Below are 56843 nucleotides of genomic sequence, written 5' to 3'. Positions count from 1 at the left end.
CGTCGTGCAGTCACCTCCGCCGGTGGGGCTCGCAGACCGGACCGTCTCGGCCGTCTGGACACCCTGGGCGGTGGCGAACGCGGGACTGGCGATGCCCGCCATCACCAGGGCGAGGGAGGCCAGCGCGCCTCCCCTCACCACAGCACTCCGCCGGGCCACCGGGCCGAGGGATGACCTGGTCCTGTTCACGGGGCTCATATGCGCCGCTCCTTCTGAAAACCGGATCGAACGATGTGCGATCGGCCCGGACGGGCCGCCTCATGCATCGTCGGCATCGAGCAGGAACACGCTGAACCGCCTCGCTGAGCAGTCATCTCATCGGACCATCAAGAGGGCCCAGGTGGCGGCTCTCCCCGTGGCTTCCTTGCACCCCCCCGACCCGGTCCCTACGGTCGCCTCACGATCGACTTCACCACCACCGTGGACGGGATCCGTGAAAGCAAAAATCTGCCTGAACATGATCGTGAAGAACGAGGCCGCGGTGATCAGGCGCTGTCTCGCCTCCGTACGCCCTTTGATCGACACCTGGGTGATCGTGGACACCGGGTCGACGGACGGCACCCAGGAGATCATCCGCGAGTTCTTCCGTGATATTCCCGGAGTCCTGTACGAACGCTCCTGGAAGGGATTCGACGGCAGCCGCAGCGAGGCCATCGAACTGGCGCGCTCCAGCGCCGACTACCTGCTGTTCATCGATGCGGACGACGTGATCGAGGTCGACCCCGGTTTCGTCATGCCGGAGCTGACTCTCGATTCGTACGGCGTCGCGGTCCACCACCGGCCGGTCATCCACTGGCGTCCCGCCCTCGTCTCCACCCGCCTGCCCTGGAAATACGTCGGCGTGCTGCACGAGTACCTCGACTGCGAAGCGCCTTTCACCCGGGGAGTGGTCGAGGGATTCCACATCCGCGTCGTCGGGGGCGGAGCCCGCAAGGGCGACGGGAGCGACCGGGAGAAGTACCTCCGCGATGCCGGGATCCTCGAAAAGGGGCTGGCCGAAGAACCGGACAACGCCCGCTATGCCTTCTATCTCGCACAGAGCTGGCGTGACGCGGGTGAGCCGGAGAAGTCCCTGGCCGCCTACGACCGCCGGGCGGACATGGGCGGCTTCGCCGAGGAGGTCTTCTGCGCCCGGCTGTACGCGGCGCGGCTCGCGGCGGGCCTCAAGCGCCCGCCGGCCGAGGTGATGGACCGCTATCTCCGCGCCCATGAGAGCCGCCCCGGGCGGGCCGAGGCACTCGGCGACCTCGCGCGCCTGTGCCGTCTCGAAGGCCGTTTCCCGCTCGCGTACCTGTTCGCCCGCCAGGCGGCGCAGATCCCGCGCCCCGACGACATCCTGTTCGTGGAGTTCGACTGGTACGCGTGGCGCGCACTCGACGAGCTCGCGGTCGCCGCCTACTGGGTCGGCGCGTACGAGGAGTCGCTCCAGTGCTGCGACCGCCTCCTGCGGGAGGGCGGCCTTCCGGAGAGCCAGCGCGAACGGGTCGTCGAGAACCGCGCGTTCGCCCTGGCCAAGCTGGGGCCGGAATACCAGGTGGTGGCCTGAGGCCCCCGCTCGCACCCCGGCCGGGGGCCGGACGCATCCACAGCACGGGATGCGTCCGGCCCCTCGCCGCGAGGGCGGTCAGCGGGCGCGGTCGAGGGGAGTTCTGCGCAGCGAGTCCTGCTTGAGGTCCTTGCCCCGGAGGGTTCCGGTCGGACCGGGGGTCAGTTCGACCCACGGCTCGTCCCAGACGAAGTTTGCGCCGTTGGTGTCGCCGTGCGTCTGGTAGACCCTTTGTCCGTCGTCAGCACCTTGATGTACGAGTTCGGGCCCTGGGCGACGATCGAGATGCCGCAGGCCCTGCCGAACGGGAAGTCCGGGTTGTCCGCGTCGGTGAGGTCCTGCCAGACGGGCAGGCCGCCGGGGGAGGCCGCCCGGCCGGCGTAGGCGATGCCGTTCGTGAGGACGGCGTTGAACGACACGGTGTTGGACGGCGCGGTGCTGTCGATGGCGCTGCAAGGACCGGTGGCCCCCGAGGCACCGGTCGCGCCCGTGGCACCCGGGGCCCCGGTCGCACCCGTGGGTCCGGTCGCACCGTCCGCGCCATCGGCACCCGTAGCCCCGGTGGGGCCGGTGGCCCCGGTCGCACCCGTGGGTCCGGTCGCACCGTCCGCGCCATCAGCACCCGTAGCCCCGGTGGCGCCGGTGGCACCGTCCGCGCCGGTGGCACCCGTAGCGCCCGTCGCACCGTCCGCGCCATCGGCACCGTCCGCGCCCGTGGCTCCCATCGGGCCCCTCGGGCCGGTGGGGCCCGTCGGTCCGGGTCGGCCCGGCTCGCACCGGTCGTCACCATGGGGGTGGCCCATGAGGGGCGGCGACCACGGGCCCTCGTCCGGTCCCCGGTCCGGGTCGAACTCCGGCCGCCGGTCGGGCTCATGATCGGACCCCGGTTCGCAGGCGTCACCGCCGCTCGGGGCCGCCGCGCCGAACCGCTCGGCGGTCTGTACGTTCTGCGCCAGTGCGACGGCGGGCCCGACGGCCACTCCCGTCATCACCAGGGCGAGCGATGCCAGCGTGCCGGCCCTGCGCCAACTGCTCTTCGGCAGCGGGCCGAGCGCCGACCCGGTCCTGTTCTCGGGGCGCATACCACTCCTTCTCGGAACCGATCGAACCACGGTGGTGGGGTGGCCTCTCCGGCCACATCGGTAGCGTGGAAACCACCGCCGCGCCGCCGCGCGACCCTCGCAGATAAGTCCACTTATCGGACTATCAATGCGACACCAATGGCCCCCGGTCTCCCGCTCCACCGATCCGCCCCGCCCGCCCGGTCGCCCCGGCAACACGAAAAACGGGCGGACCCGCGACTCCCCCCATGGGTCGCGGGTCCGCCCGTTCAGCCGGCCCTGCCGGGCCTGCCGTGCCGGGACGGCGTCAGTCGGCCAGCGGCAGGTAGACGCGGTTGCCCGAGGCCGCGAACTCGGCGGACTTCACCGCCATGCCGGCCTCGATCTCGTCGGCCTTCAGGTCGCCACCGTGCTCCCGGCGGATGTCCTGCGAGATCTTCATCGAGCAGAACTTCGGACCGCACATGGAGCAGAAGTGCGCGGTCTTGGCCGGCTCGGCGGGCAGGGTCTCGTCGTGGAACTCCCGTGCCGTGTCCGGGTCCAGGGCCAGGTTGAACTGGTCCTCCCAGCGGAACTCGAACCGCGCGTCGGACAGCGCGTCGTCCCACTGCTGCGCGCCCGGGTGCCCCTTGGCGAGGTCGGCCGCGTGCGCCGAGATCTTGTACGTGATGACGCCCGTCTTGACGTCGTCCCGGTTGGGCAGGCCCAGGTGCTCCTTGGGCGTGACGTAGCAGAGCATCGCCGTGCCCCACCAGGCGATCATCGCGGCACCGATGCCCGAGGTGATGTGGTCGTACGCGGGCGCCACGTCCGTGGTCAGCGGGCCCAGCGTGTAGAACGGCGCCTCCTCGCAGATCTCCTGCTGCAGGTCGATGTTCTCCTTGATCTTGTGCATCGGGACGTGGCCCGGGCCCTCGATCATCGTCTGGACGTTGTGGCGCTTGGCGATGGTGTTGAGCTCGCCCAGCGTCTTCAGCTCGGCGAACTGGGCCGCGTCGTTGGCGTCGGCGATGGAACCGGGACGCAGGCCGTCACCCAGCGAGTAGGTGACGTCGTACGTCGCCAGGATCTCGCAGAGCTCCTCGAAGTTCGTGTAGAGGAAGTTCTCCTTGTGGTGCGCGAGGCACCACGCCGCCATGATCGAGCCGCCGCGCGAGACGATGCCGGTCTTGCGGCGGGCCGTCAGGGGCACGTACGGCAGCAGCACGCCGGCGTGGACCGTCATGTAGTCGACGCCCTGCTCGGCCTGCTCGATGACCGTGTCCTTGTAGATCTCCCAGGTGAGGTCCTCGGCGCGGCCGTCGACCTTCTCCAGCGCCTGGTACAGCGGCACGGTGCCGATCGGCACGGGGGAGTTGCGCAGCACCCATTCGCGGGTGGTGTGGATGTTGCGGCCCGTCGAGAGGTCCATGACCGTGTCCGCGCCCCAGCGGGTCGCCCATGTCATCTTCTCCACCTCCTCCTCGATGGAGGAGGTGACGGCGGAGTTGCCGATGTTGGCGTTGACCTTCACCAGGAACTTCTTGCCGATGATCATCGGCTCGATCTCCGGGTGGTTCACGTTCGCCGGCAGCACCGCGCGGCCCGCGGCGATCTCCTCGCGGACGACCTCGGGGGAGACGTTCTCGCGGATCGCGACGTACTCCATCTCCGGGGTGATCTCGCCTCGGCGGGCGTACGCGAGCTGCGTGACGGCGGCGCCGTCCCGGCCCCGGCGGGGCTGGCGGGGCCGACCGGGGAAGACCGCGTCGAGGTTCTTGAGGCCACCGCGGGGCGAGGTGTGCTTGATGCCGTCGTCCTCGGGGCGGACCGGGCGGCCGGCGTACTCCTCGGTGTCGCCGCGGCCGATGATCCAGTTCTCGCGCAGCGGCGCGAGGCCCCGCCGTACGTCGGTCTCGATCTGCGGGTCGGTGTACGGACCGGACGTGTCGTACAGGGTCACGTCCTTGCCGTTGGTGAGGTGGACCTGGCGGACCGGCACCCGGATGTCGGGGCGGGAGCCCGCCACGTAGCCCTTGTGCCAGCCCGGCTTGCGCTCGGTCGAGCCGTCGGCGTCCTGGCTGACGGCAGGCGTGCGTGCGTCCTGAATGGTCATGAGACCTGATCTCCCTACGCCGGCATTACCCGGTAACAGGTTCGGCGGTCGGCGCAGCCTCCTCCCGTACGCATCGTGATCGCGTACGGTGATCAGCGCCCTCTCAGCCCGGTGCTCCGAGCTCCCGCGTTGTGCAAAGGTGCCCCCACGCTAGCGTCCTCCATGGCGTGCTGAACAGTGGGCCCCCTCATCTCTTGCGATGATCTGCTGGTGACGTCATCGCCGCAGCCTCCCTCCGAGCCCACTGAGCCCAGTGCCCACTCCGGCCACGCGCACGACGGCCACGGGCACTCCTCCGGCCATTCCCACAGCCACGGTCACGGGCCGGCCGCGCCCGTCTCGAAGCACCTGCGCAAGGTCATCGCGGCCGTCCTGATCCCCTTCGCCGCCGCTGTCTTCGTCGGCCTCGTGGTGCTGTGGCCGGGCGGCACCCCGGGCCACGAGCGGACGGGGGTGGGCTTCGACCGGCAGACCCAGCAGGCCACGGTGGTCTCGCTGGAGCAGGTCGACTGCAAGTCCGTGAACGCCTCGCAGGTGCCGTCGGGCGAAGGCGCCTCGACCCCGCCGGGCGGCGCGGCCCGGGGTGCGCAGGCCGGCGAGTGCAAGAAGGCCACCGTCGAGATCGGGACCGGCCCGGACAAGGGACGCACCTTCGTGGAGATCGTCCAGCCGGGCGCGCCCAGGCAGTTGGCGGACGGCCAGGAGGTGGTGGTGGCCTATGCCCCGGACGCGCCCCGGGACCTCCAGTACTCGGTGATCGACGTCAACCGGAAGCTGCCGCTGGCGGTGCTGGCCGGCATCTTCGCGCTCGCCGTCGTGCTCGTGGGGCGGATGCGCGGGCTGTTCGCGCTGATCGCCCTGGTGGTCAGCTTCGGCGTGCTGACGCTCTTCATCCTCCCCGCCATCCTGCAGGGTTCGAACCCGCTGGTGGTCGCGGTGGTGGGGGCGAGCGCGATCATGCTGATCGCGCTCTACATGTGCCACGGCCTGACGGCCCGCACATCGGTGGCCGTCCTCGGGACGCTCGTGTCGCTGCTGCTGATCGGCCTGCTGGGCTCGGTGTTCATCGACTGGGCGTTCCTCAGCGGCAACACGGACGACAACACCGGGCTGATCCACGGGCTCTACCCGGACATCGACATGAGCGGCCTGCTGCTCGCGGGCGTGATCATCGGATCGCTCGGCGTGCTCGACGACGTGACGGTCACCCAGACCTCGGCGGTCTGGGAGCTGCACCAGGCCGACCCGTCGATGGGGCCGCGGTCCCTGTACCGGGCGGCCATCAGGATCGGGCGCGACCACATCGCGTCGGTGGTCAACACCCTGGTGCTGGCCTACGCGGGCGCCGCGCTGCCGCTGCTCCTGCTGTTCTCGATCGCCAACAGCAGTGTGGGATCGGTGGCGAACAGCGAGCTGGTCGCGGTGGAGATCGTCCGGACGCTCGTGGGCTCGATCGGGTTGGTGGCCTCGGTGCCCGTGACGACGGCGCTCGCCGCCCTGGTGGTATCGGCCGACCGGCCGGAGTCCCCGGCCGGCGCAGCGGCCTCGGGGCAGGCCCGCGGCGGCCGGGGCCGCCGGCGCAAGCGCTGAACGGCCCCTGCGCGCGGCGGTGCACGCACTGACGCTGCTTGCGCGCGCCGGTGCTGGTCAGCGCGCCGACGGGTCGGTGCGGGGGCGGTTCAGCCTGCGTTCTGCTCGTTCTGCTTCGACTCGGCCAGGATCCGGCCGAGCGCCTCGTCCAAGTGCACCTCGAAGTCGCCGGTGTTCCGCTCCTGTCCGAGTGGAACGAGCCGGTCGGTGCGGTCGAGGAAGGCTACGAGTGGAGCCGCGCTGGCACGGAACAGCGCCCGGTCTGTGCCGACCTGGAGTCGGATGTGGACGTCGGACAACTCCTCGGGGCTGGTGGGGGCGACGTGCACATCGCCGTCGCCGCACGGCTTGTTGATGCCGTCGAGGAGGAGTTCCCGGCCGAACGCCCAGGTCACGGGCGCGTCTCCGGGAAGGTGAAAGGTCAGGCGGACTGCGTAGGGATCACGGGCGTCATACCGGAGTTCCACCGGGATCCGGAACGAGAGCTCCTCGGAAACGAGGAAGCTCATCATGACCTCTGCCTGTACCGACTCGCGCATTGCCTACCCCGCTGTAGTGGAAGTGGCCAGGAATGAACCCCCAGGGCCCTCTTGACAAGAGTGGTGGACGCGCACGCGGATCACAAGGAGTGAGTTTTCAGATACTGATAGAGAACGAGAGGGTGCTCAACAGCGCGCCTACTTCACAGCGTAGTCGATCGACTACACACAGCAATCGATCTTGGTGATGCAAGGGCAAGGAAATGGCCATAGTCGCGACCGCATCCCCGGCGGTGATGGGGATCGCGGCACAGACCGTGCCGAGGGCATATTCCTGCCGCTCGATTACCGTCTGCATTCGCCCGAGGGCCCCGATCCGGTTCTCCAAGGAGCGAAGATCGCGCACGGTATAAGGGGTGATGGCGTCCACCGGGTGACGGTCGTAATAGTCCCGGCGCGCATCCTCGTCGAGCTGTCCGAGCAGGCACTGCCCGATGGCGTGTGCGTATCCGGTCTGGCGGAAGTCGGCCCACTCCTCGCACGCCGGGCTGCCCGGGGTGTCGGAGACGCCCACGACCTCGATCTCACCCTCGCGGTAGACCGCGAAGTAGACGGGCGCCCCGACCGCGTCACGGAAGTGCGCGAGCGAGTCGAGGATTATGCTGCGACGTTTCTGCTGGAGTCCCCCGGCGGCCAGCCTCCCGGCTGCCTCGCCGAGTACGAAGACTCCGCCCTCCCGGCGCAGATAGCCCTCGTGGGTCAGGGTGCGCAACAGGTGGTACGCGGTGGGAAGGGGGAGCCCGGCCTCACGCGCCAGCTGCTTCGCCGGGGCTCCCCCGCTGTGGGATCCCGCGGCTTCGAGCAGCCTCAGCGCCCTCTGCACCGAACCGATCAGTGTCGGCACACCGGCATTGTGGACCGGAGACACAGCTCACCCCCAGGCGTGGTGGCGGGCCTTCAGGGGTGACCCGCTCGGCGGGGGCCGCCCCCGCACATGCCCGTTCCTGGGGTCGCGCTCGGCGGGTCGTCGGCATCACCACAGGTCAGGAGGTGATACCGGCTCTTGGTGCCCAGGGACGGCACACCTCGCGACTCTATCCACCGATTCCGTGGCCGTGAGCGGTTCGGGGCGTCACGTTCCCTCAGCCGGGTTAACGCCGAGCCGCCCCGGACCGTCACCTACCACTCGCCGGACGAGGACTTCGACGTGCCGCCGCCGACCTTCTTCACGACGAAGATCAGACCCGCGACGAGGCCGACGAAGAGGAGCAGCTTGAAGGCGAACGAGATCAGTGCGCCCAGGATGCTGGTGATGACGCCGCCGAAGACGAACAGGGCCAGCAGCGGAACGGCGACCCACTTAACCCACCAGGGCATGCCTGCGAATATCTCTCGGATGCCGTTCATGTCCTCGACCTCTTCCTGGTCTTCCCGTCGGTGACTTCCTGCTCCCGATGCTAGGAGCGGGCGGGATCGGATCGGGGCCCGCGAGCCCCCGGAGTCCCCTGATCCGCCCCTTAGGGGGACAGGGGCCGCGCCCCCCACCGCCCCGCACCCCCAGGCCGCTCAGGCCTCCGGCGGGGAGAACACCACCATCACCCTCAGGTCCTCGGTGATGTGGTGGAACTTGTGCGGGACGCCCGCCGGGACGTAGACGACGCTGCCCCGCGCCACGGTGGTGGTCTCCTCCCCGACCGTGATCGAGGCCCTGCCGCTCACGACGAAGTACACCTCGTCCTGTCCGTGCGGCCGCTGCGGGTCGCTCTGGCCGGCATCGAGCGCGTACAGCCCGACGGACATGTTCCGCTCGCGCAGGAACTGCAGATAGGCGCCGTCGTTGGCGGCCCGTTCCGCTTCGAGCTCGTCAAGCCGGAAGGCTTTCATCGTGGTTGTGCCCCTTGTACTCGATCGTTCCTTCGCATCCGCTGATCTGCGGATGTCCCGCCGGGATCTTCTCTGCCACGATCAGACACATGACGAATTTCGTAGTCAAGACGCTCGCCAACGCGGCGGCCCTGGCCGTCGCCGTGTGGCTGCTCGCCGGCATCACCCTCGACGACGGCAGCAGCCTCGGCCGCCGGACCCTCACCCTGATCCTCGTCGCACTGGTCTTCGGCCTGGTCAACCTGATCGTCAAGCCGCTCGTGAAGCTGCTGTCGCTGCCCCTCTTCGTCCTCACCCTGGGGCTGTTCACCCTGGTCGTGAACGCCCTGATGCTGCTCCTGACCTCGTGGCTGGCCGATCAGCTCGACCTCAGCTTCCACGTCGACGGGTTCTGGACCGCGCTGCTGGGCGGCCTGATCATCTCCGTCGTGTCCTGGGCCGTGAACCTGGTCCTTCCCGACAAGGACTGAACAGGCCGCCGGTCTGCCGGACGCCGTACGCGAGGCGATGAAGGAGCACACCGCGTGAATGAGCACTTCCCCGAAGCAACCGGCGGGGCGATCGGCGACGGCACCCGCGCCGTCCGGGCCGGCCTGCCCGAGGCCGTCAAGAACGAACCGCCCCTGCCGGGACCGGTCTTCGCCGCGCACTTCCACCTCCCCGGGGACGTCGAGGGACCGTACGCCTACGGCCGGGACACCAACCCGACCTGGACCCTGCTGGAACGGGCCGTCGGAGAGCTGGAGGCCCCCGGCCAGGACGTCCACACGATCGTCTTCGCCTCCGGCATGGCGGCCGTGTCCGCGGTCCTCCTCTCCCAGACGCGCACGGGTGACACCGTCGTCCTGCCGGACGACGGCTACCAGGCGCTGCCCCTGCTGCGGGAGCAGCTGGAGGCGTACGGGATCCATGTCCGCACCGCCCCCACCGGCGGGGACGCCCAGATGGAGGTGCTCGACGGCGCCCGGATGCTGTGGATCGAGACGCCCTCCAACCCGGGGCTCGACGTGTGCGACGTCCGGCACCTCGTGGCGGCCGCGCACGCCGGCCGGACCCTGGTCGCCGTGGACAACACCCTCGCCACGCCCCTGGGGCAGCGGCCCCTGGAGCTCGGGGCGGACTTCTCGGTCGCGAGCGGCACCAAGGGACTCACGGGCCACGGGGACCTGCTGCTCGGGTACGTCGTGTGCCGCGACCCGGAACTCGCGGCCCGCGTCCGCGGATGGCGCAAGATCGTCGGCGCGATCCCCGGTCCCATGGAGGCCTGGCTCGCCCACCGTTCGCTGGCCACGATCCAGCTGCGCGCGCAGCGCCAGTGGACCAACGCCCTGGCCGTCGCGGAGGCGCTGAACGGACGCCGGGACGTGAGCGGGGTGCGCTACCCCGGCCTCCCCACGGACCCGTCCCACAAGACGGCCGCCCGCCAGATGCGGGGCTTCGGCTCGGTGGTCTCCTTCACGCTGCCCGACCGGGCCCACGCCGAACGGTTCATGGCCGCCCTGCACCTCGTCGAGGACGCCACGAGTTTCGGGGGCGTACGGTCCACCGCCGAGCGGCGCGGGCGGTGGGGCGGCGACGCCGTGTCCGAGGGCTTCATCCGCTTCTCGGCCGGGGCGGAGGACACCGAGGATCTGGTCGCGGACGTGCTGCGCGCCCTCGACCACGCCCTCGACGCGGCTGGTCGGAAACACTGAGCGGACCGCGGTGAAGGGCGGTCCGAGCCTCCCCCCTAGTGGCTCGGACCGCCCCGGGTTCCGCGCGCGAAGAACCACGCCACAAGGCTAATTGACTCTGCGTCAGAGTCCAATCACGGTAGCGACAGGGGCCTATCTGCATATTTATAGTTGTAGACCCCCACCGAGAGGTGTCGCGATGGATCTGGCCCTGCTGCGCACCTTCGTCACCGTCCACCGGGCGGGTTCGTTCACCCGCGCCGCTGCCCTCCTCGGGCTGTCCCAACCCGCCGTGACCTCACAGATCCGCACCCTGGAAAGGCAGCTGGGGCGCCCGCTGTTCCACCGCCGGGCCCGCGGGGTCACCCCGACCACCGTCGGCGACGAACTCGCCCACAAGGCCGCCCCGCACCTCGACGCCCTGCTGCGGATCACCGAGGCCGAGCGGGAGGACACCGGAGGACTGCGGTCCCTGCACGTCGCCGGACCGCCCGAGTTCCTGTCGCTGCGCGTGCTGCCCGCCCTGGCGCCCCTGGTCGGCCAGGGCCACACTCTGCGTGCGACCTTGCAGAGCGACGCCGCAGCCGTGCTCGACGGCCTCGCCGCCGGTCACCACGACCTCGTCGTCACCACCGCACATCCCCGCGGGGGCCCCTTCACCACCACGGCACTGTGCGACGAGGAGCACGTCCTGGTCGGCGCGCCCTACTGGGCCGCCCTCGTCGACACGGACCGACTGCGGGACGACGGGCCCGTGGCCCTGGAGGGCATCCCGCTCGTCGAGGTCCACGAGACCCTGCCGCTCGTCACCCGGTACTGGAGTGCCGTCTTCGACGTCCTGCCCGCGGGCCGGTCGCTGACCGCCACCGTCGTCGCACCGGACCTGCGCGCCGTACTGCAGTGCGTGCTGGCGGGCGCCGGGCTCGCGGTGCTGCCCCGGTACCTGTGCCAGGACGCCCTCGACAGCGGCCGGATCGCGGCCGTCGCCGAGCCTGCCGTGCCACCGCTGCGCACGTGGTTCCTGGTCCTACGGGCCGGCAGCCCGGCCCTCGCCCACCTCGCCCGGGCGCGTCAGCGCCTGCTGGACGCCGCCGTGCACTGGTGAGCCCCCTGTTTCCGGCCCCGGCGCGTTTCAGAAGCGGAGCGGTGGGCCACTCTTCTCCCATGACCGAACGTCCCGTGGTCAAACGCACCGCCCGCGCGATCCTGCTCGACGGTGATGACCTGATCCTCATCAAACGCACCAAGCCCGACGTGGACCCGTACTGGGTCACCCCTGGTGGGGGAGTGGAACCCACCGACGCCACCGTCGTCGACGCCCTCCACCGAGAGGTCGACGAAGAACTGGGCGCGAAGATCACCGATGTGGTGCCCTGCTTCGTCGACACCGTCGAGCACATCGTCGGCGGCGGAGTGACCGGCGTGAAGGTGCAGCACTTCTTCGTCTGCCGCCTCGAATCCATGGACCCCGGCCTCCGGCACGGCCCCGAAGTCGACGAGCCCGCCGGAGAGTACGAGATCGTCCGCGTGCCCTTCAGCCGGGTGGGCATCGCAGCGGTCCATCTCGTGCCGCTGTCCCTCCGCCACTACCTGGACGGCAACATCGAGGGCGTACGCGCCATGCACGCCCCCGACCTCGGCTGACACCCCCTCCGGGCTCGGGCCGAGGCCTCCGGGGCCGGCGGACACGGCCGGCGGCCCCGGGCCGCCGGTCTCACCCGTCGCTGCCCACCAGTTCCTCGACCGCGTCGTGCCGGATCCGCTCGCCGGGAATGCCGATGCGCAGGAGTTCGTCCACCCCGCTGCGGATCATCGCCGGAGGGCCCGAGATGAACGCGTCGTACGAACTCCAGGGCCCGTGCTCACCCACCGCGTGCGGCAGCTGTCCCGCCAGCCCGTCGCCCACGACGGGCCGTACCGACAGCCACGGGTGCGAGCGCTGGAGGCCCAGGAGGGTGTCCTTGTCGTAGAGGTCGTTGTCGCTGCGCGCCCCGAAGAAGACCTCCACCGGGCGCCGCTCACCGTGCCCGGCCACGTCCTCGATGAGCGCCTTGATGGGGGCAATGCCGGTCCCCCCGCCCAGGCAGAGCATGCCGTTGTCCGTGGTGTGGTCGACCACCATGGACCCGGCGGGCGGCCCCAGGCGCAGCACGTCACCGGGCCGGGCATGGCGTACCAGGGCGTTGGAGACCCAGCCCGCGGGGACGGCCTTGACATGGAAGGAGAGCAGGCCGTCGGCCCGGGGGGCCGAGGCGAAGGAGTAGTGCCGCCACACCCGGGGCCACCACGGGGTCTCCAGGCTCGCGTACTGGCCCGCCAGGAAGGGGTAGGGCTGGTCGGGGCGGACGGTCAGCACGGCGATGTCAGGGGTACGCAGGTCGTGGGAGACCACTTCGGCGTGCCACCACGCAGGGGCCTTCACCTCGTCCGCCGCCGCGGCGTCGATCATGATCTGGGAGATCGCGGTGTATGCCCGCACCCACGCGGCCTGGGTCTGCGACCCCCAGCTCTGCGTTGCGAAGCGGGCCAGCGCCCCGATGAGGGCCTCTCCGATCACGGGGTAGTGGCCGGCCATGGTGCCGTATTTGCGGTGCCCCGTGCCCAGTCGGCAGAGGTAGGGGGCGAGGACCTCAGGATTGTCGATGTGCTCCGCGGCGGTCAGCAGGGCCTTCAGCAACCGGTCGCGCTGGGTGTCCATGGCTGCCGGGAACATGCCCCGCACTTCCGGGTGCCCGGTGAAGACCAGGGCGTAGAAGTAGGAGGTCACCCTGTCGGCGACCGGGGCGATCTCCGCGAGGGTCCGGCGGATGAGCACGGCATCCGGTGAGGGCTCGGCCGCACCGCCCTCGGCAGGTATCCGGGCCGCTTCGCGTCTGGCCGATCTGGTGGGCGGAGCGTCCATGCGGTGCCTCGCTTCGAGCATCTCGGTCGGTGTGCACACGCCACGGTCCATGAAGCCGTGGTTCCGGGTTTCACAGCGTGCCAGCCGTCTTCGACGCCTGCGGGGAAACGAGGAAAATCCGCGTTTCGAACCCACTTTCCTCCTAAGATGCCGCAACTCCCGGGCGCGCCACGGCCACGAGCTGGTATACCTCCCGCAGATCGCGTCCCTCATAGACATGGGTCGCACGAGCGGCCAGATGAGGTCGTGCGTTGACCGCCACCGAGACGGACACGGCCTCGAAAAGGTGGATGTCGGTCCCTGAATCCCCGTACGCCACACAGTCGCTCCGGGTCACGCCGAACTGCTCGCACAACCGGTCGGCCACCGCGACCTTGCCCTCGGGAGTCAGGATTCCGGCCGCTTCCACGGGCCGGGTGAACGGCACTTCGGGGAAGACGGACCCGTGGGCGGCATGGGCGCCCCACTCCAGCAGCAGCTCCACGAAGAAGGACGGCGACAGGGAGACCACGGCGCAGTACTCACCGCGCTGCCGGATCTCCTGCCAGACGTCCCGGATGCCCGCCAACCAGGGAGCCCCGTCGAACGCGGCCCTGACGTGCTCCGGCGTCAGCGCGGCCCACAGCGCATGGACCGCAACCGAGAACTGGTGAGGTTCGATCTCCCGCGCGGCGAAGGACCGCTCCAACTCGGTGATCTCGGCACTCATCCCGAGCTGGCGGGAGATCTCCGCCGGAGCCGCCGAGCCGTACATCAGCGTTCCGTCGAGGTCGAAGAGGTGCAGGCGCGTCATAGCCGTCGAGGTTAGTGGGTTGGTTTCACGTGAAACACCGTGTTTCATGTGAAACACCGCGTGGGTGTTTCACGCGGCGCTCTGGGCGGTAAGGCCGGCTGGAGAGTCATGTTTCACGTGAAACATCGACTCAAATCCTCTGGACGGCTCTCGGCCCATGATCCAGTCTGGGCCGGTGACACCACCACACATCACCGATCTGCCGATCCGGGCGCTGACCGTGGACGACCTCCACCGCTGCGCCGACCTGTCCGAAGATCGTGGCTGGCTCCGCGAGGACCACAAGTGGGGACTGCTCCTCGCCGCCGGGAACGGCTTCGGCGTGGACGCCCCGGACGGCCGGGGCCTCGCCGCCGCCTGCGTCGTCACCCGGTACGGCAACACCTCTGCCGGACCAGACCTCGCTGCCATCGGCATGGTCCTCGTGGCCGACCGCTACGCCCGCCAGGGACTGGGGCGGGCCCTGATGACCCATGTCTGTGACGGCGTCCTCAAGGGAACTGCGCTCACCCTGCACGCCACGCCGCACGGTCGCCCTCTCTACGAAGAACTCGGCTTCGCGACCACGGGGCGCGCCGAGATGCTGGTGGGCACCTTCCAGCAGGAGGGCGCCGCCGACACGGAGGACGCCCCGCACATCCGGCCGGCGGTTGCCGACGACCTCCCCCGCATCCTGCGTCTGGACGCGGAGGTCTTCGGTGCCGACCGCACACACATGATCACGCGGCTGCCGGCCTTCGCCGACCAGCTGCTCGTCTCCGAGGACCATGGCGCGGAAGGCATGCTCACCGGGTTCGCCGCGGCCTGGCCCAACATGCACACCCACGTCGTCGGTCCGCTCATCGCTCGCGACACCGGCACCGCCAAAGCCCTGATCACCGCTCTCGCCAGGGGCACAACCCGGCCGCTGCGTACCGATGTCGACGTACGGCATGAGGAACTGCTGGCCTGGCTCAAGCAGCGGGGACTGGAGTCCGTGGCCTTCAATGCCGTCATGACCCGAGACATCCCCGATCTGCCCGGTGACTGGACGCGTCGCTGGGCGCCGCTGACCGTGGCCGCCGGCTGAGGGGGTACATCATCGTGACCGATCCCTGCGAGGTGGCGATCCGGCCCGCCACCGAGGCTGATCTGCCGGCCATCGTCGCCATGCTGGCCGACGACCCGCTCGGCGCCACCCGCGAATCACCGGAAGACCTCACCCCGTACCGCACGGCCCTGCAGCGGCTCACCGGTGACCCCCACCAGCATCTGGTCGTCGCGGTCCGGGCCGGCCGGGTCGTGGGGACCCTCCAGCTGACGATCGTTCCCGGCCTCTCCCGCAAGGGCGCCACGCGCTCCGTCATCGAGGGCGTCCGCGTCCACGCGGACGAGCGCGGCAGCGGACTCGGCACCCGGTTCATCGAGTGGGCCATCGAGAAGTCCCGCGCCGAGGCCTGCACGCTCGTCCAGTTGACGTCCGACGTGACCCGCACCGACGCCCACCGCTTCTACGAACGGCTCGGGTTCACCGCATCGCACGTCGGCTTCAAACTCCTGCTCTGACATCCCGCATCCGTGGGCCGGGCCGAACCGGGCCGTTGTGTCGGCGGTCCGGCCTACGATCGGGAGGATGAGCGCCCGTCTCCCCCTCATCACCACCACCGAGCGCAGGTACCGGCTGGGCCGACGCCACCGGCTGGCCCCGTCGGCCCGCGCCACGACGGTCGCGGAGACGGCGGACTCCGTCGTCGCCCTGCACGCGACCGACGCCGCGACGGTCTTCCTCTCCGCGCGGGCCCGGCTCGCCGGAGGCAGCCCCGCCGTGGTGGAGCAGGCGCTGTACGAGGAGGTACGGCTCGTGCGGCTGCTCAGCATGCGCAACACCCTCTTCGCGGTCTCGGCGGAACTGGCCCCCTACGTCGACGCGGCAAGTGCACGCGCCATCGCGGCCAAGGAGCGCCGTACCTTCCTCAAGCACCTCGACGAGGACGGGCAGGGACTCGACGCCGCCTGGCTGGCCGGCGTGGAGGCCGAGGCGCTGGACACGCTCGACACCGAGGGGCCCCTCACCGGCAGTCAACTGTCCGCCGCCGTGCCCGCCCTGCGACGGAAGATCACCCTCAGCCGCGGCAAGAAGTACGAGACGGAGCAGGGAGTCGCCACCCGGGTCATCCGCCTCCTGGCCGCCGACGGCCGGATCCGCCGGGACCGGCCGCGGGGATCGTGGACCTCCAGCCAGTTCCGCTGGGTCCACACCGCACCGTGGCCCGCCCTACCGGCCGCCGAGGCGCGCGCGGAGATCGCCCGGCGCTGGCTGTACGCGTATGGCCCGGCCACCGAGGCCGACCTGAAATGGTGGACCGGGTGGACGCTCACGGACGTCCGCAAGGCTCTCGCCGCCGTCGGTCCCGACCGGGTGCGCCTCGATGACGGCAGCACCGCGCTCGTAGGCCCCGGAGACACCGCACACGAGCCTGCTCCTGAGCCGTGGGCAGCGCTGCTCCCCGCGCTCGACCCCAGCGGCATGGGATGGGCCGACCGGAGCTTCCACCTCGACCCCGCCCACCGCTCCGCCCTCTTCGACTATGCGGGCAACATCGGCCCCACGGTGTGGTGGAACGGCGAGATCGTCGGCGGCTGGGCCCAGCGACCGGACGGTGGGATCGTCTGGCGGCTGCTGGGCGACCCCGGCCGTACGGCCGAGCAGGCGATCACTGCCGAGGCCGACCGCCTCTCCGCCTGGGTGGGCGAAGCGCGCGTCACCCCGCGCTTCCGCACACCGCTGGAACGTGAGCTCGTCGCCTGAGACCGGTCCGGCCGTCAGCCGATCCCGCGCCAGCCCTGCGGGTCGACCCCGCCGGGCACCGGCGCCCCCGGGTCGTACGGCTCCCTGGTGAACACGAAGGAGGCCAGGTCGAGATGGCTCACAAAGCCGTCCTCGCGGCGCACCGCGCGCAGCGTCTCGCCCGCGTAGTACCCGGACAGGCCGGTCCAGCTGCCGTCGGGCTCGGCCCGGAACCGCGCCGTGCGGCCCACAACGCCGACGGGTCCCAGCTCCAGTGAACCGTCCGCGACCAACCGCACGACGTGGGGCGCAGTGCCCCAGTACCAGGGGCCGCACAGTTCCAGCGGCACCTGCTCCGCCTCCGTGAACGGCCGCCACGGCCGGGGGAACGGCGGTTCGGCGTCCGCCACGATCCCGATGAGATCGGCGGCGACGGCCGTCACGGCCGGCCCCGACGTGCAGTTGGCCAGGACCACCGCCGCCATGTCGTCGGCCTCGCTCAGCCACAGTCCGGCGACGAACCCCGGCAGCGAGCCGCTGTGGCCCGCCAGCCTGCGCGTTCCGTGGGCCATCAGCTGCACTCCCAGCCCGTAGCCGAGTTCGGCGAGCCCGGGCTCGGGCGGCGCGGCCGGCCGGCGCATCTCCCCTACGGACTCCGCGCTCAGGACCCGCTGGTCACCTCGCAGCAGGAAGTCGGCGAACCGTGCGAGATCCCTGGTCGTGGACCAGAGCTGGCCGGCCGCGGCCATCAGCCCGAGGTCCTCCAGCGGCTCGGGCATCATCACGTCGGCCCACGGATGGACCGCCCAGCCGCCCGCGTGGGGGGCCTGGGGCCGCCCGCTCGTCCGGTCCAGGCCGAGGGGCTCCAGCACCTCGGCCCGCAGGACGTCCTCCCAGGGCCTGCCGCGCACCGCCTCCACCAGCGAACCGAGCAGGGTGTAACCGGGGTTGGAGTAGTGGTGCCGCGTGCCCGGAGTGAGCCGGAAGGGCTCCTCCCCCAGGACGTCGACGAGCCCGGGACGCTGCGCGCCGGGGGTGCGCTCCCACCACTCGCCGGGGGTCTCCGCCGCCAGCCCGCCGGTATGGGCCAGCAGTTGGGCGACGGTGACCCGGCCGACACCCGTTCCCGGGAGGTGCTTCTCCAGCGGGTCGTCGAGCGCCAACAGGCCTTCGTCCCGCAGGCGCATCACGAGGACGGCCGTGAAGGTCTTGCTGATGGACCCGATCCGGTACTGGACGTTCCCGTCCGGGCCGTGCCCTTCCACGGAGGTTCGGGCGCCCTCCCAGACCACCTCCCCGCCGCGCAGCACGGCCGCCACGACCGACGGCGCTCGCCCCGCGCTCTGCGCGACGGCAATCCGGTGCCTCAGCGCACGCCGGGTGGTGGGAAGCAGTTCCAGGTCCTCAGCAAGCTCATCCATGATCGGATGCTACGTGTTGGCCATGTCCACGAAGCGCGAGTAATGGCCCTGGAAGGCCACGGTGATCGTCGCCGTGGGGCCGTTGCGGTGCTTGGCCACGATCAGGTCGGCCTCGCCGGCGCGCGGCGACTCCTTCTCGTAGGCGTCCTCGCGGTGCAGCAGGATCACCATGTCGGCGTCCTGCTCGATCGAGCCCGACTCACGCAGGTCGGAGACCATCGGCTTCTTGTCGGTGCGCTGCTCGGGACCACGGTTCAGCTGGGAGAGCGCGATCACCGGGACCTCCAGCTCCTTCGCCAGCAGCTTCAGGTTTCGCGACATGTCCGAGACCTCCTGCTGGCGGCTCTCGGGGCGGCGCGAGCCACCCGACTGCATCAGCTGGAGGTAGTCGATGACCACGAGCGAGAGGTCGTTGCGCTGCTTGAGCCGTCGGCACTTGGCCCGGATCTCCATCATCGACAGGTTGGGGGAGTCGTCGATGTAGAGGGGGGCGGCGGACACGTCGGGCATCCGGCGGGCCAGCCGGGTCCAGTCGTCGTCCGTCATCGTGCCCGAACGCATGTGGTGCAGTGCCACCCTGGCCTCCGCCGAGAGGAGGCGCATGGCGATCTCGTTGCGTCCCATTTCGAGGGAGAAGATCACGCTGGGGAGGTTGCTCTTGATGGAGCAGGCCCGCGCGAAGTCCAGCGCCAGCGTGGACTTGCCCATGGCGGGGCGGGCGGCGATGACGATCATCTGGCCCGGGTGCAGGCCGTTGGTCAGCGAGTCCAGGTCGGTGAAACCGGTGGGGACGCCGGACATCTGGCCGCTGCGCGAACCGATGGCCTCGATCTCGTCGAGGGCGCCCTCCATAATGTCGCCGAGCGGCAGGTAGTCCTCGGAGGTCCGCTGCTCGGTGACGGCGTAGATCTCGGCCTGGGCACTGTTGACGATCTCGTCGACATCGCCGTCGGCCGCGTACCCCATCTGCGTGATCTTCGTACCGGCGGCGACGAGGCGGCGCAGGACGGCCCGCTCGTGCACGATCTCCGCGTAGTACTCCGCGTTCGCCGCGGTCGGCACGGACTGGACCAGGGTGTGCAGGTAGGAGGCCCCGCCGACCTTGCTGATCTCGCCGCGTCGCGTCAGCTCGGCGCCGACAGTGATCGGGTCGGCCGGCTCGCCCTTGGCGTAGAGGTCGAGGATGGCCTGGTAGATCGTCTCGTGCGACGGCCGGTAGAAGTCGTGGCCCTTGAGGACCTCGACGACGTCGGCGATGGCGTCCTTGGAGAGCAGCATGCCGCCGAGCACCGACTGCTCGGCATCGAGGTCCTGCGGAGGGACGCGCTCGAAGCCGCCGCCGTCCCAGGAGCCACCCTCGCGTCCCCGGTCGTGCTGCTCGTCGCCGCGGCCCCGGCCCTCGCTGTTGCGGCGCGGACGAGCGGGCAGACGGTCACTCGGACCGCTGTCGGCCCAGGGGTCGTCCATGGGCTCCGGGGGCATGCTCACCGGGCCTCCTCCCGTCCGCAAGGCGGACCTCGCCGTGCGACTCTTTCTACGACACGGCTCTGACATTTGGGGCACCCGAATCGGCTGTCGGCGAGTCGGGCAACGCACCACGGTAGGGCCGGGAGCGGCGTCAGCCAATCTTGTTATCCACAGGGTCTGTGGATGACGTGTGGATGACGGCGCCAATGCTGTGGGTAACTCCCCGGAAGCTGTGCACGGACCAGGGGACGACGCTGTGGACAAAATCACCCGGGGACCCCCGTTACCCACGCTGACCTGGCATTTCTTCGTCCACCGAGCCGGCTCGCGAAATTTGTTCGCCACACTTCCGTGAACGCCGCCGAAGAACCGGAGAGAACGCGCAAGTCAGCACGGTGGTAAGGATCCAGACCCGGTTGCATCCATTACCTGTGGAAGATTAGATTGGTCGCATGACACAGGCCCTCGCAGCACCCCCGGCAGGGCCGAGACGGCACGACCGGGAGATCTTCGCACTCGCCGTCCCGGCCTTCGGCGCACTCGTCGCCGAGCCCCTCTTCGTGATGGCCGACAGTGCCATCGTGGGGCACCTCGGGACACCCCAGCTGGCCGGCCTGGGCATCGCCGCCGCCCTCCTGACCACCGCGGTGAGCGTGTTCGTCTTCCTCGCCTACGCCACCACGGCGGCCGTCTCCCGCCGGGTCGGGGCGGGCGACCTGCAGGCGGCCATCCGGCAGGGGATGGACGGCATCTGGCTCGCGCTCCTGCTCGGTGTGGCCGTCATCGCCGTGGTACTTCCCGCCGCGCCCTCGTTGATCGCAGTGTTCGGCGCCTCGGACACGGTCGCCCCGCACGCGCTCACCTACCTGCGCATCTCCGCGCTCGGCATCCCGGCGATGCTCGTGGTCCTGGCCGCGACCGGTGTGATCCGCGGCCTCCAGGACACCCGCACCCCGCTCTACGTCGCCATCGGGGGCTTCGCCCTCAACGCGATCCTGAACGTCGCACTCGTTTACGGCGCGGGCCTCGGCATCGCCGGCTCCGCCTGGGGCACGGTCCTCGCCCAGTGCGCCATGGCGGCGGCCTACCTCGTCGTCGTCGTACGCGGCGCCCGTCGGCACGGAGCCTCCCTGCGGCCCGACGCGGCGGGAATCCGTGCCTGCGCCCAGGCCGGTGCTCCCCTACTGGTCCGCACCCTGTCCCTGCGCGCCATTCTGATGATCGCGACCGCCGTGGCCGCCCGGCTCGGTGACGCCGACATCGCGGCCCACCAGATCCTGCTCTCCCTGTGGAGCCTGCTCGCCTTCGCCCTCGACGCCATCGCAATCGCCGGACAGGCGATCATCGGCCGGTACCTGGGTTCGGGCGACACCGACGGCGCCAAGGCCGTCTGCCGCCGGATGGTGCAATGGGGGATCGTGACCGGCATCGTGCTCGGCCTGCTGGTGGTTCTCGCCCGACCGGTCTTCATTCCGCTGTTCACCAGCGACCCGGCCGTCGAGAACGCCCTCCTGCCCGCCCTGCTGGTCGTGGCCCTCTCCCAACCCGTGTCGGGCATCGTCTTCGTGCTCGACGGGGTCCTGATGGGCGCGGGCGACGGCCGCTACCTGGCCGCGGCCATGCTCGTGACGCTCGCCGTGTTCACCCCGGCCGCACTCCTCGTCCCGGCCCTGGGAGGCGGCCTCACCATGCTGTGGTGGGCCATGACCCTCATGATGCTGGCCCGGATGGTGACCCTCCAGCTGCGTGCCCGCTCCGGCCGATGGGCGGTCGCGGGCGCCACCCGGTAGGTGTTTCACGTGAAACACGGCGAGGCGGCATGTCCGCGCACCGTGTTTCACGTGAAACATCGCCTGCCGCCGGTAGCCACATGCTTCGCGAAACGACGAAGGGCCGCACCCCGACGGGGTGCGGCCCTTCGTGTGCTGCCCTTAGGCGGCGACGACCTCGATGCCCACGTTCGCGGCAACGTCAGCGTGCAGACGCACGGAGACCTGGTGCGAACCGAGGGTCTTGATCGGGGAGCCCAGCTCCACGCGGCGCTTGTCGACCTTCGGGCCACCGGAAGCCTCGATCGCCGTGGCGATGTCGGCCGGGGTCACGGAACCGAAGAGACGACCGGCCTCACCCGCGCGGGTGGCCAGACGGACCTTCACGCCCTCGAGCTTGGCCTTGACCTCGTTGGCCTGCTCGATGGTCGCGATCTCGTGGATCTTGCGGGCGCGGCGGATCTGCGCCACGTCCTTCTCGCCGCCCTTGGTCCAACGGATCGCGAAACCACGCGGGACCAGGTAGTTGCGAGCGTAGCCGTCCTTGACGTCGACGACGTCGCCGGCGGTGCCGAGGCCAGAAACCTCGTGGGTCAGGATGATCTTCATTGGTCGGTCACCCTTTCCTTATCGCGCGGTGGACGTGTAGGGCAGCAGCGCCATCTCACGGCTGTTCTTCACGGCCGTGGCGACGTCACGCTGGTGCTGCGTGCAGTTGCCGGTGACGCGGCGGGCACGGATCTTGCCGCGGTCGGAAATGAACTTCCGCAGCATGTTCGTGTCCTTGTAGTCCACGTACGCGGTCTTGTCCTTGCAGAACGCGCAGACCTTCTTCTTAGGCTTGCGCACAGGCGGCTTCGCCATAGTGTCTCTCCTGTGTGATCAAGAAGTGTGGGGTGAGCTGCCCTAGAAGGGCGGCTCGTCCGAGTAGCCACCGCCGGAGCCGCCGGAGCTTCCGCCCCAACCGCCCCCGCCGCCGCCCTGCTGCTGGCCACCGGCCGGCGCGCTGGACGCCCACGGGTCGTCGGAGGGTGCTCCGCCGCCCTGCTGGCCGCCGCTGGGGGCTCCGCCCCAGCCACCGCCGCCACCCTGCTGCTGACCGCCGCCGCCGTATCCGCCCTGGCCACCGCGACCGGTGGTCTTGGTGACCTTGGCCGTGGCGTTCTTCAGGCTGGGGCCGACTTCCTCGACGTCCAGCTCGTAGACCGTGCGCTTGACACCCTCACGGTCCTCGTACGACCGCTGCCTCAGCCGGCCCTGCACGATCACGCGCATGCCTCGCTGGAGGGACTCGGCGACGTTCTCCGCCGCCTGCCGCCACACCGAGCAGGTCAGGAACAGGCTCTCGCCGTCCTTCCACTCGTTCGTCTGGCGGTCGAAGGTGCGGGGGGTGGACGCGACACGGAACTTCGCGACCGCCGCACCCGAGGGGGTGAAGCGCAGCTCGGGGTCGTCGACGAGATTGCCGACGACCGTGATGACGGTCTCGCCTGCCATGGGTGAACCTCTCGGCGGGGATTGCTGCTGGGCTGCTGTGCTACTCGATCCCGATTACCGCTGAACCGAAGTTCAGTGGGTCTCGGGGCGAAGGACCTTGGTCCGGAGAACCGACTCGTTCAGGTTCATCTGTCGGTCAAGCTCCTTGACGACCGCAGGCTCGGCCTGGAGGTCGATGACCGAGTAGATGCCCTCGGGCTTCTTCTTGATCTCGTAAGCGAGACGACGACGGCCCCAGGTGTCGACCTTCTCGACCTTTCCGTTGCCCTCACGGACGACGGAGAGGAAGTTCTCGATCAGCGGGGAGACAGCGCGCTCCTCGAGATCGGGGTCGAGGATGACCATCACTTCGTAGTGACGCATGTGGAACCCACCTCCTTTGGACTCAGCGGCCACGGTCGTTCCGTGGCAGGAGGGTCGTGATGCGTGAGCACGGCGTCCGCAGAGCAGACACCGCGCAGCTGTACAGACTACCTGCTCGCATCCTTCCGGTTGAAATCCGGCCGGAGAGGACCACAATCTGTATCCATCGGGTGTGCTCGGTGCTATGCCCCCGGCCCCCTGCCGGAGGCAGCCCGCAGCACCGTCAGCTCAGGAGGTGCCTTCCGATGGCACAGGCAATGCGGTCCCCTCAGATCTCCCTGCTCTCCACCGACGGAAAGCCCCACCCGCTGCAGGACGCCCTGATGGCGGTCACTCTGACGCTGGGCGTCGTGGCGTTCGTCACGGCCTTCTTCCACAACCTGCACCTGCTCAGCTCGTGGGCCGGGCTGATCGGGATCCTGACCGGCGCGTACGGACAGTTCGTCTCCGTCACGACACGCGAGCGCTTCGCGCTGATCATCGGCCTTGGCGCGTCTGCCATCGGCTTCTACCTCGGCATGTTCCACGGCGGCCTGTTCGGGGGCTGACGGGGCCGCGCGGGGCACCTCCGCGGCAGGGCGCCGGCCGCACTCCGGTCCGGGCGCACGGCCCGTCCCCCAGAAGGGTGGCGCCCCTGTCGCAGTAGGCTTCGCGGCATAGCCAGCGAAGCCGCCGAGGAGACGCCCCGCATGAGCCTGTCCCTGAGGACCATCAGCCGAGAGCAGCATCTGGGTTACCTCCAGAGCCTGCCCTCGGCGAGCCACTGCCAGGTCCCGGCGTGGGCCGACGTGAAGAACGAGTGGCGTTCCGAGAACCTCGGTTGGTTCAACGAGTCCGAGGAACTCGTCGGAGCAGCACTCGTGCTGTACCGGCAGCTGCCCAAGGTGAAGCGCTACCTCGCGTACCTCCCCGAGGGGCCGGTCATCAACTGGTACGCCCCGAACCTGGAGGAGTGGCTCCAGCCGATGCTGGCCCACCTCAAGCAGCAGGGCGCCTTCACCGTGAAGATGGGCCCGCCCGTCGTCATCCGCCGCTGGAACTCCGCCGCCATCAAGGCGGGCATCCAGGACCCGAACGTGAAGCGCCTGCGCGACGTCGAGGCCTCGGTGATCGAGCCGCGCGCCTTCGAGGTGTCCGACAAGCTGCGCCGGATGGGCTGGCAGCAGGCCGAGGACGGCGGCGCCGGCTTCGGCGACGTCCAGCCCCGCTACGTCTTCCAGGTGCCGCTGGCCAACCGCTCCCTGGACGACGTCCTCAAGGGCTTCAACCAGCTGTGGCGCCGCAACATCAAGAAGGCGGAGAAGGCCGGCGTGGAGGTCGTCCAGGGCGGCTACGACGACCTGCCGACCTGGCAGCACCTCTACGAGATCACGGCCGAGCGCGACAAGTTCCGCCCGCGCCCCCTCAGCTACTTCCAGCGCCAGTGGACGGCCCTCAACTCCGAGGACCCCAACCGGATGCGCCTGTACATCGCCACCCACGAGGGAGAGCCGCTGGCCGCCGCCACGATGCTCACCGTCGGCCAGCACGTCTGGTACTCCTACGGCGCCTCCGCCAACCACAAGCGCGAGGTGCGTCCCTCGAACGCGATGCAGTGGCGCATGCTGCGCGACGCGTACGCCCTCGGTGCGAGCGTCTACGACCTGCGCGGAATTTCTGACACGCTGGACGAGAACGACCACCTGTTCGGTTTGATCCAGTTCAAGGTCGGTACGGGCGGCGAGGCCGTGGAGTACGTCGGCGAATGGGACTTCCCGTTGAACAAGGTGCTGCACAAGGCGCTCGACATCTACATGTCGCGTCGCTGACCCGGATCCACCCGCTTTCACCCCTACAGCCCCGCTGCACCGCGCAGCTTCACAGGAGAGGTCCCGGACGGGCATGGCGCTCACGCTCTACGTCGACACCGCGCGCTGGCGTGCGCACCAGAAGCAGGTCCAGGACCAGTTCCCCGGGATGATCCCGGTCTGCAAAGGGAACGGCTACGGCTTCGGGCACGAGCGGCTGTGCGAGGAGGCGACCCGGATGGGTGCCGACGTACTGGCCGTCGGCACCACGTACGAGGCCGCGAGCATCAAGGACCTGTTCGGCGGCGACCTGCTGGTCCTCACCCCGTTCCGCCGGGGCGAGGAGCCGGTGCCGCTGCCGGACCGGGTCATCCGCTCGGTGTCCTCGCTGGAGGGGGTCCGCGGCCTGGTCGGCGCCCGCGTGGTCATCGAGTGCATGAGCTCGATGCGCCGCCACGGGATCTCCGAGCAGGACCTGGGCCAGTTGCACGGCGCGATCGAGGACGTGCGGCTGGAGGGCTTCGCCCTGCACCTGCCGCTGGACCGCCCGGACGGTTCGGACGCCGTCGAGGAGGTCATCGGCTGGATGGACCGGCTGCGCGCGGCCCGGCTGCCGCTGCACACCATGTTCGTCAGCCACCTGCGGGCGCAGGAGCTGGCACGGCTCCAGCAGCAGTTCCCGCAGACCCGCTTCCGGGCGAGGATCGGCACCCGGCTGTGGCTGGGCGACCACGAGGCGACCGAGTACCGCGGCTCGGTGCTCGACGTCACGCGCGTCGCCAAGGGGGACCGGTTCGGCTACCGCCAGCAGAAGGCCGCCTCCGACGGCTGGCTGGTCGTCGTCGCCGGCGGTACCTCCCACGGTGTGGGACTGGAGGCCCCGAAGGCGCTGCACGGGGTGATGCCGCGTGCCAAGGGAGTCGCCCGGGCCGGGCTGGCCACGGTCAACAGGAACCTGTCGCCGTTCGTGTGGGCGGGCAAGCAGCGCTGGTTCGCCGAGCCGCCGCACATGCAGGTGTCGATCCTGTTCGTGCCCGCCGACGCGCCCGAGCCGAAGGTCGGGGACGAGCTGGTGGCGCACCTGCGGCACACCACCACGCAGTTCGACCGGGTGCTGGACGCCTGAGCCGTCCCGGTCAGTGACCGGGGCCGGCGCCCCAGTCGACCCGCTGTCCCTCCGAGGGCGTCGCGTATCGCGGCGCCCTCGCTGCGTCCGACAGCACGAACACGTCCTCGGCGCCGTCCAGGACGCCTCCGGACGGGTCGTCCGAACCGTCCTGGCGGACGACGTCGCGCTCCGGCAGGAGCACGTCGCGGACGATGACGGCGCACAGGTAGAGCGTGGCCAGCAGGTGGGCGGCGATGGCCAGCTGGTAGCCCTCGGCGGGCAGGCCCTGGTGCTTGTCGCCGCTGTTGATGTACGCGAGGTAGGACCAGATTCCGAGGAAGTAGGCGACCTCGCCGGCCTGCCAGATCAGGAAGTCCCGCCAGCGGGGCCGGGCCAGCGCGGCGAGCGGGATGAGCCACAGCACGTACTGCGGCGAGTAGACCTTGTTGCAGAGGATGAAGGCGGCGACGACCAGGAAGGCCAGCTGGGCGAAGCGGGGGCGGCGGGGGGCGGTCAGGGCGAGCAGCCCGATGGCCCCGCAGAGCAGGAGCGTCAGCCCGGTGGCGTATGTGTTGGCGTCGTGCAGGGGGTTGCCCGAGCGCTGGGAGATCAGCAGCCACACAGAGCCGAAGTCGATGGGCCGTTCCTGGCTGAAGGTGTAGAACTTCGTCCAGCCCTCCCAGGCGAGGAACATGACGGGCACGTTCACCACCAGCCAGGACACGGCCGCGCCGAGGGCGGCCGCGCCGAAGGAACGCCATTTTCCGGCGCGCCAGCAGAGGACGAAGAGGACGCCGAGCAGCAGCACCGGATACAGCTTGGCGGCGGTGGCCAGGCCGATGAGGACGCCGAACAGGACCGTGCGACCGCGGGACCACATGAGCATCCCGGCCGCGGTCAGGGCGATGGCCAGCAGGTCCCAGTTGATGGTCGCCGTCAGGGCGAAGGCGGGTGCGAGGGCGAAGAGCAGGGCGTCCCAGGGCCGGCGGCGGTGGGTGCGGGCGACGCAGACGGCGATGACCGCCGCGCAGGCCATCAGCATGCCCGCGTTGACCATCCAGTACATCTGCTCGCGGTGCTGCATGGAGCCGCTGCCGGGGGTCAGCCAGGAGGCGACCTCCATGAACAGCCCGGTGAGCACCGGGTACTCCAGGTACTCCATGTCGCCCGGCAAGCGGTCGAGGTAGGGCGTCAGGTTGTCGGCGAAGCCGCGGACCGCGTACAGGTGCGGGATGTCGGAGTAGCAGGCGTGGGTGTACTGCGAGGTCGCCCCGCGGAACCAGGCCCACTCGTAGCAGGGCAGCTTCTGCACCATGCCGAGCGCGAACATGCCGATGGCGATGAGGGCGACGACGCGCACCGGTCCCAGCCAGTGGCCGCCGAGCCGGGCGTAGCGGCCGAGCGGGCCGCCGATGAGCTCACTGCCGGCTGCGGCGACCTCGTCCTGCTGTGTGGGCAGTACGGGGCGGTCCTCGTGCACCTTCGTCATGGGGCTCATCCTGCCGTACGGGGCCGGGGACGGGGGAAGGCCGCCGCACCGTGCGTGCGACGGCCTTCCTCGGTCCGCGGATCGGGGCGGATCAGTCCTGGGTGGTGCCGGTGGTGCTGGTGTCTCCGGTCAGTCCGCCCGGGCGGCCCGGTCTGCCGCTGGGCGACAGGGACGGCGATCCGCTGGGCCCGCCGATGATCCCGCTGGTGGTGCCGGAGTTGGTACCGCCCTCGTTGGTACCGCCGCGCGTGGTGTCCGGGTCGCAGTACAGCTCCCACGGCTTGCACGGCCGGCCGGTGCCCTTGGAGGGGGTCGGGGACGGCGGCGGGGAGCTGGGCGGGAGCGAGGACGGGGACTGGGACGGCGTCACGGGCGCCACCGGGGTGGGGGAGGGAGCGCCCGCGGAGTGGGCGTCGACGCCGATGGCCTCGGCCTCCGGGAACTGCGTGACGGGCTTGCCCTTGAGGGCCAGGCCCATGTACTCGGTCCAGATCTCGGCCGGGATGTCACCACCGTGGAGGGAGGGGATGTCGCCCACGCCCTTCATGGAGATCAACGCCTTCTCGGCGGAGTTGGGGTCGGTGCGGAAGAGGACCACGGAGGTGGACAGCTCCGGGGTGTAGCCGACGAACCAGGCCGACTTGTTCTCGTCGGTGGTACCGGTCTTGCCGGCGGCGGGACGGCCCAGCTTCTTGGCCTTCTTGCCGGTGCCGTTCTCGACGACGTTCTGCAGCACCTTGGTGATGTTGTCCGCGACCGCGTTGTCCATGGCCCGCTGGTCCTTGGGCGCCTCGAAGCCGGTCAGCTTCTCGCCGTTCTTCTCGACCGCGGTCACGGAGTACGGCTCGCGGTGGGTGCCGGAGGCGGCGAAGGTCGCGTACGAGTCGGCCATGCGGATGGCGCTGGGCGTCGAGGTGCCCAGGGCGAAGGAGGCGTCGGCGTTGGGGTTGATCGACTCCTCCAGGATGCCCGTGGCCTTCGCCACGTTCCTGACCTTGTCGTGGCCGACGTCGAAGACGAGTTGGGCGAAGGGGACGTTGATGGACTTCTCCATCGCCTCGTTGAGGGTCACGTACCCGAAGGGGGTGGGGCTCTCGTTCTTCTGCCGGAAGGGGTTGCCCGAGGCGTCGCGCAGCGGCTTGCCCTCACGGTTGTTGATCACGGTGAGGTCGTTGGCCTGGTACTTGCTGTCGACCGAGATGCCCTTGCCGTTGGAATTCTGGGTTCCGTACTCCATGGCCGCCGCGAGGACGTACGGCTTCCACGTCGAGCCGACCGGGACACCGCTGGTGTTGGCGTTGTTGCTGAAGTACTTCTTGTCCCAGCCCGGGCCGCCGTACAGGGCGACGAGCGCGCCCGTCTTCACGTCCACGGACGCGGCACCGAACTGGACGAACGTGTCGGTCTCGGGGCGCCTCTTCTCGTCGATCAGCCCGGCGCGGATGTCCTCGACCGCCTTGACCATGGCCTCCACCTTGGGCTTCTCGAAGGTGGTCTTGATCCGGTACCCGCCCAGGGCCATCTGCTCGGCGGTGATGCCCTTGGTCTTCATCACGTACGCCTTGGCCGTGTCGACGAGGTAGCCGATCTGACCGGTCATCCCGCGGGCCTGCTCGGACTCCACGCGCGGCGGGAATTCCGTGTACTTCGCCCTCTCCGACGCCTCCATGCGGCCCACCTCGACCTCGCGGTCCAGCACCCAGGCCCAGCGCTTCCTGGCGCGGTCCTCGTTGAGTTCGGGGGTGGCGGCGGCGCCGATGCCGCCGTCCGGGTTGTAGAGGTTGGGGCCCTTCAGGACGGCGGCCAGGAACGCGCACTCGGAGGGGTTCAGGTCCTGGCTGTCCTTGCCGAAGTAGGCGCGGGCCGCGGCCTGGATGCCGTAGGCGTCCCGCCCGTAGTAGGCGGTGTTGAGGTATCCGGCGAGGACCGTGTCCTTCTCCTCGGAGACGCCGAGCCTCAGCGCGATGAAGAGCTCGGTGACCTTGCGCTTGAGCGTCTGGTCGGAGTCCAGGTACGTGTTCTTCACGTACTGCTGGGTGATGGTGGAGCCGCCCTGGGTGGAACCGCCGGTGCCCATGTTCCACACGGCGCGGGCGATGCCCATCGGGTCCACGCCCTTGTCCGTCTCGAAGGACTCGTTCTCCGCCGCGATCACGGCGTCCCTCATCGACCGGGGAATGCTGGAAATGGGGACGATCTGCCGGTTCATCGAACCGCCCGTCGCCACCATCTGGCTGCCGTCGGCCCAGTAGAAGACGTTGTTCTGCGCCTGGGCGGCCTTGTTCGGGTCGGGTGTGCTCACCATGGCGATACCGATGCCGGCGCCGGCGATGATGACCGCGAAGAAGCCGAGGGCGGTGCCGGAGACCAGCTTCCAGGAGGGCACGAAGCGCTTCCAGCCGTCCCGGTCGGACCGCGGGTAGTTGATGAGCCGCTTGTCCGGGCGTCCGGCGCCTCTGCCGCGGCCCGAGGGGCCTCTCTGCGCGGCCCGGCGGGCATCGGCGCGACTGCCCGGCGAGGGCTGCTGTGCGTACGGGCCGCTGTGCGACGCGGTGGGGACGTCACGTCCGCCCGGGGCGCCCCTGTGGGGGCGCTGCTGGGCGGCGCGGCGGGCGGAGGCCCGCCCCCCGCCCTGGGGCTGCGGCGGTTTGCGGCGGTGCTCGCTCATCGAACGACTACTCCTCGGGCAGGCGAGTGGCCTGGAAGCGGCAGATGAATTCCGGTTCCCCCCGGTGTCATGGCCCACAGACTACGCACGCTCAAGACCCGCCCAGTGCCGAAGTTCACCCCAAATCAGGCAACCTGCCTGGTGCGAATCGGTGATGTGATGCCGGTCACCACGTCTCCCCTTGTCGATGTTGGCAGCCCGTTCTATCGTCTGGATGTATCGAGCCGATACATCAGCTCGACATAAAGACTCAGGGGTGGAGGAGAGGCAGGCGAATGAGCAGACGCTCCGGCATCCTCGAGTTCGCCGTCCTCGGACTGCTCCGTGAATCCCCCATGCACGGCTATGAGCTGCGCAAGCGGCTCAACACGTCGCTGGGGGTGTTCAGAGCCTTCAGCTACGGGACGCTCTACCCCTGCCTCAAGACGCTCGTCGCCAACGGCTGGTTGATCGAAGAACCGGGCAACGCCCCGGAAGACGCTCTCGCCGCTTCACTCGCAGGGCGCCGCGCCAAGATCGTCTACCGGTTGACAGCCGCGGGTAAGGAGCACTTCGAGGAGCTCCTCTCCCACACAGGCCCCGAGACGTGGGAGGACGAGTCCTTCGCCGCCCGCTTCGCCTTCTTCGGCCAGACCGAACGAGACGTGCGCATGCGGGTACTGGAGGGCCGCCGCAGCCGGCTGGAGGAGCGCCTGGAGAAGATGCGCGCCTCACTCGCCCGGACGCGGGAGCGCCTCGACGACTACACGCTTGAGCTGCAGCGGCACGGCATGGAGTCCGTGGAGCGCGAAGTGCGCTGGCTGAACGAGCTCATCGAGAGTGAGCGGGCGGGACGCGATCGGAGACGATCAGGTCCGTCCGACGAAACCGAAAAATGAGGGCTGCACCTCGCAGACCTCGTCCGAGAACAAACAGGGAGCAACCGGAATGGGTTCGGTTCGCGTAGCCATCGTCGGCGTGGGCAACTGCGCCGCCTCGCTGGTGCAGGGCGTCGAGTACTACAAGGACGCCGACCCGGCGTCCAAGGTCCCCGGGCTGATGCACGTCCAGTTCGGCGACTACCACGTGCGTGACATCGAGTTCGTCGCCGCGTTCGACGTCGACGCGAAGAAGGTCGGCCTCGACCTCTCGGACGCCATCGGCGCCAGCGAGAACAACACCATCAAGATCTGCGACGTCCCGAACGCCGGTGTCACCGTCCAGCGCGGCCACACCCTGGACGGCCTGGGCAAGTACTACCGCCAGACGATCGAGGAGTCCGCCGAGGCTCCCGTCGACGTGGTCCAGATCCTCAAGGACCGCCAGGTCGACGTCCTGATCTGCTACCTGCCCGTCGGCTCCGAGGACGCGGCGAAGTTCTACGCCCAGTGCGCCATCGACGCCAAGGTCGCCTTCGTCAACGCCCTCCCGGTCTTCATCGCCGGCACCAAGGAGTGGGCGGACAAGTTCACCGAGGCCGGTGTCCCGATCGTCGGCGACGACATCAAGTCGCAGGTCGGCGCCACCATCACGCACCGCGTGATGGCGAAGCTGTTCGAGGACCGCGGTGTCCGTCTCGAGCGCACCATGCAGCTCAACGTCGGCGGCAACATGGACTTCAAGAACATGCTCGAGCGTGACCGCCTCGAGTCGAAGAAGATCTCCAAGACGCAGGCCGTCACCTCGCAGATCCCCGACCGCGAGCTCGGTGACAAGAACGTCCACATCGGCCCGTCCGACTACGTCGCGTGGCTCGACGACCGCAAGTGGGCCTACGTCCGCCTCGAAGGCCGCGCGTTCGGCGACGTCCCGCTGAACCTCGAGTACAAGCTCGAGGTGTGGGACTCCCCGAACTCCGCCGGTGTCATCATCGACGCCCTGCGCGCCGCGAAGATCGCCAAGGACCGCGGTATCGGCGGCCCGATCCTGTCGGCGTCGAGCTACTTCATGAAGTCCCCGCCGGTCCAGTACTTCGACGACGAGGCCCTGGCCAACGTCGAGAAGTTCATCAAGGGCGAGGTCGAGCGCTAGTCGAAGGCGGCGGGTCCGGGCGACACCCGGACTTCGGCTGTTCTTCCGCGGAGGGTCCCCGGGCAATGTGCCCGGGGACCCTCCGCGTATGTGACCCTGTCCCTCATGCCTGTCGTACGTGATCTGCGCGTACTCCTGCGCCTGAGGGATTTCCGCAACCTGCTCGCCGTACGGCTGCTCTCCCAGGCGGCTGACGGCGTGTACCAGGTCGCGCTCGCCACCTATGTCGTCTTCTCCCCCGAAAAACAAACGTCCCCCGCGGCCATTGCTTCGGCGATGGCGGTACTGCTGCTGCCCTACTCGGTGATCGGTCCCTTCGCCGGGGTGCTGCTCGACCGCTGGCGCCGCCGCCAGGTCTTCCTCTACGGCAACCTGCTGCGGGCCTTCCTCGCCTGCATCACCGCCGTGCTGATCGTTGCACACGTACCCGACTGGCTGTTCTACGCCTCTGCGCTGTCCGTGACCGCGGTCAACCGCTTCGTGCTGGCCGGCCTGGCCGCCTCCCTGCCCCGCGTCGTCGGCGCCGAACAACTGGTCACCGCGAACGCGCTCTCGCCCACCGCGGGGACCCTCGCGGCCGTCGCCGGCGGAGGGTTGGCCTTCCTCGTCCGGCTGCTCGCCTCCGGCTCCAACGCCCTCGTCGTACTGCTCGGAGCATGCCTCTACCTCTGCGCGGCCCTGGTCTCCCTGCGCTTGGCCGTCGGGTTGCTCGGCCCGGACCACTCCGCGGGGCAGGCCCATCCTTCGGTGGCCGAAGGCGTGGCCCTCACGGTGCGGGGCATGGCCGAAGGCCTCCGGCACCTCGCCGTCCGGCGCCGCGCGGCTGAGGCGCTCACCGCGATGACGATGATGCGGTTCTGCTATGGAGCGCTGTTCGTCATGCTGCTGATGCTCTGCCGCTACGCCTGGTCGGACAACGAAGCCGAGGGACTCGCCCTCCTGGGCATCGCGGTCGGCGCCTCCGGCGCCGGGTTCTTCACAGCAGCCGTCGTCACCCCCTGGATGGTGGGGCGGCTGGGCACCCTCGGATGGATCACCGCCTGCGCCGCCGGCTCCGCCGTCCTCGTACCGGCCCTCGGACTGTTCTTCGCGCCGGGCCCGATGCTGGTCGCTGCCTTCGTCCTCGGTCTGGCCACCCAGGGCGCCAAGATCTCTACCGATACCGAACTGCAGTCCCGAGTGGACGACGCCTACCGCGGGCGGGTGTTCTCCGTCTACGACGTGCTGTTCAACGTGGCCTTCGTCGGCGCAGCAGCGGTGGCGGCCCTCATGCTCCCCGCCGACGGGCAGTCCGTGGTCCTACTCGTCTGCGTATCCGTCCTCTACGCCCTGACCGCGACACTGCTCGGCCGGCGCAGTCGATGTTTCACGTGAAACATCGACTGTCCTCCGGTCCGCGGGAACCGATGTTTCACGTGAAACACAGGCAGCCACGGGTCACTGCTGAGAGGCCCACCACTCCTTGAGGGCGGCCACCGCGGCGTCGTGCCCCATCGGGCCGTGCTCCAGACGCAGGTCCAACAGGAAGGCGTAGGCCTTGCCGATCACCGGCCCGGGGCCCACGTCCAGGATGCGCATGATCTCGTTGCCGTCCAGGTCGGGCCGGATCGCGTCCAGCTCCTCCTGCTCCTGGAGCTGCGCGATGCGCTCCTCCAGCGCGTCGTAGGTCCGGGAGAGCGCATTGGCCTTCCGCTTGTTGCGGGTGGTGCAGTCGGACCGCGTCAGCTTGTGCAGGCGGTCCAGCAGCGGCCCCGCGTCGCGGACGTACCGCCGTACCGCGGAGTCGGTCCACTCACCGTCACCGTAGCCGTGGAAACGCAGGTGCAGCTCCACCAGCCGGGACACGTCCTTGATCATCTCGTTGGAGTACTTCAGCGCGGTCAGCCGCTTCTTGGTCATCTTCGCGCCCACCACCTCGTGGTGGTGGAAGGAGACCCGGCCATCACTCTCGAAGCGGCGAGTGCGGGGCTTGCCGATGTCGTGCAACAGGGCGGCCAGCCGCAGCACGAGGTCGGGCCCGTCCTCCTCCAGCGCGATCGCCTGCTCCAGAACGATCAGCGAGTGGTCGTAGACGTCCTTGTGCCGGTGGTGCTCGTCACTCTCCAGCCGCAGGGCCGGCAGCTCGGGCAGCACCCGGTCGGCCAGCCCGGTGTCCACGAGCAGGCCCAGGCCCCGGCGGGGGTTGGCGGACAGGATCAGCTTGTTCAGCTCGCCCTGGACCCGCTCCGCGGAGACGATCTCGATCCGCTCGGACATCGCCTTCATCGCGGCCACGACCTCCGGGGCGACCTCGAAATCCAGCTGCGCCGAGAAGCGCGCCGCCCGCAGCATCCGCAACGGGTCGTCGGAGAAGGAGTCCTCAGGGGTCCCCGGGGTGCGCAGCACCCCGGCGGCCAAGTCCTCCAGGCCGCCGTGCGGGTCGATGAACTCCTGCTCGGGCAGGGCCAGGGCCATGGCGTTGACCGTGAAGTCACGGCGCACGAGGTCCTCGTCGATGGAGTCGCCGTAGGACACCTCCGGCTTGCGCGACGTCCGGTCGTACGCCTCCGAGCGGTACGTCGTGACCTCGATCTGGAAGCTCCGCACGGTGTCGCCGGCGCGGGCGTTCTTCTGGGCCCCGACGGTGCCGAAGGCGATGCCGACGTCCCAGACCGAGTCGGCCCACGGGCGGACGATCTTCAGCACGTCCTCGGGGCGGGCGTCGGTGGTGAAGTCGAGGTCGTTGCCGAGACGCCCGAGCAGCGCATCGCGCACGGACCCGCCGACCAGGGCCAGGCGGAAGCCCGCCTCCTGGAACCGGCGGCCGAGCTCGTCGGCGACAGGAGCGACCTGCAGCAGTTCACTGACCGCGCGGCGCTGCACCTGACTCAGGGCACTGGGGTTGTCTTCGTTGGCGTTCGGCACAACTGAAAAGGGTACGTGCCCGGCTCGCCGGGGACCGCCCCGTTTATCGGCGACCCCGGCCGGCCGCCGCAGCGGGGTCGATCCGATCATGTGGAGCAAGGGGCGGCACTCGCACACAGCGCACCTCGTTACCATTCGTGGACGCACGAAAGACGACCACTGACACTTCGAGGGACGGGCTAGCGCGTGGCCGAGGCGGCAGACATCCAAGGGGCCTCCCCCGCCCCTGTCCGGCGCCGATGGCTGCGGCGCGCGATCGTCCTGCTCGCCGGGACCCCCGTGCTCGCCGGCCTCGTCTACGCCCCCGCCCCGGAGGCCGAGGCCGTCCAGGCCTCCTCCGTCGACGTCCAGCTCGTCTCCATGGCGCCGAGCGCCCCGGTGAAGGGCGACACCCTCACCATCCAGGGCACCGTGATCAACACCGGCTCCGAGACGATCACCGACGCCCACGTCGGTCTGCGGGTCGGACCCGCGCTCACGGACCGCTCCTCCATCGACGAGACCGCGGACCGCAACGGCTTCCGGGCCGGAACGGACCCCGGCGAGATCGACTCGGCGTACGCGGTGAAGATCGCCTCGCTGCCGGCGAAGGTCACCCAGAACTTCACCCTCACCGTCCCGGTCAACAAGCTCGAACTCGACAAGGACGGCGTCTACCAGCTCGGGGTCTCGCTGTCCGGAGTCACCGACAGCCGGCCGTCGGAGCAGGTGCTGGGCATCAAGCGGACCTTTCTGCCGTGGCAGCCGGAGGCCGCCGCCAAGCGCTCCCAGCTCACCTACGCCTGGCCGCTGATCTCCACCACCCGCGTCACGGCCGAGACCGGCTCCGACGAGCTCCAGACGCCCGTGTTCCTCGACGACTCCCTCGCCGACGAGCTCCAGCCGGGCGGCCGCCTGGAGCAGATGGTCACCCTCGGCAAGGACCTGCCGATCACCTGGGTCATCGATCCGGACCTGCTCTACACGGTCGACGCGATGACGAAGGGCTACCGGGTCCGCGCCGCGAACGGAAAGACCGTCCAGGGCAAGAAGAAGGCCGTGGCCGAGCAGTGGCTGAACTCCCTGGAGGCAGCCGTCCAGGGCAAGAAGGTCGTCGCCCTGCCCTTCGGCGACCCCGACCTCGCCTCCCTCGCCCACCACGGCAAGGACGTCTCCGGCACCCTGGGGCAGCTGCGCCCGGCCACCGACAAGGCGAAGCAGGCCGTCGAGACGGTCCTGCACGTGCCCGCGTCCACCGACTTCTCCTGGCCCGTCGACGGAGCCATCGACCCCTCGATCGTCAACGTCGCCACCTCGGCCGGTGCCCACAACGTCCTGACCCGCAGCGACAGCCTCATGGAGAGCGGGGCCCTCGGCTACACCCCCTCGGCCGCCCGGCCCATCGGAGCGGGCACCACGGCCGTCGTGGCGGACGCCGAGCTGTCCACCGCGTTCGAGGGCGACATGCTGAACGCCGGGAACTCGACGCTCGCCGTGCAGCGGTTCCTCGCCCACAGCCTCGCCCTCACCCTGCAGAAGACCGACGAACAGCGCAGCTTCGTCGTGGCTCCGCAGCGGATGCCCACCGTGAGCCAGGCCCAGACGATGGCCGCCGCCATACGCGGCCTCCAGGGAGCCCGCTGGACGCAGCCGGCGGACCTGGAGGCGGCCGCGGCCGCCAAGCCCGACCCGGGCGCCACGACCCAGGTGCCCGGGGCCGGCCAGTACCCCGAGGACCTGCGCAAGCAGGAGCTCCCGGTCTCGGCCTTCGAGAAGATCCGCACCACGCAGACCACGCTCGACCGCTTCAAGGTGATCCTCGCCGCACCGGACCGCGTCGAGATCCCCTTCGGCAACACCGTCAACCGCGAGATGTCGACCTCCTGGCGCGGACGCGCCGACGAGGGCCGCCTCTACCGGGACCAGGTCCAGGAGTACCTGATCGGTCTCACCGAGAAGGTCAAGGTCATCCCGAAGTCCGACGCCACCCTGTCCGGGCACAGCGCCACCATCCCCGTCAGCGTCCAGAACAGCCTCGTGCAGGACGTGCACGACCTGGTCCTGCGGGTGAAGTCCGCCAACCCCTCCCGCCTGATGTTCAACGGCAGCGGCCAGGCGGAACAGCAGGTCACCGTCCAGGGCGACCACACGCAGACGGTCAAGTTCCCCGCCAACGCCACCGCGAGCGGACCCGTCGAAGTGACCGCCCAGCTGTTCACCAAGGACGGCATCCCCTACGGCAAGGAACGCCGGTTCACCGTCGAGGCCACCGAGATCACTCCCACCGTGATGCTCGTGATCGCCGGCGGTGTGCTCCTCCTGGTCCTGGCGGGCATCAAGATGTACGCCAGTCGCAAGCGTGTCGCGGCCCGCGCCGCTGCCGAAGAGAGCACGCAGCCGAGTGACGAGTCCCCGGACACCGAACCGCAAAGCACCGAGGGGTCCGGCACGAGTGAGACAGTGGACCGTTGAGCGATGCCGTGGCCGGTCGGCCTGGGGACGATGAGGTGGGGTTTCGATGAACGCGCCGTACGACGGTGACCGCGCGCAGGGCACTGGCGGGCCTGCGCCCGCGCAGGGCACTGCCCCGGGCGCCCCGGTGCCCGGGCAGGTTCCCGCGCCTGCGCCCGCGCCGGAACACGACCCGTATGTCCAGGATGCCTACGACTACGACCCGTACCGGTCCCAGGACCTGTCCGCCCAGGACCCCGTCGGCGAGGTCCTCTACGACCGCGCCGCGCACCCGCCGCCGCCCCCCGGCACCTTCCAGGAGCCCGGCCCGCTCTACGCGGCGCCGTCCGAGCCCATGTACTCCCCCGACCCGCGCGTCTGGGCCCAGACCCCGCCGCCCGAGCCGGACGGCCCCTCCCGGCACCTGCCGTACGGCGACCGCGCCACGACCACCGAGTTCGTGGGCGTGGACTCCCTCGTCACGCGGGCCGCTGAGGAGCAGCCCGCACCGGATGCCTTCGCGCACCTCTACCGGGACCAGGAGGCGGCACCCCGCACTCCCGCCGAAGACGTTCCCGTCGCCGCCCCGGCGCCGAGCAAGCCGGCCGGACGCGCCGCCGGCCTGCTCAAGTCGAGCGCGCTCATGGCCGCGGGGACGATCGTCTCCCGCATCACCGGTTTCCTGAGAACCCTGGTCATCGCCGGGGCGATCGGCGTCGGCACCTTCAACGACACCTACCAGATCGCCAACACGCTGCCCACGATGATCTACGTGCTGGTCGGCGGCGGCGCCCTCAACGCCGTCTTCATCCCGCAGCTCGTCCGCGCGATGAAGAACGACGACGACGGGGGAGAGGCGTACGCCAACCGGCTGCTGACCCTCGTCGTGGTCCTGCTGGCCGGCATCACCACCATCTGCGTGCTGGCAGCACCGGTGTTCATCACGATGATGTCGCCGAAGATCGCCTCCGACCCGCAGCAGATGGACGTGGCCGTCGCGTTCGCCCGCTACTGCCTGCCCACCATGTTCTTCATGGGCGTCCACGTGGTGCTCGGTCAGATCCTGAACGCCCGCGGCCGCTTCGGCGCGATGATGTGGACCCCGGTCCTCAACAACATCGTGGTCATCGCCACCTTCGGCGCCTTCATCTGGGCCTTCGGAGGTTTCACCACCTCGGGCGTCAATGCCGCCACCGTCACCCCGGAAGGCGTCCGCCTGCTGGGTCTGGGCACCCTGCTCGGCCTGACCGTCCAGGCCCTCGCGATGCTCCCGTACCTGCGTGACGCCGGCTTCACGCCGCGCCTGCGCTTCGACTGGAAGGGCCACGGCCTCGGCAAGGCCGCCCGCCTGGCCAAGTGGACGTTCTTCTTCGTCCTCGCCAACCAGATCGGCCTCGTCATCGTCACCCAGCTCGCCACCTGGGCCGGTGCGGTCGCCGAGAAGCAGGGCCACCCCGGTACCGGTATCACCGCCTACAACTACGCGCTGCTGCTCTGGCAGATGCCGCAGGCGATCATCACCGTCTCCGTCATGACGGCCGTCCTGCCCCGCATCTCCCGCTCCGCCCACGACGGCGACGCCGCCGCGGTCCGCGACGACATCTCCTACGGTCTGCGCACCTCGGCCGTCGCGATCGTGCCCTGCGCCTTCGCGTTCCTCGCGCTCGGCGTCCCGATGGCCACCCTGCTCTACGCCGGCTCCGGCTCCGGCGCCCAGAACATCGGCTACGTCCTGATGGCCTTCGGCCTCGGACTCGTCCCGTACTCCGTCCAGTACGTCGTCCTGCGCGGCTTCTACGCCTACGAGGACACCCGCACGCCCTTCTACAACACCGTCATCGTCGCCGCCGTCAACGCGGCAGGCTCGGCGATCTCCTTCTTCGTGCTGCCCGCGCGCTGGGCGGTCGTCGGCATGGCCGCCTCGTACGGTCTCGGCTACGCCGTCGGTGTCGGCGTGGCCTGGCGCCGACTGCGCACCAGGCTCGGCGGCGACCTCGACGGCGCCCACGTGATGCGTACCTACGCCCGTCTCACGGGCGCCTGCGTGCCCGCGGCGGCCGTGGCAGGAGCGGCTGCCTTCGCCGTCACCCAGTGGCTGGGCAGCGGAGTTCTCGGTTCCGCCACGGCCCTGCTCGCCGGCGGAACCGCCCTGGCGGCCGTCTTCCTCCTCGCCGCCAAGCGGATGCGGATCGAGGAGCTCAACGCGATGGTCGGGATGGTCCGCGGACGTTTGGGGCGCTGATGCGCACAACCGTCGCCCCCTTTCGTGTGTCGTGCATAGCGTCGGACTGTGGGCACAATTGGCATGGCTTCGCAGACTGGCCTACAGCGCGCAACGGATGGGGAGGCAGGAACGACGGTGGCGGAACGTAGCACGGCTGCCGTCGACGTGGCCGACAACGACGGCGACGAGCCGTCTGCCGCTCAGGCGGCACGGGCCACGTCCGACGGGGTGGACACCCAGAACGGACGAGCCGCGGACGGACCCATGCCCGACAAGGACGGCGAACGCACGCACCCGGCCTCCACGGCCGCACCCGAACTCCACAGCGGTCACAAGCTCGCCAGACGGTACCGGCTGGAAGAGTGCGTCACCCGTGTGGACGGTTTCAGCAGTTGGCGCGCGATGGACGAGAAGCTGCGCCGGGCCGTGGGCGTGCACCTCATGCCCGCGGACCACTCCCGGGCGCGCTCCGTCCTGGCCGCCGCCCGCTCCTCCGCCCTCCTCGGCGACCCGCGGTTCGTCCAAGTGCTCGATGCCGTGGAGGAGAACGACCTCGTCTACGTCGTCCACGAGTGGCTGCCCGACGCAACCGAACTCACCGCCCTCCTCGCCATGGGCCCGCTGGAGGCCCACGAGGCCTACCAGCTCGTCAGCCAGGTCTCCCAGGCGATGGCCGCCGCGCACCGCGAGGGCCTCGCGCACCTGCGGCTGACGCCCAGCGCGATACTGCGGACGTCCACCGGCCAGTGGCGCATCCGCGGACTCGCCGTGAACGCCGCGCTGCGCGGCATCACGAGCGATACCCCCCAGCGCGCCGACACCGAAGCCATCGGCGCGCTGCTGTACGCCGCGCTGACGCAGCGCTGGCCCTACGAGAGCGACGCGTACGGCCTCACCGGTCTGCCCAAGGGGGTCGGTCTGATCGCCCCCGACCAGGTCCGCGCCGGGGTCCACCGCGGCCTGGGCGAACTCGCCATGCGGGCACTCGCGAACGACGGGGCCACCGCCTCCCGGCAGGAACCGCCCTGCACCACCCCGGAGGAGCTCTCCAAGGCCGTGGCCGCGATGCCGCGCATCCGGCCGCCGGAGCCCGCCTTCACCGCCCCTCCGGAGTACCAGCACACCACCTACCAGCAGGGCAGCTACGGCCGGACCACGCCGCCCGGCGTGACCACCGTGCAGAGCCTGCCCGTGGCGCCTCCGCCGCCGCCCCTGCAGAGCCGTACCGGCCGTGCGCTCAAGTGGGGCGTCGCCGCCCTGCTGATCGCCGCCCTCGGTCTGGGCAGCTGGCAGCTGGCCGACACCCTCCTGGAACGCGGCACCCAGAAGGGCAACAGCGGCACCAGCAACAACACCAAGCCCGGCACCGATGACAGCGGGGAGAAGAAGGAGCCGACCCCGCTCAAGATCACTGGTGCTCAGGAGTACGCCCCTGACGGCAAGCCGCAGAATGCCGAGGACGTCGAGAAGACGTACGACACGGATGCCTCCTCCTACTGGCGGACCAAGAGCTACATCGACGGACCCGAAGTGAAGATCAAGGACGGCCTGGGCATCGTCTACGACCTCGGGTCCGAGCAGGATGTCAGCGCAGCCTCGATAGCGCTGAAGTACGGCGGTGCGCGCACCACGCTGACGATGTACGCCACCGACGCCAAGTCCCCCAAGGGGTCCGTGGACTCCATGGTGAAGATCGCCCAGACCACCACCTCGGATACCAGCCTTCAGCTGACCGCCGAGAAGCCGGTCACCACTCGGTACGTACTCGTGTGGATCACCGCCATGCCGCACGCGCCGGCCGACGACTTCAGCGGTTCCGGGTACAAGCAGGCGATCACGGACGTGAAGTTCTCGGGCTGACCGCACGACCGGGAGGGGCTCACCGTTGAACGACGCGAAAGCCGAGGGTGCCAGCGACCAGGAGCTCCTGGCCCGGCACGTCGGTGGTGATCCCGATGCCTTCGGGGAGCTGGTGCGGCGCCATCGCGATCGGTTGTGGGCCGTGGCGCTGCGCACGCTCGGGGACCGGGAGGAGGCCGCGGACGCCGTGCAGGATGCCCTGGTCTCCGCCTACCGGGCCGCGCGGACCTTCCGCGGGGAGTCCGCCGTCACCACATGGCTGCACCGGATCACCGTCAACGCCTGCCTCGACCGGGCCCGCAAGGCCGCCTCGCGCAGGACCGCGCCGATCGATGACACGGAGCGCCTGGAGCGGCTCCTGGAGCCCCACGAGTCCGCCGAGGCACCCGCGGAGCGCCAGGACCTCCACCGCCAGCTCCTGGCCGCCCTCCGGACCCTCCCGGAGGAGCAGCGGGCCGCGCTGGTCCTGGTCGACATGCAGGGATACCCCGTGGCCGAGGCCGCCGACATCCTCGACGTGCCCACCGGCACCGTGAAAAGCCGGTGTGCGCGCGGCCGGGCCAAACTGCTGCCGCTCCTCACTCATCTGCGCACGAATGCCGGGGATAACAGCAGTACCGAGCGGGGAAGGAACCGGACGCCGGGCCCGCCCGTCCCACCAGCGACAGGCCCCAGGCAACCAGACCCAGACGCTGTGAAGGGCGGAGGTGGACGACCGTGAGCCCTGCGACCGGCACGCCCGGCACGATCCGGCACCCGGACGTCTCGGAGATCTCCGACCTCACCGAAGGCCTGCTCTCCCCGGCCCGCAGCGCGGAGATCCGCCGACACCTCGACGACTGCGCGCTGTGCGCCGACGTCCGTGCCTCCCTGGCAGAGATCCGGGGGCTGCTGGGCACCCTCCCCGGGCCCGCTCGCATGCCCGGGGACATCGCGGGCCGGATCGACGCGGCCCTCGCCGCCGAGGCACTCCTCGACGCGACCCAGCCACGGGACGAGACCGAACCGTCCGCACGGCCCCGCGCCACCCACCGCGATGTTTCACGTGAAACATCGCCTTCCGGTCACCCGAGTGGCCCAACCGGTCCCGGGCGGCGCCGCGCCCGCCGCCGGATCGCGGTGCTCGGCGGCCTCGCCGGGGCCGCCGCCTGCGCCCTGGGCCTCTTCCTCTTCGTCGACTTCTCCGGCACCCCCCACCCCAACAGCGCGGCGTCGGACGCAGCCGCCCATCCATCCGTCGGTGCACCCTCCGGCACCTACACCGCGCAGGGCCTCCAGGGCGCCGTCCAGCGACTCATCGCTCCGGGAACGACGGCCGAGACCGACCCCGGTGCACAGAACAACACCCTCGGAATGGACGAGAGTCCCAGCGCTCCCGGCGCCGCTCCCGGCGACCGGCGGGTGGCCTCCGAGGTCCCCGCCTGCGTCCAGGAGGCAACCGGCCGGTCGGAGACGCCACTCGCTGCGGAGCGCGGCCGTTTCCAGGGAACGGCCGTACATCTCCTGGTCCTGCCGCACCCGGGCGATGCCGCACGGGTGGACGCCTACCTCGTCGACACGGCGTGCGAGAGCACCGGCTCGGCCACCCCGGGGAAGGTCCTGCTGGAGAACACCTTCCCCCGAAGCTGACGGTTCCGGACCGCCGTGCGACGGGTGGGGAATGCAGGCGCCGTAGGATCCGTTGGGTGGGGTGAGAGTCCCGACCGGCCCCCGGTAGGCAGCACGCAGTCCGCAGAGACGAGGAAGAAACCCGTGAGCGACGTTCGAAACGTGATCATCATCGGCTCCGGGCCGGCCGGTTACACCGCCGCCCTGTACACCGCACGCGCTTCGCTCAAGCCGCTGGTCTTCGAAGGTGCCGTCACCGCCGGTGGCGCTCTGATGAACACCACCGACGTGGAGAACTTCCCCGGCTTCCAGGACGGCATCATGGGTCCGGACCTCATGGACAACATGCGGGCCCAGGCCGAGCGTTTCGGGGCCGAGCTGGTCCCGGACGACATTGTGTCGGTGGACCTCACCGGTGAGATCAAGACCGTGACCGACACCGCCGGCACGGTGCACCGCGCCAAGGCCGTCATCGTCACCACCGGCTCGCAGCACCGCAAGCTCGGCCTGCCGAACGAGGACGCGCTCTCCGGACGCGGTGTCTCCTGGTGCGCCACCTGCGACGGCTTCTTCTTCAAGGACCACGACATCGCCGTCGTCGGCGGGGGTGACACCGCGATCGAGGAGGCCACCTTCCTCTCCCGGTTCGCCAAGTCCGTCACGATCGTCCACCGCCGGGACACTCTGCGCGCCTCCAAGGCCATGCAGGACCGCGCCTTCGCCGACCCGAAGATCAAGTTCGCCTGGGACAGCGAGGTCGCCGAGATCCACGGCGAGCAGAAGCTCTCCGGTCTCACCCTGCGCAACACCAAGACCGGTGAGACCTCCGCACTGCCCGTGACCGGCCTGTTCATCGCCGTCGGCCACGACCCGCGCACCGAGCTGTTCAAGGACCAGCTGGACCTCGACGACGAGGGCTACCTCAAGGTCGACGCCCCCTCCACCCGCACCAGCGTCACCGGTGTGTTCGGCGCCGGCGACGTCGTGGACCACACCTACCGTCAGGCCATCACCGCCGCCGGCACCGGCTGCTCGGCCGCTCTCGACGCCGAGCGATTCCTCGCCGCCCTTGCGGACGCCGAGAAGGCGGCCCACGCCGCGGTCTGACCGACCCGACCCGCACCAGCCCCACACCCCACCCGCAGGAAGAACAAGGAGGCCGCTGTGGCCGGCACCCTCAAGAACGTGACCGACGCCGACTTCGACGCCGAGGTCCTCAGGAGCGACAAGCCCGTACTGGTGGACTTCTGGGCCGCCTGGTGCGGACCGTGCCGCCAGATCGCGCCGTCCCTGGAGGCCATCGCCGCCGAGTACGGCGACCAGATCGAGATCGTCAAGCTCAACATCGACGAGAACCCGGCCACGGCCGCCAAGTACGGCGTCATGTCCATCCCGACGCTGAACGTCTACCAGGGCGGCGAGGTCGCCAAGACGATCGTCGGCGCGAAGCCGAAGGCCGCCATCCTGCGCGACCTCTCCGACTTCGTCGAGGTCAAGACGGCCTGACGAAGGCCATGTTCGACGGGAACGGGCCCGCCCCTTCGAGGGGCGGGCCCGTTTCACGTTCCGTCTTCAGAGCGGTCGAAGCGCCGGTTCCTTGCGCGCCCCGCCCAACAGACGGTCCAGCGCCAGCTCGACGTCTTCCTTCCAGGACAGGGTCGACCTCAGCTCCAGCCGCAGCCGCGGGTGCGCCGGATGCGGGCGCACGGTCTTGAAGCCCACCGCCAGGAGATGGTCCGCCGGCAGCAGGCAGGCCGGCCCTTCCCACCGCGCGTCCCCGAACGCCTCGATCGCCCGGAAACCCCGGCGCAGCAGATCCTTGGCCACCGTCTGCACCATGACCCGGCCCAAACCCTGCCCCTGGTAGCCAGGCATGATCCACGCGGTGATCAGCTGGACGGCGTCCGGCGAGACCGGACTCGTCGGGAAGGCTGTCGATCGGGGTACGTAGGCAGGTGGCGCGTACAGCACGAAGCCCACCGGGACATCGTCCACGTACACCACGCGGCCGCAGGACCCCCACTCCAGCAGGACGGCGGAGATCCACGCCTCCTTCTCCGTGGCCGAAGTGCCCGCCTTCACGGCGGCCTCACCGCTGACCGGGTCCAGTTCCCAGAAAACGCAGGACCGGCAACGTCGGGGCAGATCCTGGAGGTTGTCCAGCGTGAGCGGTACCAACCGACGACCCATGACGGCATCGTATCCACTGGTCCATCGTTCTTCGACAGCAAAGCGAAGGGGCGGACCACCGGTTCACACCGGTGGTCCGCCCCTCGCCCAGCAGGGGATCACTCCCCGGCGACGCCTTGGTCCAGCACCCGGCCCTCGCCCGGGGCCAGCGTGCCCAGGATGCGCTCCAGGTCCTCCATCGAAGCGAACTCGACGGTGATCTTGCCCTTCTTCTGGCCCAGATCCACCTTCACCCGCGTCTCGAACCGGTCCGACAGCCGCGTCGCCAGCTCACTGAGCGCCGGAGACACCCGGGCTCCGGCACGCGGACCCTTCGGCTTGACCGTGCTCGAAGGCTCCGACGCCATCAGCGTCACGATCTCCTCGACCGCACGCACCGACAGGCCCTCGGCCACGATGCGGTGGGCCAGCCGGTCCTGTTCCGCGGAGTCCTCCACCGAGAGCAGCGCCCGCGCGTGTCCGGCGGAGAGCACCCCGGCGGCCACCCGGCGCTGCACCGGCGGCGACAGCTTCAGCAGGCGCAGCGTGTTCGACACCTGGGGCCGGGAACGGCCGATCCGGTCGGCCAGCTGGTCGTGCGTGCAGTTGAAGTCCTGGAGCAGCTGGTCGTAGGCCGCGGCCTCTTCCAGCGGGTTGAGCTGCGCCCGGTGCAGATTCTCCAGCAGGGCGTCCAGCAGTAGCTTCTCGTCGTCCGTAGCGCGGATGATCGCCGGAATGGCCTCCAGCCCGGCCTCGCGGCAGGCACGCCAGCGGCGCTCACCCATGATGAGCTCGTATCGGCCGGGTGCCGACTGGCGCACGACGACCGGCTGGAGCAGCCCCACCTCCTGGATGGAGGTCACGAGCTCGGCGAGCGCGTCCTCGTCGAACACCTCGCGCGGCTGCCGCGGATTCGGCGTGATCGCGTCCATCGGAAGCTCTGCGAACGTCGCTCCCGCCGCCGCGTTCGCCGCCGGCTCGGTCTCGCGCTCCGGCTCTCGCGGTGCTGTCGGCTCCTCGACCAGCACGACGGACATCGATGTTTCACGTGAAACATCGGCCTGCGCCAGCGCCGCGAGCTTCGCCGCCGCGACCCCACGCTCGGACGGCAGGTCCGGTACCACCGTCGGCGAGGTGGAACCGGCGCTGCTTGCCGGCAGCGTCTTCTCCTGCGGAGCCTGCGGGATCAGTGCAGCGAGCCCCCGTCCCAGCCCTCTACGTCGCTCACTCACTGGATCCCCTCCGCCATACTCTGCGTGCTGTTCATGCCCGCGCCCAGGTGGGCGTGCTGCGACTCGTACTGCATACCGACCCCCCGATACGCGATCTCTCGCGCCGCCTCCAGATAGGAGAGGGAACCGCTGGAACCCGGGTCATACGTGAGCACCGTCTGCCCGTAGCTCGGTGCTTCGGAAATGCGCACCGACCGGGGGATGCTCGTGCGCAGCACCTCCTTGCCGAAGTGGCTGCGCACCTCCTCAGCCACCTGCGAGGCCAGTCGGGTCCTGCCGTCGTACATGGTCAGCAGGATGGTCGACACGTGCAGGGACGGGTTGAGGTGGGCCCGCACCAGATCGACGTTGCGCAGCAGCTGGCCCAGGCCCTCCAGCGCGTAGTACTCGCACTGGATCGGAATCAGCACCTCGGCACCCGCCACCAGGGCGTTCACCGTCAGCAGTCCGAGCGAGGGCGGGCAGTCGATCAGGATGTAGTCGAGAGGCTGGTCGTAGGCCTGGATCGCCCGCTGGAGCCGGCTCTCCCTCGCGACCAGCGACACCAGCTCGATCTCGGCGCCCGCCAGATCGATCGTGGCCGGGGCGCAGAAGAGCCCCTCCACGTCCACGACCGGCTGGACGACCTCCAGGAGCGGCCGGCTGTCCACGAGCACGTGGTAGATGGACGGCACGTCGGCATGGTGGTCGATGCCCAGAGCGGTGGACGCGTTGCCCTGCGGGTCGAGGTCGACCACCAGCACCCGCGCCCCGTTCAGAGCCAGCGACGCCGCCAGGTTCACGGTCGTCGTGGTCTTGCCCACGCCGCCCTTCTGGTTGGCCACCACAATGACACGGGTCTGCTCGGGCCGCGGCATGACCGCACCGGAGCGCCCCATCGCCTCCACCGCCAGCTGGGCGGATCGGCCGATAGGAGTCTCGTTGTCCACGAGGGGTGGGGGCGATGTTTCACGTGAAACATCGTCTCCCACCGCTTCAGAGCGGGGACCGGGGACCGGGTCGGCCATCGGCCCCGCGAGGTTGGCGTCGGACCGCACGGTGTCACTCTCCTCGACATCAGGCTCGCGATGAACAGAGCCTGCCATGTCACTGGGGTCGCGAACCAGCGGGGCCCGTACTCCTGTGGATGAATCCACCGATGTGGACAACTCCGTCCCCCTCGCGTCCTTGCGCTGGAGAGGGGACGCAGCCGCACGACCGCGGCTGATGATTCCGTGCAGCAGAGAGCGACGTTTCACGTGAAACACGATGCCCGGACGGAGTCTTCAGGCCTCTCCGACACTCCGAAATGCATACCTATAGGGCCCAAAGCAGACGAACTCTCCGTATGGGCCCCACACGGCCACCGAATCAACGACGTCGGCGCGACCGGCCGACCCGCGCCGCCTTAGCCCGCTTGGCCGCGAACCTCACCCCGCCGGGGCTCTCCCCGACCTCGACCCGGACCACCGTCGACAGAGGGTCCACCAGACCCTCACCGACCTGCAGCACCGAGGTCTTCACCACGCCGAGCTTCGTCAGCGCCGTCTTCGCCGAGACCAGCTCGTCCTCGGCGGTGTCTCCCTTGAGCGCCAGCATCTCCCCGTACGGGCGCAGCAGGGGAACACCCCAGCCGGCCAGCCGGTCCAGGGGAGCCACCGCCCGTGCTGTCACCACGTGTACCGGCTGGAGCTTGCCCAGGACCTCTTCGGCCCGCCCGCGCACCACCGTGACGTGGTCGAGCCCCAGCAGCTCCACCGCCTCCTGGAGAAAAGTCGTCCGCCGCAACAGGGGCTCCAGCAGTGTGATCTTGAGGTCCCGCCGGACCAGGGCCAGCGGGATGCCGGGCAAACCGGCGCCGGAGCCCACATCGCACACGGTGACACCCTGAGGCACCACCTCCGACAGCACGGCGCAGTTCAGCAGGTGCCGCTCCCACAGCCGCGGTACCTCGCGCGGCCCGATCAGGCCGCGCTTGACTCCCGCGTCCGCGAGCAGCTCCGCATACCGCACAGCTTCCGGGAAATATTCACCGAACACCGCGCGCGCCTCTTCGGGCGCCTCGGGAAGCTCAGCTGCCTCCGTCACGGGGACCGTCCTTCCGTACCTCGTGATCCTGAGGACCACATATTCAAGATGCCGCGTCGTTCACATGCCAGGCTGACAAACATCGGCCCCGCCTGCGACACAGACGGGGCCGAACACTCATGCCGGTGATCAGGCCGGGAGCACAACGACGAAGCGCTGCGGCTCCTCGCCCTCGGACTCGCTCCGCAGACCGGCGGCCGCCACGGCGTCGTGGACGACCTTGCGCTCGAACGGGGTCATCGGGGCCAGCTTCAGCGGCTCACCGGACGCCTTCACGTCCGCCGCCGCCTGGGCGCCCAGAGCCGCCAGCTCCTCACGCTTCTTCGCGCGGAACCCGGCGATGTCGAGCATCAGCCGGCTGCGGTCCCCGGTCTCCCGGTGGACAGCCAGGCGGGTCAGCTCCTGCAGGGCTTCCAGGACTTCTCCGTCGCGGCCCACGAGCTTCTGCAGATCGCGGCTGGCGGAGTCACTGACGATCGACACCGCGGCACGGTCGGCCTCGACGTCCATGTCGATGTCGCCGTCCAGGTCTGCGATGTCGAGCAGACCCTCCAGGTAGTCGGCCGCGATCTCACCCTCCTGCTCAAGGCGGGTCAGGGTGTCGCCACTCTCAGCGGCGGCGGTGGTGGTGCCTTCCGTCACGGGAGGGACTCCTTCTTACTTCTTGGAAGAGGGCTTGCTGGGCGTCTGGCGCTGCGACTTCGTCTGCCGCTTGGGCTGCTGCCGCTTCGGGGCACCGCCGCTCGCCGCATCCGAGTCCGCCGTCGCCTCGATGCTCTTGATCACGGAACCGTCCGCCTGAGCGGCCAGGCCCTGCTTCGACAGGGCCGCGATGAACTTCCGCTCGTTGTCGTTGCGGTCCGCGCCCTTGGCCACGATGGCGGCGACGATCTTCTTCTTGCCCCGGCCCTTGACCTCACCGTGCGAGGTGGCGTGCTTGAGCAGCCGCGTCAGGTACTGGTCCTGCGCCTTGCTGCCCGGCGTGGGGTTCTGGTTGATCACGTACATCTGCTGACCCATGGTCCAGACGTTGGTGGTCAGCCAGTAGACGAGGACACCGACGGGGAAGTTGATACCCATGACCGCGAAGATCACCGGGAAGATGTACATCAGCATCTTCTGCTGCTGCATGAAGGGCGTCTTGACCGAGAGGTCGACGTTCTTCTGCATCAGCTGACGCTGGGTGTAGAACTGGGACAGCGACATCAGGACGATCATGACCGCGGTGACGATCCGGACGTCCGTCAGCGAGGCGCCGAGTGCGGCGACCTTCTCGGAGCTGTCCATGAACTTGGCGGCGATCGGCGCACCGAAGATCTTCGCTTCGCGGGCGCTGTCGACGAGCTGCTGGTTCAGGACGCCAATGGTCTTGCCATCGGCGATGTTCGCCAGCACGTGGTACAGCGCGAAGAAGAACGGGGACTGCGCCAGGATGGGAAGGCACGAGGAGAGCGGGTTGGTACCCGTCTCCTTGTACAGCTTCATCATCTCTTCGGACTGACGCTGCTTGTCGTTCTTGTAGCGCTCCTGGATCGCCTTCATCTTCGGCTGGAGCGCCTGCATACCGCGCGTCGCCTTGATCTGCTTCACGAAGAGCGGGATCAGGCAGATACGGATCAAGATCACCAGGGACACGATGGACAGGCCCCAGGCCCACCCGCTGTCCGCTCCGAAGATCGCTCCGTACAGCGAGTGGAACTGGACGATGATCCACGAGACGGGTGTGGTGATAAAGCTGAACAGACTGGCAATCGTGTCCACTAATCAGGCTCCTTGAGCATTGCGAGATCTACGCAACGCACTGCGCAGCTGCTCGTGCCAACGCGGGCGTTTACGGGGTGGGACATGGTCCACACCGCCCGGGGACCACGGATTGCACCGCAGGATCCGCCAGGCGGTCAGCGCTGTCCCCTTCACCGCACCATGCCGGTCGATGGCCGTGTACCCGTAGTGCGAACACGAAGGGTAGTAGCGGCACACCGGCCCGAGCAGCGGACTGATCGTCCACTGGTACAGCTTGATCAAAGCGAGCAGCGGGTACTTCATCGAGCCACGCCTCCCAGGAGCCGCCCCAGAGCGGCATCCAGGTCCCGGGCCAGTTCCTCGGGGCCGGCATCACCCGCTCCGGGCAACGCTCGTACCACCACCAGGCTACCGGCGGGCAGCTGCGACAGCCGCTCGCGCACCAGGTGGCGAAGGCGGCGCTTCACCCGGTTCCGTATGACCGCGTTGCCGACGGCCTTGCTGACGACGAAACCCGCACGCGACGAGGGATCGACATCCCCCGACTCGTGCGGGTCCGTTGCACCGCTTGTACGTAGGTGGACGACGAGGAGTGGGCGACCGGCCCGGCGTCCTCGACGTACCGCGCTCGCGAAGTCCTCGCGCCGCCTCAGCCGATTCTCGGGAGACAGCACGACGTCACGACCTGCGCGCTGTTACGCGGAAAGGGCGGCGCGGCCCTTGGAACGACGGTTCGCGAGGATCGCGCGACCGGCACGGGTACGCATCCGCAGGCGGAAGCCGTGGGTCTTGGCGCGACGGCGGTTGTTCGGCTGGAAGGTGCGCTTGCTCACTCGGGGGCTCCAGAGAATGAATCGTTGTGGCGGGACATCGCCTGGCTGTCACCGTGCGCCCACGAGGAAACTCGCGTGTTCGCCCGAGTGGCACCGCTAAATGATCACTATCAGTGACCTTCGCCCATCGGTAGGCAGGCGGCAGCAGCCATCGACAACTCGACCTCGTTACGGTACGCGCGGCTACGCCATCCGGTCAAACCGAGCCTGCACGGCCCCGCACTGTGCACAGGCTGTGGACAACGACTTGAACCGCAGGCTCCGGCCTGACTACCGTTGTCTGATCCCGGATTTTTTGTCCCGACCGTCCCAAAGAACCACACATTCGTGGGACCCCTGTGAGAGAGCGTGCTCTGTGGCTGACGTACCTGCCGATCTTGCCGCAGTGTGGCCAAGGGTGCTCGAGAAGCTCCTCGGGGAGGGACAGCCGGGTGTCGAGCCCAAGGACAAGCAGTGGGTCGAGCGGTGCCAGCCCCTGGCACTCGTCGCCGACACCGCCCTGCTCGCCGTCCCCAATGAATGGGGCAAGCGGGTCCTCGAAGGCCGTCTCGCCCCGCTGATCAGCGACGCGCTCAGCCGTGAGTGCGGCCGCCCCATCCGGATCGCCATCACCGTGGACGACTCCGCCGGCGAGCCCGCCGCCCCGCCCGTCCAGCAGCCCGGCGGCTACGAGTCGTACGGCGGCCAGCGCCCGGGCGGCGGCGGCCCCGCGGACGACCAGCTCCCCACGGCCCGCCCGGCCTATCCGGACTACCAGCAGCCGCGCTCCGAGCCCGGCGCGTGGCCGCGCGGCGGACAGCAGGACGACTATGGCTGGCAGCAGCCGCGCCTGGGCGGCTTCCCCGAGCGCGACCCCTACGCCTCCCCGCAGCCGGGCTACCTCCAGCAGGCCGAGCCCTCGGGCTACGAACAGCAGCAGTACGAACAGGGCTCCTTCGAGCAGGGGTCCTTCGACCAGCAGCAGTACGAGCAGAGCGGGTACGAGCAGCAGCCGTCGCACCAGCCCCACCAACCCCATCAGTACGAGAAGCCCGCGTACGAGCAGCAGTCCTACGAGCAGCCTGCGTCCCGGCAGGCGCCCGGCCGGCCGGCGGCGCCCCCGGCCCCGTCCGGCGGCTCGACCTCGGGTCCGCTGGAGCCGACCGCCCGCCTGAACCCCAAGTACCTCTTCGACACCTTCGTCATCGGCGCGTCCAACCGCTTCGCGCACGCGGCCGCGGTGGCCGTGGCCGAAGCGCCCGCGAAGGCCTACAACCCCCTCTTCATCTACGGGGAGTCGGGCCTCGGCAAGACGCACCTGCTGCACGCCATCGGGCACTACGCACGCAGCCTCTACCCCGGCACCCGCGTGCGGTACGTGAGCTCCGAGGAGTTCACCAACGAGTTCATCAACTCGATCCGCGACGGCAAGGGCGATGCGTTCCGCAAGCGCTACCGCGAGATGGACATCCTGCTCGTCGACGACATCCAGTTCCTTGCGAGCAAGGAGTCGACGCAGGAGGAGTTCTTCCACACCTTCAACACGCTCCACAACGCCAACAAGCAGATCGTCCTCTCCTCCGACCGGCCGCCCAAGCAGCTCGTCACCCTGGAGGACCGGCTCCGCAACCGCTTCGAGTGGGGCCTGATCACGGACGTCCAGCCCCCGGAGCTGGAGACCCGCATCGCGATCCTGCGCAAGAAGGCAGTGCAGGAGCAGCTCAACGCCCCGCCGGAGGTACTGGAGTTCATCGCCTCCCGCATTTCGCGCAACATCCGCGAGCTGGAGGGGGCGCTGATCCGGGTCACGGCCTTCGCGAGCCTCAACCGCCAGCCCGTCGACCTCGGCCTCACCGAGGACGTCCTCAAGAACCTGATCCCCGGCGGCGAGGACAGCGCACCGGAGATCACGGCCACCGACATCATGGCGGCCACCGCGGACTACTTCGGCCTGACGGTCGACGACCTGTGCGGGTCTTCGCGCAGCCGGGTCCTGGTCACCGCGCGGCAGATCGCCATGTACCTGTGCAGGGAGCTCACCGACCTGTCACTGCCGAAGATCGGGGCGCAGTTCGGCGGCCGCGACCACACCACGGTCATGCACGCGGACCGCAAGATCCGCGCTCTGATGGCGGAGCGGCGGTCCATCTACAACCAGGTCACCGAGCTCACCAACCGCATCAAGAACGGCTGACAGGCACCCTTCCCCACCCCTCCAGAGGGCGCTCCCGGTCCACAACGGGGGCGCCCTTCGTCGTTCGTGCGCCCCTGACCTGTTCGAATACGCCCCCCGCGGAGCAACTCATCCACAGATTCGGCGACTTTCTTCCGTCCACACCCTGGGGACCGCCCGCGTCACCCACAATCTGTCCACAGGGGCGGCTGTTGAGGAACCATCAGGCCTGGTCAACACCCTGTGGATTTGTGCGCAAGCGTCATCCACAGCCTGTGGACAACCATGTCGCCCACAGCCCTGTCCACGTGGTTGTCCACCGCCGACCCACAGGTTCCCGCATGCTGTGCACAGCTTCTGCAGACTTCTCCACACCCTTGTCCACTGTTCGGCAACCCGCCACCTCCTCTCACCGCCCGGAGTGAAAGGCGTCACACGGATGTAGACGTTTGGGCTGTGGAGTACCGGGGGAAAGCTGGGGACACACCTGTGGAGTAATCAGGGGTACCTGGGGACAGCCTGTGCAGAACTTTTTGTTCTCCACAGGGACACCGGGTTGTCCACCGCCTCCACCCACAGGGCCGGTGGATAAAAAACGCGGGCTGACCTGCGAGGACCGAGTTATCCACCGTTTCCACAGGCCCTACTACTACCCCCATGGAGAGTTAGGCCGGTTTCGGTTTTCAAGCAGGTCCTGTGCACAACTCGTCGGTCGTCCGTCCCGCCGCCCCGCTCCCGACTTGACCGCCGGCCGCACCGAGTGTCGGTGCCGTACGTCAGACTGGTCCCCGGCATCGGTCGAGGCATCGACGGGCCGACGACGAAGGCCGGCAGACGAGCGAGCAACAGCAGGAGGCGGTTCCGGTGAAGATCCGGGTGGAGCGCGACGTACTCGCGGAGGCGGTGGCCTGGGCGGCCCGCAGCCTCCCGGCCCGGCCGCCGGTGCCCGTCCTCGCGGGGCTGCTGCTCAAGGCCGAGGAAGGCACCCTGAGCCTCTCCGGCTTCGACTACGAGGTCTCGGCCCGCGTTTCCGTCGAGGCGGACGTCGAGGAGGACGGCACCGTCCTGGTCTCCGGCCGGCTGCTCGCCGACATCTGCCGCGCCCTCCCCAACCGCCCGGTGGAGATTTCCACAGACGGTGTACGGGCGACCGTGGTCTGCGGCTCCTCCCGGTTCACACTCCACACCCTGCCTGTGGAGGAGTACCCGGCGCTGCCGCAGATGCCGACCGCCACGGGCACCGTGCCCGGCGAGGTCTTCGCCGCCGCCGCCAAGCAGGTCGCCACCGCCGCGGGCCGCGACGACACGCTGCCCGTCCTGACCGGCGTCCGCATCGAGATCGAGGGCGACCGCGTCACCCTGGCCTCCACCGACCGCTACCGCTTCGCGGTCCGCGAGTTCCTGTGGAAGCCGGAGAACCCGGACGCGTCCGCCGTGGCCCTGGTGCCCGCCAAGACGCTCCAGGAGATCGCCAACTCGCTGACCAGCGGTGACACCGTGACCCTGGCGCTGTCGGGCTCCGGCGCGGGTGAGGGCCTGATCGGTTTCGAGGGCGCCGGCCGCCGTACCACCACCCGGCTCCTCGAGGGCGACCTGCCGAAGTACCGCACGCTCTTCCCGACCGAGTTCAACTCCGTCGCCGTGATCGAGACCGCGCCCTTCGTCGAGGCCGTCAAGCGCGTGGCCCTGGTGGCCGAGCGCAACACCCCGGTGCGCCTCAGCTTCGAGAAGGGCGTGCTGATCCTGGAGGCCGGCTCCTCCGACGATGCACAGGCTGTGGAAAGGGTCGACGCCCAGCTCGACGGCGACGACATCTCGATCGCCTTCAACCCGACCTTCCTGCTGGACGGCCTGAGCGCGATCGCCTCCCCGGTGGCCCAGCTCAGCTTCACCACCTCGACCAAGCCGGCACTGCTCAGCGGCCGCCCCGCGATCGACGCGGAGGCCGACGAGGCCTACAAGTACCTGATCATGCCGGTGCGCCTGTCCGGCTGACCCCCCCTGCAGCCCGGCGTCGGGCCCGGTCCCGCACGCTGCTGCGGGGGCCGGGCCCGACGCCGTCCACAGTCCGGGCAGGCTCCGGGAAACCGGAAAGCCGCACCGGCCGCCCGGGAGCGCCCGCGGCGCCCGCCGCCGCGGCCCGGCGTAGGCTCGGATCCGGCGGGCGGCCCCGCGCGTCCCGCGGGGACACGGCCGGGGCAGCCCCGGCAAAGACGGCCACAACGCTTAAGGAACCACCTGATGGAGCTTGGTCTCGTCGGTCTCGGCAAGATGGGCGGCAACATGCGCGAGCGCATCCGCCGCGCAGGCCACACCGTCATCGGATACGACCGCAACCCGGACCTTGCGGACGTCCACAGCCTGCGGGAACTTGTGGACAGCCTGCAGGCCCCCCGCGTCGTGTGGGTGATGGTCCCCGCCGGTGCGGCGACGCAGTCCACCGTCGACGAGCTGGCCGAGCTGCTCTCCATCGGCGACATCGTCGTCGACGGCGGCAACTCCCGCTGGACGGACGACGAGAAGCACGCCGCGGAGCTGGCGGCGAAGGGCATCGGCTTCGTCGACTGCGGGGTCTCCGGCGGCGTGTGGGGCCTGGAGAACGGCTACGCGCTGATGTACGGCGGCGAGAAGGACCACGTCGCACGGGTCCAGCCGATCTTCGACGCCCTCAAGCCCGAGGGCGACTTCGGCGCCGTGCACGCCGGCAAGGTCGGCGCGGGCCACTTCGCCAAGATGGTCCACAACGGCATCGAGTACGCCATGATGCAGGCCTACGCCGAGGGCTGGGAGCTCCTGGAGAAGGTGGACTCGGTCACCGACGTCCGCGAGGTCTTCCGCTCCTGGCAGGAGGGCACCGTCATCCGCTCCTGGCTGCTGGACCTGGCCGTGAACGCCCTCGACGAGGACGAGCACCTGGAGCAGCTGCGCGGCTTCGCGCAGGACTCGGGCGAGGGCCGCTGGACGGTGGAGGCGGCGATCGACAACGCCGTGCCGCTGCCCGCGATCACGGCGTCGCTGTTCGCACGGTTCGCCTCGCGCCAGGACGACTCCCCGCAGATGAAGATGATCGCGGCGCTGCGCAACCAGTTCGGCGGCCACGCGGTCGAGAAGAAGTAGCAGTCCAGCAGCACAGCACCAAGAGCAGTGGGAAGCCGGGGGAGGTCGGCGCCGTATGCATGTCTCGCATCTCTCATTGGCCGACTTCCGCTCGTACGCCCGGGCCGAGGTTCCCCTCGACCCGGGCGTCACCGC

Annotated in this window: 54 protein-coding genes and 1 riboswitch (2 of these 55 cut by a window edge); of the genes, 27 read left to right on the top strand and 27 right to left on the bottom strand. The window is 69.7% G+C overall.

Annotated features, from left to right (window positions below):
• On the bottom strand, window positions 1-138 hold the start of the coding sequence (locus tag IF89_RS49005; protein ID WP_051806851.1) for a collagen-like protein. It extends 594 nt beyond the left edge of the window; 138 of the gene's 732 nt are visible here — the first part of the coding sequence; it begins with the start codon at window positions 136-138; its stop codon lies beyond the left edge, outside the window.
• Between the two features lie 295 nt (window positions 139-433).
• Here IF89_RS49005 and IF89_RS0106660 point away from each other — a divergent pair, with 295 nt between their 5' ends.
• Window positions 434-1546 (top strand): glycosyltransferase, encoded by a 1113-nt coding sequence (locus tag IF89_RS0106660; RefSeq protein WP_234327679.1) that lies wholly within the window; start codon window positions 434-436, stop codon window positions 1544-1546.
• Between the two features lie 161 nt (window positions 1547-1707).
• On the opposite strand, the gene IF89_RS46900 is transcribed toward IF89_RS0106660, so the two are convergent.
• Together IF89_RS46900 and thiC are read right to left on the bottom strand one after the other, a co-directional pair.
• On the bottom strand, window positions 1708-2628 hold the full coding sequence (locus IF89_RS46900; RefSeq protein WP_051806850.1) for a collagen-like protein: 921 nt from the start codon (window positions 2626-2628) through the stop codon (window positions 1708-1710).
• A gap of 286 nt (window positions 2629-2914) precedes the next feature.
• The gene (thiC, locus tag IF89_RS0106650; protein WP_030762597.1) at window positions 2915-4702 is read right to left on the bottom strand and encodes a phosphomethylpyrimidine synthase ThiC; all 1788 of its coding nucleotides are present in this window, start codon (window positions 4700-4702) and stop codon (window positions 2915-2917) included.
• Window positions 4697-4840, bottom strand: a riboswitch (TPP riboswitch). It overlaps the preceding gene by 6 nt.
• Before the next feature lie 72 nt (window positions 4841-4912).
• On the opposite strand from thiC, the gene IF89_RS0106645 reads away from it, so the two are divergent.
• On the top strand, window positions 4913-6292 hold the full coding sequence (locus IF89_RS0106645) for a YibE/F family protein (protein WP_051806849.1): 1380 nt from the start codon (window positions 4913-4915) through the stop codon (window positions 6290-6292).
• An 89-nt stretch (window positions 6293-6381) separates the two neighbouring features.
• On the opposite strand, the gene IF89_RS0106640 is transcribed toward IF89_RS0106645, so the two are convergent.
• From IF89_RS0106640 to IF89_RS0106625, 4 genes are all read right to left on the bottom strand, one after another.
• Window positions 6382-6831: an SsgA family sporulation/cell division regulator gene (locus IF89_RS0106640; RefSeq protein WP_030762590.1), complete on the bottom strand. Its 450-nt coding sequence runs from the start codon at window positions 6829-6831 to the stop codon at window positions 6382-6384.
• 97 nt (window positions 6832-6928) lie between these two features.
• Window positions 6929-7666, bottom strand: a complete 738-nt coding sequence (locus tag IF89_RS0106635) for a helix-turn-helix domain-containing protein (protein WP_078628145.1) — start codon at window positions 7664-7666, stop codon at window positions 6929-6931.
• 284 nt (window positions 7667-7950) lie between these two features.
• Window positions 7951-8178 (bottom strand): DUF5326 family protein, encoded by a 228-nt coding sequence (locus IF89_RS0106630; RefSeq protein WP_030025781.1) that lies wholly within the window; start codon window positions 8176-8178, stop codon window positions 7951-7953.
• A 159-nt stretch (window positions 8179-8337) separates the two neighbouring features.
• Complete coding sequence (locus IF89_RS0106625) at window positions 8338-8655, bottom strand: cupin domain-containing protein (RefSeq protein WP_030762586.1); 318 nt, start codon at window positions 8653-8655, stop codon at window positions 8338-8340.
• An 89-nt stretch (window positions 8656-8744) separates the two neighbouring features.
• Here IF89_RS0106625 and IF89_RS0106620 point away from each other — a divergent pair, with 89 nt between their 5' ends.
• From IF89_RS0106620 to IF89_RS0106605, 4 genes are all read left to right on the top strand, one after another.
• On the top strand, window positions 8745-9125 hold the full coding sequence (locus IF89_RS0106620) for a phage holin family protein (RefSeq protein WP_030762583.1): 381 nt from the start codon (window positions 8745-8747) through the stop codon (window positions 9123-9125).
• Between the two features lie 54 nt (window positions 9126-9179).
• The gene (locus tag IF89_RS0106615) at window positions 9180-10349 is read left to right on the top strand and encodes a cystathionine gamma-lyase (RefSeq protein WP_199820466.1); all 1170 of its coding nucleotides are present in this window, start codon (window positions 9180-9182) and stop codon (window positions 10347-10349) included.
• Window positions 10350-10527: 178 nt separating this feature from the next.
• Window positions 10528-11433 carry a LysR family transcriptional regulator gene (locus tag IF89_RS0106610; RefSeq protein WP_030762577.1) on the top strand — a complete coding sequence of 302 codons (906 nt, stop codon included), beginning with the start codon at window positions 10528-10530 and terminating at the stop codon, window positions 11431-11433.
• A 59-nt stretch (window positions 11434-11492) separates the two neighbouring features.
• Entirely contained in the window at window positions 11493-11972 is a 480-nt protein-coding gene (locus IF89_RS0106605) for an NUDIX domain-containing protein (protein ID WP_030762574.1), read from the top strand.
• 70 nt (window positions 11973-12042) lie between these two features.
• Here the strand turns inward: IF89_RS0106605 and IF89_RS0106600 are convergent, their stop codons facing one another.
• Both IF89_RS0106600 and IF89_RS0106595 read right to left on the bottom strand, forming a co-directional pair.
• Window positions 12043-13251, bottom strand: coding sequence for a globin domain-containing protein (locus IF89_RS0106600; protein WP_078628144.1), 1209 nt, complete (start codon window positions 13249-13251; stop codon window positions 12043-12045).
• A gap of 121 nt (window positions 13252-13372) precedes the next feature.
• On the bottom strand, window positions 13373-14023 hold the full coding sequence (locus IF89_RS0106595; RefSeq protein ID WP_030762568.1) for an HAD family hydrolase: 651 nt from the start codon (window positions 14021-14023) through the stop codon (window positions 13373-13375).
• 175 nt (window positions 14024-14198) lie between these two features.
• Here IF89_RS0106595 and IF89_RS0106590 point away from each other — a divergent pair, with 175 nt between their 5' ends.
• The 3 genes from IF89_RS0106590 to IF89_RS0106580 all read left to right on the top strand — a co-directional run bounded on the left by IF89_RS0106590 (window position 14199) and on the right by IF89_RS0106580 (window position 16811).
• A complete protein-coding gene (locus tag IF89_RS0106590) occupies window positions 14199-15092 on the top strand; it encodes a GNAT family N-acetyltransferase (RefSeq protein WP_030762565.1) in 894 nt (297 codons plus the stop codon).
• A 14-nt stretch (window positions 15093-15106) separates the two neighbouring features.
• Window positions 15107-15568, top strand: coding sequence for a GNAT family N-acetyltransferase (locus tag IF89_RS0106585; RefSeq protein WP_030762561.1), 462 nt, complete (start codon window positions 15107-15109; stop codon window positions 15566-15568).
• 67 nt (window positions 15569-15635) lie between these two features.
• A complete protein-coding gene (locus IF89_RS0106580; protein WP_030762559.1) occupies window positions 15636-16811 on the top strand; it encodes a winged helix DNA-binding domain-containing protein in 1176 nt (391 codons plus the stop codon).
• 14 nt (window positions 16812-16825) lie between these two features.
• Here IF89_RS0106580 and IF89_RS0106575 read toward each other — a convergent pair whose 3' ends face one another.
• Complete coding sequence (locus tag IF89_RS0106575) at window positions 16826-18211, bottom strand: serine hydrolase domain-containing protein (RefSeq protein ID WP_030762556.1); 1386 nt, start codon at window positions 18209-18211, stop codon at window positions 16826-16828.
• Window positions 18212-18220: 9 nt separating this feature from the next.
• Window positions 18221-19678 (bottom strand): replicative DNA helicase, encoded by a 1458-nt coding sequence (dnaB, locus tag IF89_RS0106570; RefSeq protein ID WP_030762553.1) that lies wholly within the window; start codon window positions 19676-19678, stop codon window positions 18221-18223.
• Window positions 19679-20130: 452 nt separating this feature from the next.
• Between dnaB and IF89_RS0106565 the strand changes: the two genes are divergently transcribed.
• On the top strand, window positions 20131-21468 hold the full coding sequence (locus tag IF89_RS0106565) for an MATE family efflux transporter (RefSeq protein ID WP_030762550.1): 1338 nt from the start codon (window positions 20131-20133) through the stop codon (window positions 21466-21468).
• A 141-nt stretch (window positions 21469-21609) separates the two neighbouring features.
• On the opposite strand, the gene rplI is transcribed toward IF89_RS0106565, so the two are convergent.
• The 4 genes from rplI to rpsF form a co-directional block, all read right to left on the bottom strand.
• Window positions 21610-22056, bottom strand: coding sequence for a 50S ribosomal protein L9 (gene rplI, locus IF89_RS0106560; protein ID WP_030762548.1), 447 nt, complete (start codon window positions 22054-22056; stop codon window positions 21610-21612).
• Between the two features lie 18 nt (window positions 22057-22074).
• Entirely contained in the window at window positions 22075-22311 is a 237-nt protein-coding gene (gene rpsR, locus IF89_RS0106555) for a 30S ribosomal protein S18 (protein WP_005315025.1), read from the bottom strand.
• Between the two features lie 42 nt (window positions 22312-22353).
• Complete coding sequence (locus IF89_RS0106550; protein ID WP_030762545.1) at window positions 22354-22944, bottom strand: single-stranded DNA-binding protein; 591 nt, start codon at window positions 22942-22944, stop codon at window positions 22354-22356.
• Between the two features lie 72 nt (window positions 22945-23016).
• Complete coding sequence (rpsF, locus tag IF89_RS0106545; RefSeq protein WP_004950685.1) at window positions 23017-23307, bottom strand: 30S ribosomal protein S6; 291 nt, start codon at window positions 23305-23307, stop codon at window positions 23017-23019.
• 245 nt (window positions 23308-23552) lie between these two features.
• Between rpsF and IF89_RS0106540 the strand changes: the two genes are divergently transcribed.
• From IF89_RS0106540 to IF89_RS0106530, 3 genes are all read left to right on the top strand, one after another.
• A complete protein-coding gene (locus IF89_RS0106540; protein ID WP_030762543.1) occupies window positions 23553-23855 on the top strand; it encodes a hypothetical protein in 303 nt (100 codons plus the stop codon).
• Window positions 23856-23996: 141 nt separating this feature from the next.
• Entirely contained in the window at window positions 23997-25115 is a 1119-nt protein-coding gene (locus IF89_RS0106535; protein WP_030025757.1) for a lipid II:glycine glycyltransferase FemX, read from the top strand.
• 73 nt (window positions 25116-25188) lie between these two features.
• Window positions 25189-26220 (top strand): alanine racemase, encoded by a 1032-nt coding sequence (locus tag IF89_RS0106530; protein ID WP_030762540.1) that lies wholly within the window; start codon window positions 25189-25191, stop codon window positions 26218-26220.
• 10 nt (window positions 26221-26230) lie between these two features.
• On the opposite strand, the gene IF89_RS0106525 is transcribed toward IF89_RS0106530, so the two are convergent.
• Both IF89_RS0106525 and IF89_RS0106520 read right to left on the bottom strand, forming a co-directional pair.
• Window positions 26231-27691, bottom strand: coding sequence for a glycosyltransferase family 87 protein (locus IF89_RS0106525; RefSeq protein ID WP_107047216.1), 1461 nt, complete (start codon window positions 27689-27691; stop codon window positions 26231-26233).
• 91 nt (window positions 27692-27782) lie between these two features.
• The gene (locus IF89_RS0106520) at window positions 27783-30359 is read right to left on the bottom strand and encodes a transglycosylase domain-containing protein (protein ID WP_078628128.1); all 2577 of its coding nucleotides are present in this window, start codon (window positions 30357-30359) and stop codon (window positions 27783-27785) included.
• Between the two features lie 275 nt (window positions 30360-30634).
• Between IF89_RS0106520 and IF89_RS0106515 the strand changes: the two genes are divergently transcribed.
• The 3 genes from IF89_RS0106515 (at window position 30635) to IF89_RS0106505 (ending at window position 33743) form a co-directional block, all read left to right on the top strand.
• A complete protein-coding gene (locus IF89_RS0106515) occupies window positions 30635-31237 on the top strand; it encodes a PadR family transcriptional regulator (RefSeq protein ID WP_030025751.1) in 603 nt (200 codons plus the stop codon).
• A gap of 49 nt (window positions 31238-31286) precedes the next feature.
• Entirely contained in the window at window positions 31287-32369 is a 1083-nt protein-coding gene (locus IF89_RS0106510; protein WP_030762531.1) for an inositol-3-phosphate synthase, read from the top strand.
• A gap of 105 nt (window positions 32370-32474) precedes the next feature.
• Window positions 32475-33743 (top strand): MFS transporter, encoded by a 1269-nt coding sequence (locus tag IF89_RS0106505; RefSeq protein WP_030762528.1) that lies wholly within the window; start codon window positions 32475-32477, stop codon window positions 33741-33743.
• 63 nt (window positions 33744-33806) lie between these two features.
• Here the strand turns inward: IF89_RS0106505 and IF89_RS0106500 are convergent, their stop codons facing one another.
• Window positions 33807-35273 (bottom strand): CCA tRNA nucleotidyltransferase, encoded by a 1467-nt coding sequence (locus tag IF89_RS0106500; protein ID WP_030762525.1) that lies wholly within the window; start codon window positions 35271-35273, stop codon window positions 33807-33809.
• A 186-nt stretch (window positions 35274-35459) separates the two neighbouring features.
• On the opposite strand from IF89_RS0106500, the gene IF89_RS0106495 reads away from it, so the two are divergent.
• The 7 genes from IF89_RS0106495 (at window position 35460) to trxA (ending at window position 44901) form a co-directional block, all read left to right on the top strand.
• Complete coding sequence (locus IF89_RS0106495; RefSeq protein ID WP_030762522.1) at window positions 35460-37724, top strand: DUF6049 family protein; 2265 nt, start codon at window positions 35460-35462, stop codon at window positions 37722-37724.
• 46 nt (window positions 37725-37770) lie between these two features.
• A complete protein-coding gene (gene murJ, locus IF89_RS0106490) occupies window positions 37771-39945 on the top strand; it encodes a murein biosynthesis integral membrane protein MurJ (protein ID WP_030762519.1) in 2175 nt (724 codons plus the stop codon).
• A 117-nt stretch (window positions 39946-40062) separates the two neighbouring features.
• A complete protein-coding gene (locus IF89_RS0106485; protein ID WP_030762517.1) occupies window positions 40063-41787 on the top strand; it encodes a protein kinase family protein in 1725 nt (574 codons plus the stop codon).
• Between the two features lie 25 nt (window positions 41788-41812).
• Window positions 41813-42508 carry an RNA polymerase sigma factor SigM gene (gene sigM / locus IF89_RS0106480; RefSeq protein ID WP_030762514.1) on the top strand — a complete coding sequence of 232 codons (696 nt, stop codon included), beginning with the start codon at window positions 41813-41815 and terminating at the stop codon, window positions 42506-42508.
• On the top strand, window positions 42505-43416 hold the full coding sequence (locus IF89_RS0106475) for a zf-HC2 domain-containing protein (protein WP_043193167.1): 912 nt from the start codon (window positions 42505-42507) through the stop codon (window positions 43414-43416). Before sigM ends, IF89_RS0106475 begins: the two co-directional genes overlap by 4 nt.
• Window positions 43417-43539: 123 nt before the next feature.
• Complete coding sequence (trxB, locus tag IF89_RS0106470; protein ID WP_030762508.1) at window positions 43540-44502, top strand: thioredoxin-disulfide reductase; 963 nt, start codon at window positions 43540-43542, stop codon at window positions 44500-44502.
• 57 nt (window positions 44503-44559) lie between these two features.
• Entirely contained in the window at window positions 44560-44901 is a 342-nt protein-coding gene (gene trxA, locus IF89_RS0106465; protein WP_030025741.1) for a thioredoxin, read from the top strand.
• Window positions 44902-44967: 66 nt separating this feature from the next.
• Here trxA and IF89_RS0106460 read toward each other — a convergent pair whose 3' ends face one another.
• From IF89_RS0106460 to rpmH, 9 genes are all read right to left on the bottom strand, one after another.
• On the bottom strand, window positions 44968-45585 hold the full coding sequence (locus IF89_RS0106460; protein ID WP_030762506.1) for a GNAT family N-acetyltransferase: 618 nt from the start codon (window positions 45583-45585) through the stop codon (window positions 44968-44970).
• Window positions 45586-45683: 98 nt separating this feature from the next.
• The gene (locus IF89_RS0106455) at window positions 45684-46796 is read right to left on the bottom strand and encodes a ParB/RepB/Spo0J family partition protein (protein WP_030762504.1); all 1113 of its coding nucleotides are present in this window, start codon (window positions 46794-46796) and stop codon (window positions 45684-45686) included.
• Window positions 46793-47881, bottom strand: coding sequence for a ParA family protein (locus IF89_RS0106450; RefSeq protein WP_078628127.1), 1089 nt, complete (start codon window positions 47879-47881; stop codon window positions 46793-46795). The genes IF89_RS0106455 and IF89_RS0106450 overlap by 4 nt, the downstream gene beginning before the upstream one ends.
• A 265-nt stretch (window positions 47882-48146) precedes the next feature.
• Window positions 48147-48863 carry a 16S rRNA (guanine(527)-N(7))-methyltransferase RsmG gene (gene rsmG, locus IF89_RS0106445; RefSeq protein WP_030762496.1) on the bottom strand — a complete coding sequence of 239 codons (717 nt, stop codon included), beginning with the start codon at window positions 48861-48863 and terminating at the stop codon, window positions 48147-48149.
• A gap of 129 nt (window positions 48864-48992) precedes the next feature.
• Window positions 48993-49505, bottom strand: a complete 513-nt coding sequence (locus IF89_RS0106440) for a protein jag (RefSeq protein WP_030008408.1) — start codon at window positions 49503-49505, stop codon at window positions 48993-48995.
• Between the two features lie 15 nt (window positions 49506-49520).
• Window positions 49521-50624, bottom strand: coding sequence for a membrane protein insertase YidC (gene yidC / locus IF89_RS0106435; protein ID WP_030762493.1), 1104 nt, complete (start codon window positions 50622-50624; stop codon window positions 49521-49523).
• A 3-nt stretch (window positions 50625-50627) separates the two neighbouring features.
• A complete protein-coding gene (yidD, locus tag IF89_RS41855; protein WP_076043740.1) occupies window positions 50628-50909 on the bottom strand; it encodes a membrane protein insertion efficiency factor YidD in 282 nt (93 codons plus the stop codon).
• Entirely contained in the window at window positions 50906-51280 is a 375-nt protein-coding gene (gene rnpA / locus IF89_RS41850) for a ribonuclease P protein component (protein WP_078628126.1), read from the bottom strand. Before rnpA ends, yidD begins: the two co-directional genes overlap by 4 nt.
• A gap of 21 nt (window positions 51281-51301) precedes the next feature.
• Window positions 51302-51439 carry a 50S ribosomal protein L34 gene (gene rpmH, locus IF89_RS0106430; protein ID WP_018547628.1) on the bottom strand — a complete coding sequence of 46 codons (138 nt, stop codon included), beginning with the start codon at window positions 51437-51439 and terminating at the stop codon, window positions 51302-51304.
• Window positions 51440-51539: 100 nt separating this feature from the next.
• On the opposite strand from rpmH, the gene dnaA reads away from it, so the two are divergent.
• From dnaA to recF, 4 genes are all read left to right on the top strand, one after another.
• Window positions 51540-53612, top strand: a complete 2073-nt coding sequence (dnaA, locus tag IF89_RS0106425) for a chromosomal replication initiator protein DnaA (RefSeq protein ID WP_234327677.1) — start codon at window positions 51540-51542, stop codon at window positions 53610-53612.
• 843 nt (window positions 53613-54455) lie between these two features.
• The gene (gene dnaN, locus IF89_RS0106420; RefSeq protein ID WP_030762485.1) at window positions 54456-55586 is read left to right on the top strand and encodes a DNA polymerase III subunit beta; all 1131 of its coding nucleotides are present in this window, start codon (window positions 54456-54458) and stop codon (window positions 55584-55586) included.
• 246 nt (window positions 55587-55832) lie between these two features.
• Window positions 55833-56708: a phosphogluconate dehydrogenase (NAD(+)-dependent, decarboxylating) gene (gene gnd, locus IF89_RS0106415; RefSeq protein WP_030762482.1), complete on the top strand. Its 876-nt coding sequence runs from the start codon at window positions 55833-55835 to the stop codon at window positions 56706-56708.
• A 55-nt stretch (window positions 56709-56763) separates the two neighbouring features.
• Window positions 56764-56843, top strand: partial view of a DNA replication/repair protein RecF gene (recF, locus tag IF89_RS0106410; protein ID WP_030762478.1) — the 5' end (the start) only. Its footprint extends 1057 nt past the window's final position; 80 of the gene's 1137 nt are visible here — the first part of the coding sequence; it begins with the start codon at window positions 56764-56766; its stop codon lies off the right edge, out of view.

The organism is Streptomyces sp. NRRL F-2664, assembly GCF_000719345.1.
In the GTDB taxonomy this organism is placed as follows: Bacteria; Actinomycetota; Actinomycetes; order Streptomycetales; family Streptomycetaceae; genus Streptomyces.
The sequence above is the reverse complement of the archived record's forward strand: the minus strand, read 5'-3'. Positions and strand labels throughout refer to the sequence as shown.

Bases quoted from the DNA above. Each gene is read 5' to 3' on its own strand.
- thiC (WP_030762597.1), bottom strand. From the start codon at position 4,702: ATGACCATTCAGGACGCACGCACGCCTGCCGTCAGCCAGGACGCCGAC.
- IF89_RS0106630 (WP_030025781.1), bottom strand. From the start codon at position 8,178: ATGAACGGCATCCGAGAGATATTCGCAGGCATGCCCTGGTGGGTTAAG.
- IF89_RS0106620 (WP_030762583.1), top strand. From the start codon at position 8,745: ATGACGAATTTCGTAGTCAAGACGCTCGCCAACGCGGCGGCCCTGGCC.
- dnaA (WP_234327677.1), top strand. From the start codon at position 51,540: ATGATCACTATCAGTGACCTTCGCCCATCGGTAGGCAGGCGGCAGCAG.
- IF89_RS0106595 (WP_030762568.1), bottom strand. From the start codon at position 14,023: ATGACGCGCCTGCACCTCTTCGACCTCGACGGAACGCTGATGTACGGC.
- IF89_RS0106460 (WP_030762506.1), bottom strand. From the start codon at position 45,585: ATGGGTCGTCGGTTGGTACCGCTCACGCTGGACAACCTCCAGGATCTG.
- IF89_RS0106640 (WP_030762590.1), bottom strand. From the start codon at position 6,831: ATGCGCGAGTCGGTACAGGCAGAGGTCATGATGAGCTTCCTCGTTTCC.
- IF89_RS0106565 (WP_030762550.1), top strand. From the start codon at position 20,131: ATGACACAGGCCCTCGCAGCACCCCCGGCAGGGCCGAGACGGCACGAC.
- IF89_RS0106600 (WP_078628144.1), bottom strand. From the start codon at position 13,251: ATGCTCGAAGCGAGGCACCGCATGGACGCTCCGCCCACCAGATCGGCC.
- IF89_RS0106550 (WP_030762545.1), bottom strand. From the start codon at position 22,944: ATGGCAGGCGAGACCGTCATCACGGTCGTCGGCAATCTCGTCGACGAC.
- murJ (WP_030762519.1), top strand. From the start codon at position 37,771: ATGAACGCGCCGTACGACGGTGACCGCGCGCAGGGCACTGGCGGGCCT.
- IF89_RS0106580 (WP_030762559.1), top strand. From the start codon at position 15,636: ATGAGCGCCCGTCTCCCCCTCATCACCACCACCGAGCGCAGGTACCGG.
- IF89_RS46900 (WP_051806850.1), bottom strand. From the start codon at position 2,628: ATGCGCCCCGAGAACAGGACCGGGTCGGCGCTCGGCCCGCTGCCGAAG.
- yidD (WP_076043740.1), bottom strand. From the start codon at position 50,909: ATGAAGTACCCGCTGCTCGCTTTGATCAAGCTGTACCAGTGGACGATC.
- IF89_RS0106625 (WP_030762586.1), bottom strand. From the start codon at position 8,655: ATGAAAGCCTTCCGGCTTGACGAGCTCGAAGCGGAACGGGCCGCCAAC.
- rpsR (WP_005315025.1), bottom strand. From the start codon at position 22,311: ATGGCGAAGCCGCCTGTGCGCAAGCCTAAGAAGAAGGTCTGCGCGTTC.
- IF89_RS0106515 (WP_030025751.1), top strand. From the start codon at position 30,635: ATGAGCAGACGCTCCGGCATCCTCGAGTTCGCCGTCCTCGGACTGCTC.
- IF89_RS0106605 (WP_030762574.1), top strand. From the start codon at position 11,493: ATGACCGAACGTCCCGTGGTCAAACGCACCGCCCGCGCGATCCTGCTC.
- IF89_RS0106610 (WP_030762577.1), top strand. From the start codon at position 10,528: ATGGATCTGGCCCTGCTGCGCACCTTCGTCACCGTCCACCGGGCGGGT.
- IF89_RS0106535 (WP_030025757.1), top strand. From the start codon at position 23,997: ATGAGCCTGTCCCTGAGGACCATCAGCCGAGAGCAGCATCTGGGTTAC.
- IF89_RS0106575 (WP_030762556.1), bottom strand. From the start codon at position 18,211: ATGGATGAGCTTGCTGAGGACCTGGAACTGCTTCCCACCACCCGGCGT.
- IF89_RS0106510 (WP_030762531.1), top strand. From the start codon at position 31,287: ATGGGTTCGGTTCGCGTAGCCATCGTCGGCGTGGGCAACTGCGCCGCC.
- IF89_RS0106525 (WP_107047216.1), bottom strand. From the start codon at position 27,691: ATGACGAAGGTGCACGAGGACCGCCCCGTACTGCCCACACAGCAGGAC.
- rpsF (WP_004950685.1), bottom strand. From the start codon at position 23,307: ATGCGTCACTACGAAGTGATGGTCATCCTCGACCCCGATCTCGAGGAG.
- IF89_RS0106520 (WP_078628128.1), bottom strand. From the start codon at position 30,359: ATGAGCGAGCACCGCCGCAAACCGCCGCAGCCCCAGGGCGGGGGGCGG.
- rplI (WP_030762548.1), bottom strand. From the start codon at position 22,056: ATGAAGATCATCCTGACCCACGAGGTTTCTGGCCTCGGCACCGCCGGC.
- IF89_RS0106530 (WP_030762540.1), top strand. From the start codon at position 25,189: ATGGCGCTCACGCTCTACGTCGACACCGCGCGCTGGCGTGCGCACCAG.
- IF89_RS0106450 (WP_078628127.1), bottom strand. From the start codon at position 47,881: ATGGCAGGCTCTGTTCATCGCGAGCCTGATGTCGAGGAGAGTGACACC.
- dnaB (WP_030762553.1), bottom strand. From the start codon at position 19,678: ATGGACGACCCCTGGGCCGACAGCGGTCCGAGTGACCGTCTGCCCGCT.
- gnd (WP_030762482.1), top strand. From the start codon at position 55,833: ATGGAGCTTGGTCTCGTCGGTCTCGGCAAGATGGGCGGCAACATGCGC.
- IF89_RS0106505 (WP_030762528.1), top strand. From the start codon at position 32,475: ATGCCTGTCGTACGTGATCTGCGCGTACTCCTGCGCCTGAGGGATTTC.
- IF89_RS0106540 (WP_030762543.1), top strand. From the start codon at position 23,553: ATGGCACAGGCAATGCGGTCCCCTCAGATCTCCCTGCTCTCCACCGAC.